This is a genomic window from Lyngbya confervoides BDU141951 (assembly GCF_000817775.3).
Lineage (GTDB): Bacteria > Cyanobacteriota > Cyanobacteriia > Thermosynechococcales > Thermosynechococcaceae > Lyngbya > Lyngbya confervoides.
The window spans coordinates 1-40,989 of record NZ_JTHE03000056.1; the positions used below are offsets into that span (position 1 = coordinate 1).

At 54.3% G+C, this 40,989-nt stretch carries 34 protein-coding genes, 1 tRNA gene and 1 pseudogene; 13 read left to right on the plus strand and 23 right to left on the minus strand.

Annotation, left to right across the window (positions count from 1 at the left end; genetic code table 11):
• Positions 1-188 precede the first annotated feature (188 nt).
• Complete coding sequence (gene queG / locus QQ91_RS09760) at positions 189-1,136, plus strand: tRNA epoxyqueuosine(34) reductase QueG (RefSeq protein ID WP_250833315.1); 948 nt, start codon at positions 189-191, stop codon at positions 1,134-1,136.
• 148 nt (positions 1,137-1,284) lie between these two features.
• A complete protein-coding gene (locus QQ91_RS09765) occupies positions 1,285-2,397 on the plus strand; it encodes a glycosyltransferase (RefSeq protein ID WP_166281965.1) in 1,113 nt (370 codons plus the stop codon).
• Here QQ91_RS09765 and QQ91_RS09770 read toward each other — a convergent pair.
• Positions 2,394-2,930 carry a cupin domain-containing protein gene (locus QQ91_RS09770; protein WP_250833316.1) on the minus strand — a complete coding sequence of 179 codons (537 nt, stop codon included), beginning with the start codon at positions 2,928-2,930 and terminating at the stop codon, positions 2,394-2,396. The two genes, QQ91_RS09765 and QQ91_RS09770, sit on opposite strands and share 4 nt — an antisense overlap.
• A 147-nt stretch (positions 2,931-3,077) precedes the next feature.
• Here QQ91_RS09770 and QQ91_RS09775 point away from each other — a divergent pair, with 147 nt between their 5' ends.
• The gene (locus QQ91_RS09775; RefSeq protein WP_166281967.1) at positions 3,078-3,947 is read left to right on the plus strand and encodes a LysR family transcriptional regulator; all 870 of its coding nucleotides are present in this window, start codon (positions 3,078-3,080) and stop codon (positions 3,945-3,947) included.
• Positions 3,948-4,001: 54 nt separating this feature from the next.
• On the opposite strand, the gene QQ91_RS21635 is transcribed toward QQ91_RS09775, so the two are convergent.
• The 3 genes from QQ91_RS21635 to speD all read right to left on the minus strand — a co-directional run bounded on the left by QQ91_RS21635 (position 4,002) and on the right by speD (position 6,828).
• On the minus strand, positions 4,002-4,136 hold the full coding sequence (locus QQ91_RS21635) for a hypothetical protein (protein ID WP_284707167.1): 135 nt from the start codon (positions 4,134-4,136) through the stop codon (positions 4,002-4,004).
• A 216-nt stretch (positions 4,137-4,352) separates the two neighbouring features.
• Complete coding sequence (locus QQ91_RS09780; protein WP_236096149.1) at positions 4,353-6,233, minus strand: serine/threonine protein kinase; 1,881 nt, start codon at positions 6,231-6,233, stop codon at positions 4,353-4,355.
• 172 nt (positions 6,234-6,405) lie between these two features.
• Positions 6,406-6,828 carry an adenosylmethionine decarboxylase gene (gene speD, locus QQ91_RS09785; protein WP_250833317.1) on the minus strand — a complete coding sequence of 141 codons (423 nt, stop codon included), beginning with the start codon at positions 6,826-6,828 and terminating at the stop codon, positions 6,406-6,408.
• 196 nt (positions 6,829-7,024) lie between these two features.
• Here speD and QQ91_RS09790 point away from each other — a divergent pair, with 196 nt between their 5' ends.
• The gene (locus QQ91_RS09790) at positions 7,025-8,515 is read left to right on the plus strand and encodes a cryptochrome/photolyase family protein (protein ID WP_166281969.1); all 1,491 of its coding nucleotides are present in this window, start codon (positions 7,025-7,027) and stop codon (positions 8,513-8,515) included.
• A gap of 20 nt (positions 8,516-8,535) precedes the next feature.
• On the opposite strand, the gene QQ91_RS09795 is transcribed toward QQ91_RS09790, so the two are convergent.
• Genes QQ91_RS09795 through gcvP form a run of 3 tightly spaced genes read right to left on the minus strand, consistent with a single transcriptional unit; the run spans position 8,536 to position 13,185 of the window.
• Positions 8,536-8,820: a zinc ribbon domain-containing protein gene (locus tag QQ91_RS09795; protein WP_445974542.1), complete on the minus strand. Its 285-nt coding sequence runs from the start codon at positions 8,818-8,820 to the stop codon at positions 8,536-8,538.
• The gene (locus QQ91_RS09800) at positions 8,771-10,132 is read right to left on the minus strand and encodes a leucyl aminopeptidase family protein (RefSeq protein WP_166281971.1); all 1,362 of its coding nucleotides are present in this window, start codon (positions 10,130-10,132) and stop codon (positions 8,771-8,773) included. The genes QQ91_RS09795 and QQ91_RS09800 overlap by 50 nt, the downstream gene beginning before the upstream one ends.
• Positions 10,133-10,146: 14 nt before the next feature.
• Positions 10,147-13,185, minus strand: a complete 3,039-nt coding sequence (gene gcvP, locus QQ91_RS09805) for an aminomethyl-transferring glycine dehydrogenase (protein WP_166282023.1) — start codon at positions 13,183-13,185, stop codon at positions 10,147-10,149.
• Positions 13,186-13,328: 143 nt separating this feature from the next.
• On the opposite strand from gcvP, the gene QQ91_RS09810 reads away from it, so the two are divergent.
• Positions 13,329-13,610: a DUF427 domain-containing protein gene (locus QQ91_RS09810; protein ID WP_166281973.1), complete on the plus strand. Its 282-nt coding sequence runs from the start codon at positions 13,329-13,331 to the stop codon at positions 13,608-13,610.
• On the opposite strand, the gene QQ91_RS09815 is transcribed toward QQ91_RS09810, so the two are convergent.
• From QQ91_RS09815 to QQ91_RS09835, 5 genes are all read right to left on the minus strand, one after another.
• Positions 13,607-14,128 carry a hypothetical protein gene (locus QQ91_RS09815; protein ID WP_166281975.1) on the minus strand — a complete coding sequence of 174 codons (522 nt, stop codon included), beginning with the start codon at positions 14,126-14,128 and terminating at the stop codon, positions 13,607-13,609. The two genes, QQ91_RS09810 and QQ91_RS09815, sit on opposite strands and share 4 nt — an antisense overlap.
• A gap of 33 nt (positions 14,129-14,161) precedes the next feature.
• The gene (locus tag QQ91_RS09820) at positions 14,162-15,694 is read right to left on the minus strand and encodes a carbohydrate porin (RefSeq protein WP_166281977.1); all 1,533 of its coding nucleotides are present in this window, start codon (positions 15,692-15,694) and stop codon (positions 14,162-14,164) included.
• Positions 15,695-15,725: 31 nt separating this feature from the next.
• Positions 15,726-16,358 carry a DNA-3-methyladenine glycosylase gene (locus tag QQ91_RS09825; RefSeq protein ID WP_166281979.1) on the minus strand — a complete coding sequence of 211 codons (633 nt, stop codon included), beginning with the start codon at positions 16,356-16,358 and terminating at the stop codon, positions 15,726-15,728.
• Complete coding sequence (locus QQ91_RS09830) at positions 16,355-19,597, minus strand: phosphorylase b kinase regulatory subunit alpha/beta (RefSeq protein WP_166281981.1); 3,243 nt, start codon at positions 19,595-19,597, stop codon at positions 16,355-16,357. Before QQ91_RS09830 ends, QQ91_RS09825 begins: the two co-directional genes overlap by 4 nt.
• Before the next feature lie 131 nt (positions 19,598-19,728).
• Positions 19,729-22,023, minus strand: a complete 2,295-nt coding sequence (locus QQ91_RS09835) for a GumC family protein (protein ID WP_166281983.1) — start codon at positions 22,021-22,023, stop codon at positions 19,729-19,731.
• Positions 22,024-22,367: 344 nt separating this feature from the next.
• Between QQ91_RS09835 and QQ91_RS09840 the strand changes: the two genes are divergently transcribed.
• Positions 22,368-23,351, plus strand: a complete 984-nt coding sequence (locus QQ91_RS09840) for a DMT family transporter (RefSeq protein WP_166281985.1) — start codon at positions 22,368-22,370, stop codon at positions 23,349-23,351.
• A gap of 21 nt (positions 23,352-23,372) precedes the next feature.
• Here QQ91_RS09840 and QQ91_RS09845 read toward each other — a convergent pair whose 3' ends face one another.
• The 4 genes from QQ91_RS09845 to QQ91_RS09860 form a co-directional block, all read right to left on the minus strand.
• Positions 23,373-24,584, minus strand: a complete 1,212-nt coding sequence (locus QQ91_RS09845; RefSeq protein WP_166281987.1) for a glycosyltransferase — start codon at positions 24,582-24,584, stop codon at positions 23,373-23,375.
• 99 nt (positions 24,585-24,683) lie between these two features.
• On the minus strand, positions 24,684-25,424 hold the full coding sequence (gene rppA, locus QQ91_RS09850; RefSeq protein WP_166281989.1) for a two-component system response regulator RppA: 741 nt from the start codon (positions 25,422-25,424) through the stop codon (positions 24,684-24,686).
• 23 nt (positions 25,425-25,447) lie between these two features.
• Positions 25,448-27,271, minus strand: coding sequence for a DNA mismatch repair endonuclease MutL (gene mutL / locus QQ91_RS09855; RefSeq protein ID WP_166281991.1), 1,824 nt, complete (start codon positions 27,269-27,271; stop codon positions 25,448-25,450).
• A 17-nt stretch (positions 27,272-27,288) separates the two neighbouring features.
• A complete protein-coding gene (locus QQ91_RS09860; RefSeq protein WP_166281993.1) occupies positions 27,289-27,798 on the minus strand; it encodes a hypothetical protein in 510 nt (169 codons plus the stop codon).
• 409 nt (positions 27,799-28,207) lie between these two features.
• On the opposite strand from QQ91_RS09860, the gene QQ91_RS09865 reads away from it, so the two are divergent.
• The 4 genes from QQ91_RS09865 (at position 28,208) to QQ91_RS09880 (ending at position 31,393) form a co-directional block, all read left to right on the plus strand.
• The gene (locus QQ91_RS09865; RefSeq protein ID WP_166281995.1) at positions 28,208-28,972 is read left to right on the plus strand and encodes a WecB/TagA/CpsF family glycosyltransferase; all 765 of its coding nucleotides are present in this window, start codon (positions 28,208-28,210) and stop codon (positions 28,970-28,972) included.
• 21 nt (positions 28,973-28,993) lie between these two features.
• Positions 28,994-29,773 carry a cell division ATP-binding protein FtsE gene (gene ftsE / locus QQ91_RS09870; protein WP_166281997.1) on the plus strand — a complete coding sequence of 260 codons (780 nt, stop codon included), beginning with the start codon at positions 28,994-28,996 and terminating at the stop codon, positions 29,771-29,773.
• Position 29,774: 1 nt separating this feature from the next.
• The gene (locus tag QQ91_RS09875; RefSeq protein ID WP_201277410.1) at positions 29,775-30,710 is read left to right on the plus strand and encodes a cell division protein FtsX; all 936 of its coding nucleotides are present in this window, start codon (positions 29,775-29,777) and stop codon (positions 30,708-30,710) included.
• Between the two features lie 92 nt (positions 30,711-30,802).
• On the plus strand, positions 30,803-31,393 hold the full coding sequence (locus QQ91_RS09880; RefSeq protein WP_166281999.1) for a DUF1176 domain-containing protein: 591 nt from the start codon (positions 30,803-30,805) through the stop codon (positions 31,391-31,393).
• Between the two features lie 60 nt (positions 31,394-31,453).
• On the opposite strand, the gene QQ91_RS09885 is transcribed toward QQ91_RS09880, so the two are convergent.
• Positions 31,454-31,870: a hypothetical protein gene (locus tag QQ91_RS09885; protein ID WP_250833319.1), complete on the minus strand. Its 417-nt coding sequence runs from the start codon at positions 31,868-31,870 to the stop codon at positions 31,454-31,456.
• An 8-nt stretch (positions 31,871-31,878) separates the two neighbouring features.
• The gene (locus QQ91_RS09890) at positions 31,879-32,850 is read right to left on the minus strand and encodes a cysteine synthase A (protein ID WP_166282001.1); all 972 of its coding nucleotides are present in this window, start codon (positions 32,848-32,850) and stop codon (positions 31,879-31,881) included.
• A 216-nt stretch (positions 32,851-33,066) separates the two neighbouring features.
• Here QQ91_RS09890 and QQ91_RS09895 point away from each other — a divergent pair.
• Positions 33,067-33,140, plus strand: a tRNA-Met gene (locus tag QQ91_RS09895).
• A gap of 10 nt (positions 33,141-33,150) precedes the next feature.
• Here the strand turns inward: QQ91_RS09895 and QQ91_RS09900 are convergent.
• On the minus strand, positions 33,151-34,461 hold the full coding sequence (locus QQ91_RS09900; protein WP_166282003.1) for an MFS transporter: 1,311 nt from the start codon (positions 34,459-34,461) through the stop codon (positions 33,151-33,153).
• Positions 34,455-35,120 carry an SDR family oxidoreductase gene (locus QQ91_RS09905; protein WP_166282005.1) on the minus strand — a complete coding sequence of 222 codons (666 nt, stop codon included), beginning with the start codon at positions 35,118-35,120 and terminating at the stop codon, positions 34,455-34,457. The genes QQ91_RS09900 and QQ91_RS09905 overlap by 7 nt, the downstream gene beginning before the upstream one ends.
• 161 nt (positions 35,121-35,281) lie before the next feature.
• Between QQ91_RS09905 and QQ91_RS09910 the strand changes: the two genes are divergently transcribed.
• The gene (locus QQ91_RS09910) at positions 35,282-35,746 is read left to right on the plus strand and encodes a DoxX family protein (protein WP_166282007.1); all 465 of its coding nucleotides are present in this window, start codon (positions 35,282-35,284) and stop codon (positions 35,744-35,746) included.
• A gap of 4 nt (positions 35,747-35,750) precedes the next feature.
• On the opposite strand, the gene gghA is transcribed toward QQ91_RS09910, so the two are convergent.
• Complete coding sequence (gghA, locus tag QQ91_RS09915) at positions 35,751-38,246, minus strand: glucosylglycerol hydrolase (RefSeq protein ID WP_166282009.1); 2,496 nt, start codon at positions 38,244-38,246, stop codon at positions 35,751-35,753.
• A gap of 332 nt (positions 38,247-38,578) precedes the next feature.
• Here gghA and QQ91_RS09920 point away from each other — a divergent pair, with 332 nt between their 5' ends.
• Positions 38,579-40,258, plus strand: a complete 1,680-nt coding sequence (locus QQ91_RS09920) for an FkbM family methyltransferase (protein WP_166282011.1) — start codon at positions 38,579-38,581, stop codon at positions 40,256-40,258.
• On the opposite strand, the pseudogene QQ91_RS09925 reads toward QQ91_RS09920, so the two are convergent.
• Positions 40,255-40,542 (minus strand): annotated as a pseudogene (locus QQ91_RS09925) (O-linked N-acetylglucosamine transferase family protein); the annotation flags it as partial. The gene QQ91_RS09920 and the pseudogene QQ91_RS09925 overlap by 4 nt on opposite strands.
• A gap of 18 nt (positions 40,543-40,560) precedes the next feature.
• Positions 40,561-40,989, minus strand: a 429-nt coding sequence (locus QQ91_RS09930) for an IS66 family transposase (protein ID WP_236096151.1), incomplete at its 5' end; no start/stop codon positions are given.

Genomic DNA, 40,989 nt, shown 5'->3' on the forward strand with positions numbered 1-40,989 from the left:
GAACTCGGATGTGAAACGTGACAGCGGCGACGATAGTTGGGGGGCAGCCCCCTGTGAAAATAGCTCGATGCCAGGGTAATAATGAGTAGGAGAGAGTCAGTAAGAAAGCTGGCTCTCTCTTATTTTTTAGGACGATAATCAGATCTTGCTGGATTTTGGCTGATGATTTTCGCACTTAGGATTGCGTGATGATGGCAGAAATCTCTGCGCTTCAAGTGAAGGAAAAGGCCTTAGCTTGCGGATTCCATAAGATTGGAATCGTGAATGTGCAAGATGTGTCGACTCTGGCTCAGGGGAATGAGTCTGCTGCCCAGCGTCTGGCTTATTGGCTAGATCAAGGCTACCAAGCCTCAATGGAATGGATGTCTGATTCTAGAAGACAGTGCCTTGAGTCTGTGATGCCTGAGGTGAAGTCTATTATTTCTTTGGCAGTGAATTACTACACGCCTCACGAGCGAGAGGAGAGGCGCGATCGCGCTAAAATTTCCCGCTATGCCTGGGGCCGAGATTACCACAAAGTGATCATGAAGCGCTTGAAGGTGCTGGCTCAGTGGTTAGAAGAAAAGGGGGCGGCGTCTCGCGTTTACGTAGACACGGGGCCAATTCAGGAGAAAGCTTGGGCGCAACAGGCAGGCTTGGGGTGGATTGGAAAACACAGCAATCTGATTACGCGAGACTATGGATCCTGGATATTTCTGGCGGAGGTGCTGACGGATCTAGAGTTGAAGTCAGACCCGCCCCATTTGCCCCATTGCGGGACCTGTACTCGCTGTATCGAAGCCTGTCCGACTCAGGCCATTGTTGAACCCTACGTGGTGAACGCGAATCGCTGCATTGCCTATCACACCATTGAGAACCGGTCCTCAGAAATCCCGGTTGAAGTTGCCCGACAAATGGATGGTTGGGTTGCAGGCTGTGATATCTGTCAAGATGTTTGTCCATGGAACCAACGGTTCTCCCAAACTACGGATATTGAAGAGTTTCAACCTTATCCCTGGAATGTTAATCCGTCTTTAGCTGATCTTGCTGAGTTGTCTCGCGAAGATTGGGATAGGAAATTTCGAGCTTCGGCGCTCCGCCGAATCAAGCCAGGGATGTTTCAACGCAATGCTCGGGCTAATCTGGAGCATGGCTAGCACTGTCGGGTTTGCGATCTGCAAGGAAGCTATGCGTTGGCCAGGATGGGAACTGCTATGGTGAGGTCTAACCCTTCCGCTGATCTTTGTGAAGACCTGCTGATTCTCTATGCGCCTTCTTGTTCTTAGTCACTCTTGCTGTACAGCGATGAATCAACAGTTTTATGCTGAGCTTGAGCAGCAGATGGGCTGGGATATCACGATTGTGTTGCCGAAAAATTGGCAAAGTGAGTATGGTCGGCAGCTGACGCCCCGAAAACTAGAGGGATTTAGTGGAAAGTTGATTGCATTTCCCGTATGGTTTTCTGGCAATATTCCGCTGCACTGCTATCGTTCCTGGTTTGCCGGTTTGGTACAGCGGTCGCAGCCCGATTTTATTTTTGTTCATGAAGAGCCCTACGCGATCGCCGCATTTCAGCTCTATTGTGCGAACCAGATCACGCGACGAGTTCCCATTGCCTTCTATACTTGGCAAAATATCCACAAACAATACCCGTTGCCGTTTCGGTTGATGGAGCAGTTTGTCTATCGGAACTCAACCTTCGCGTTTGCCGGATCCCAAAGCGTACAGCAGGTTTTAGAGACCAAGGGGTTTAGCAAAAAGATTGAAAAATTGCCCTTGGGAATCGACGCAGGTCGCTACTCGCCCCATCCAGAAGCTTTGACCTTAAAACAAACCCTAACCGAATCTTCGCCGGAGGTTTTAATTGGCTATCTAGGACGAATCACCGAAGAAAAGGGATTGAAGACTTTGGCGATCGCTCTGGGGCAGCTGATGCATTTACCCTGGCGCCTGGTGGTGATTGGAAGTGGTGATTACGAAGCGATCTTCAGTGATGTTGTGCAGAGGCTGAACCTGAGTGAGCGAGTGAGATGTTTGGGATTTATCCCTCACGAACAGAGTCCCCGTTACCTGAGTGCCTTTGATGTGCTGGTTTTGCCCTCAGAAACGCGACCGCACTGGAAAGAGCAATTTGGTCGCGTTTTGATTGAATCAATGGCCTGTGGCACCCCTGTTCTAGGGTCTGACTCAGGGGAGATTCCCTGGATAATTCACGAAACGGGTGGAGGACTCGTTTTCTCGGAAGGAAATCCAGGCAGTTTAGCGCAACAGCTCAAACGACTGCTTCAGAGTTCGGATCTGAGGAGACAGCTGGCAGAGCAGGGACGACGATCTGTCCTCCAAACCTACACTAACCCCACACTGGTGCGTCACTTCGCTCAATTATTGCAGACCTGTGTCAGATCTAAAATTGCTTAGGCTGCTCGGTGATGGCTGCGGCCTAGCTGATGAAGATTGACGCAGTTCATCATCTCTTGGGTGAGCTGCTTGAGCCGGGGAATCTCTGCCGAATTATAAACGCGAAACTCTCGTTCAACTGTGGCCTGCTGCGATCGCACGGCTTGATTAAGTACCAGCGATCCATCAGGATCGGACACGGAACGGTGGAAGGTGCCGGGGGGAATTTGCAGAATATCGCCACCGGCCTCTAGGCGAACAATATGAAAGGGATTCAGCCAGGTAAAATTTACCAGATAAAAGGTGCGGCCCCCGGAGAGTGCCATTAAATTATCTTCCTGGTGGGGATGGAGGTAAAATTGCCAGGCGCCTGATTCGTCGTTATTGGGACTGGTAGCTGGACCTTCGTGAAACACCAAATCGCGGGCATTAGAGTGGCTGATGGTGATGTCGAAGAACCGAACCTGGGGGGTTTCGCGGAAGCGGTGAAACGGAATGAGCTGATACATGACAAGTTTGGGATGCCGATCGAAATAAAGGGTGCAAGCGTTCATCCCAAGCTAACGGACTTAATTCTGGGAAACAAAACGTCCCTCGCGGGTTTACTATGCAGGATGGGGATGGATGTAAAATCAGGCACATAATTACAGGTTGACCGTCGCTAACATGACCTCCATTCGAGTAAATGACATGGGGTAGGTATGGAGCTGTTTCATCTCAAGGTATTTGAAACAGTGGTTCGAGCCGGGAGCTTTTCCCATGCTGCTCTGGAACTCGGCATTTCTCAGTCTGCAGTGAGTCGAGCGATCGCGTCGCTGGAGGACGAGCTACGGGTCTGTTTGCTGTCGCGGGGGCGATTTGGGGCAAGGCCCACCCGCTTGGGTGAACGGGTGCTGCACCTGTCTCAGCAGATATTAGATCTGCGTCAGCAAATTGAAACCGAGGTAGATCGAGAGTTAAAGCTGCAAGGGGGGCGAGTTCGCTTGGCCTCTTTTCGCAGTGCAGCGACCCATCTCTTACCGCCGCTCATTGCGCATTTTTCCCAGCGATTTCCAGGGGTGGAAATTAGTCTACAGGAGGCCGATCCCCAGACAATTGTGCGCAATCTTCGCCAAAGTGATGTGGACATTGGGATCATTCCGCTGCCGCGTCAAACGGAGGATCTCGATATTTGGGAAATTGCCCGCGATGAATTTGTTGCACTTCTTCCCAAGGCTCAAACGCCAATTCCTGATCCTCTTTCCTGGGGCGATCTCAATCGCTACACGTTTATTTTGCTCAACTATGCGGAATGCACCACCGTGGTGCAGGATCACTGGAAAAACTGGGGGCAGACCCTGCGGGTCGGGTATCAGATTACGCAGGATTCGACCATTGTGAGCATGGTCAGTCAGGGATTAGGCGCAGCAATTTTGCCGAAGCTGGCGGCTTTGCCGATTCCAGAAAACGTTTGTATCCGATCGTTGCCAGTGCCCTTGGAGCGGCGAATTGGGGCTGCCATTGTGAGCCAGGCCATGCATTCTCCGGCGGTGTTGACGTTTTGGAATATGTTGCGAGATGTAATGGATTGAAGGGGAGAACCTTCAATCCGAATGGGGACTCAGGTCCAGCCTACAGTTCGCAGGTCATGACATCAGGTAGTAGCGATAGGCTGGTGGCCCCAACAGGCGTATGATACGGCAGCGATCCTCCGTCAGATTTGTAACTTGGCCAATGCGGTCATTATTGAGGTGGCTCGCTTCGAGAATGACGCCAGCCATTAAGCCTCAATGGCCTAGATTTCTCAACCTTGAGTTTTTCAGGTCATTGATACACATCCTGGCTACCCGCTGTGACCTACTCTCTCTTTTTTCTGCACCTGCGAAATGTAGGTTCCTGGCATGAAAGCAAGAGTCGAGGACAGCCAATCTCTCGCAGGTCATCGAGACTGAAGTTGGGTTAAGGTGCGGCTAATCCCCAGATTTCGATAGTTTGGCTCAATCTGTTTGAATGAGCTGCGCTGCAATCCATCCTGAGGCACCGGATTTAGGGAAATAGATTTCAAACCACTGATATCCGCCGGAATCATAGTCTGTGCTGATAATTTTGACGCGATCGCCCGGATAGGCAATGTGCGCTACCCCGAAATTGGTGCCGGGACCGGAGCGAATATTTTTAGAACCGGGAGTTCCCACGATGGTGGCATTAGTGTCAGCTGCCGGGGCTGGTGTTTCTGAGGGTTTAGGGTCTGGCTTGGGCGGTTGGTAGACTGCTTGACCGTCAATTTTGAGAAGTTGGGCCGCAAGCCAGCCCTCTGCCCCTGAATTGGGAAAGTAAATGTTGTACCAGAGATAGCCGCCTTTGTCGTAATCTTCGCTAATCACCTGGACGCGATCGCCAGGGTAGGCAATGTGGCGGACAGAAAAGTCGGTGCCGGGGCCAGAACGAATATTTTTCTGACCTGCCTTACCGATAATTTGGGCGTTGGTTTCCCAGGTGTTCGGGTTGGACGGATCCGTTGCCGGCGACTGACTGACGGGTGGCGGGTTGGAACCCACCGCAGGCGTGGCAGAACCTTCCTCTTGATTGGTATCCGCTTCCTCCGATGCTGGGGGGGGATTGGGGGAAGGACTGATCTGGGCGGTATTGGGCTCGGGATCTCCAAAGAAATTACCAATCTGCGCCCGCAGCATAACGGCTCCTCCCAGAATTGAGAGGCCAATAAATCCGCCAATAATTGCAGCTTTTTTCCAGTCTCCCGAGGGAGAAGCTTGGGCTTGCAGCGGCGGCGTCGAGGGCTGGGGATAGCCGGGGATTTGGGCTGTGGGACCTGCGCTGTTAACCGCGCCAGGATTATAAATAGGCTGTGGAGGGTTGCTGTAGACGGGCTGTGAGCTGTAAACCTGGGGCTGAGGGGGGTATTGAGGGGTGGGGTAGGGACTTTGAGGCACGGTTTGGGGGCCGTTCAGGCCAGGACTCCCCGGAATTTGGACTCCGCCCAAGGGAGGGGGCGCCGACATCGGATGGAGGGCCTGGGTTGCTGCATCGAAGGATTCCAGAGCGGAAAGCATCTCGGAGGCGGTGTGAAAGCGATCGCGGGGCTGAAGCTGAATCGCTCGGTCTAGCAAGTTGGCAAAGCCAGGGGTTACGCCGGGCGCAAAGTGCCGCCACTGCATTGCGCCGGTGGCCAGATCCGTGGGCAGATCCTGGGGAATTTTCCCGGTGAGTAAGTAGATTGCGGTGAGTCCAAGACTGTAGAGATCGCTGCTAAACAGGGGCCGACCGGCCATCTGTTCTGAGGGCATAAAACCTGGCGTTCCCACCACAATGGACCGGGAGCTGTTCCCCTGGGAATTAATCACGGTGCCCATGGTTTCCTTGACCGCTCCAAAGTCAATGAGTACGGGCACCCCGTCGCGCTGGCGCAGAATAATATTGTCGGGTTTAATATCCCGATGCACCATTTGCTGTTGATGAATATAGCCCAGGACCGGAAGCGTTCGGGCCAGGATTTGACGTACCGTTACTTCGGGAAGCAGACCTTCGCGGCGAATTTTTTCGGTCAGGGTTTCGCCTTCTACCCACTCTTCTACTAAAAAGAACTGCTCAGCCTGGGAGAAATAGGCATACAAATGGGGAATTTGATCATAGCCCTCTCCGAGGGTTTCTAGAATAGCGGCCTCCCGTTGAAACCGTTCCTTCACCAATTCGTAAATTTGCGGGTTATCCTCTACCGGCTTCAGCTGTTTCACCACGCAGCGCCGATTTGACGGCATTTGGGTATCTTCTGCCAGGTAGGTGGTGCCAAAGCCGCCATCACCCAAGACCCGTAGGACTTGGTAGCGATTGGCAAGGAGGGCGGGCATGGGCGTAGTCATAATCCTCATCAAGTAAATGGAGTAGGGTACCGCGTTGACACACCCCTGAATTATCGGCGACTGAGGATGGCGATCGCCATGATGATGATCACCAATGTGCACTGACCTAGCGAGCAAAAAGCCCTCCTCAGGGGGTGAGAAGGGCAATTCGCTGGATGCAGTTAACCTTTTTTTATACGGCCAAACTCAGCATGGCATCGGGGACAATGGCGTTTTGCGGTCCACTCCGAGGGAGGGTAGACAGGGAGTGACGCCCTGATTCCAGCGCCAGCGCAATGTACTCGCTGGCCTCTTCGGGGAGGGTATGTTCTCCGCAGGTGAAGACATCCACCGCCGCATATCCAGCCTCTGGCCAGGTATGGATAGAAATATGAGATTCAGCCAATAAAACCAGCGCCGTTACGCCCTGAGGGTCAAATTTATGAGATAACTCCCCTAAAAGTGTTGATTTTGCAATCAATGCTGCTTTTCTGAGGGTTGTCTGGATAAATGGCTGGTCGTCGAGCAAATGTTTCGGACATTCGTAAAGTTCTAAAATACAGTGACGACCAACCGATGTAGGAACTGAGTTAAACATTGGCTGAAGTTTTTTCAATTATCCTCCTCCTTGTTCTTTAACGGAGATTTGCATAAGGTTACCTGTTGTTTGTGTAGGATGATTTAGATTCGAGCCACAAATTCCCAATTTTTAGCGCCATTGTCGCCAATCTCAGGGGCTGAAGGACTCTTTCCGATAAATCCACAGAATTTATATTTTAGTACCAATTTCCCACGGGGTCACCGTTTTTATCATGATTGTTTTGCTCGGCAATATGCTTTTTCCCAGGCATGAGGCATTACCCCTGGCGGAACATGACATCTTCATGGCTGAAGATGCCCAATTTTGCAGGCGAATTCGCTATCACAAACACAAAATTATTCTGGTTTTGTCAGCGATGCGTCATCATCGCGATTGTCTGCGCTCTCAGGGGCACGTTGTTCACTATTGGGAGATCGATGAGACGTCTCCCGCCCTCTCCTACGAGGAAAAGCTCAGCCGGACTCTGGCTGAGCACCCTAGCGAAGCCATTCATACCTATGTGGTGGAAGACCATGCCGTGAGATCGCGTCTAGAAGCATTTTGCAATCGCGAAGGCTTGAGGCTGATGACCCACGAAAGTCCCCTGTTTCTAACAACCCAGGCTCAGTTTCAGGAGTACCGAAAAGCCTATAAACGTTACGTTATGGTGGACTTCTATAAGCTTCAGCGGCGGCGGCTGAATATTTTGCTCACCGAGGACGGGCAGCCGGTGGGCGATCGCTGGAGCTTTGATGACCAAAACCGCGAGTCGCTGCCTGAGGACATTGCGATTCCAGGCATTAAGCCGCCCCAGCCGACGGTCCACGTGCAGGCGGTGTCGAGCTGGGTAGAAGCGCACCTGGGGGATCATCCGGGCCAGTCCCATAATTTCTGGTTGCCGGTGACTCGAGAGGGGGCCGTGGCCTGGATGGATCAGTTTTTCCAGGAGCGCTTTGCTCAGTTTGGTCCCTATGAAGATGCGCTCTCGACCCGAGATCCGTTTTTATTTCACTCGGTGCTTTCCCCCCTGATGAACTTGGGAATTCTCACCCCGCGGGAGGTGGTCCATGCTGCCCTCACCTATGGTGAACAGCACCAGATTCCGCTCAACTGCCTGGAGGGATTTATCCGGCAAATTATTGGCTGGCGTGAATATATTCGCGGCGTCTACCACGACCGGGGTGAAGATCAGCGGCAGTCCAATCATCTGGGCCACACCCGCCAGCTCACGCCGAGCTGGTACGAGGGCACCACGGGCCTAGATCCCGTTGACCAGGTAATTGGGCGGCTCCAGACGCGGGGTTGGGGACACCACATTGAGCGGCTGATGGTGATGAGCAACGCCATGCTTCTGTGCGAGATTCATCCTCAACAGGTCTATCGCTGGTTTATGGAATTTTTTGTGGACAGCGCCGATTGGGTGATGGTGCCCAATGTGTACGGTATGGGCCAGTTTGCTGAGGGTGGCGTGATGATGACCAAGCCCTACATTTGCGGATCAAACTACCTGCGCAAAATGGGGGACTATCCCCAGGGGGATTGGTGCACCATTTGGGACGGACTCTACTGGCGCTTTATCCATCGCCAGCGGGAGATGATTCAAAAAAATCCCCGCATGTCTGTGATGGTGCGTTCCTTGGAGCGAATGAAGCCCGAAAAACGCGATCGCCTGTTTGACCTGGCAGAGCAGTTTCTCCAGACCCATACGGTGAATCTTGCTTGACATCCTCTCTCTTTAACCTTTCAGGGACAGAGAGAGATTCCCTGGGTCGCCCCAAAGATTTCCTGTTTCAGTGCCAGTTGACTAGAATTCATGACTGAACTCCCCGTCACCCCGACTCCACAGGCATTTCCTATTTGCCGTTGCCCACGGCTACAGATCACTTGCGCTGCTGCAACATCCCTCGGCTTAGTTGAGCCACAACTAGGGCACTGATGCACTCTCACGCTCAAGTCTTGTTTGACTGCGGCACCACAATCAGGACAGTCCTGACTCGTCCCTTGCAATTTGTTCAATGAGCTTGACAATGGCGCGCATTCCCATCGCTTCGCCTCCCTCTGGGCGACCGGGGAGCGATCGCACGTTCCAAGCCATCACATCAATGTGAATCCAGGGCGTCTCGGGTTTGATAAACTCCTGTAAAAAGAGGGCTGCGGTAATGGCCCCACCGTAGGATCCGCTGGAAATATTGGAAAGATCCGCCACCTTGCTCTCCAGTAGCGAACGATAGGGTTGATGTAAGGGCAGTTGCCACAGGGGATCATGGGTTTGTTCGCCACAGGCCAGCACCTGCCGGGCCAGGTCAGGTTGATTACAAAAACAAGCGGGGAGCTCACTCCCCAGAGCAACCCGCGCTGCGCCAGTGAGCGTAGCAAAATCTATCAGGAGATCCAGATCTTCAGAGACTGCCTCCCAGAGGGCATCTGCAAGCACAAGTCGGCCTTCAGCATCGGTATTGCCAACCTCGACGCTGAGGCCGCGCCGGGATTTGAGAACATCTAAGGGACGCATGGCATTGCCAGCGACGCTGTTCTCAACTGCGGGAATGAGGACTCGCAGCGCCACCGGCAGGTTGAGTGCCATCACCATTTTGGCCACTCCCAGGACGTGGGCTGCACCGCCCATATCCTTTTTCATCATCAGCATGCCCTGGGCCGGTTTGAGGTCAAGACCACCACTGTCGAAACAAACGCCTTTACCGACCAGGGTAACGCGAGGGTGGGATAAATTTCCCCAGCGCAAATCCAATAGCCGTGGAGCCTGGGCACTGGCCTGGCCAACGGCGTAGATCATGGGATAGTTCTGGGCCAATAAATCTGGGCCGGTCACGGTGCTTAGCTGGGCATCATGGGTTTGGGCCAGCTGACGAATTTCGGCTTCAAGCTGCTCTGGCCCCATGTCATTGGCCGGGGTGTTGATGAGATCCCGCACCAGTTGAGTGGCTTGGCTGGCCGCCTCTAGGTAGGCCAGATGGGAATGGTCGCAATTCATTAAAGTCGCCAAGGGACGATCGTTTTCTCGATAGGTTGAGAACTGATACTGACCGAGCCTCCACCCCAGGCTGAGGGCGGTGGCCTCCTCCGGCGTCCAGTTTCCCGCTAGACGGTAGTGGTGGTTAGGGAGCTGGGCGGAGACGGCCCCCAGCACCCAAGGGGTCACCGTTCCCTCGTACCCTACCAGCACCTGCCTTAAGTGCCCCCCTTCCCCTGGAACCAGACAGAAGCTATCGGCTTGGGCTTGAAACCCTGTGGCTGTGGCCCAGGCTCTTACCTCTGGCGCCAGGGTTTCGATCTGTTGGGCCGTGACAAGGTGAATGGGAATGGGAGGCAAGGAGGTCATAAACTGCCGGAATATCAGTCTTGGTAAGCATCGAGGGGGAGGCAGGTGCAAACTAAGTTGCGATCGCCGTAAGCGCTATTAATGCGGCTCACTGCGGGCCAGAATTTCGCCTCTCGGGTCCAGGGAGCCGGGTAGGCGGCCTTTTCACGGGCGTAGGGCCGGGACCAGTCATCTGCCATGACCACTTGGGCAGTGTGCGGCGCATGTTTGAGAACGTTGTCCTTGAGATCCGCTTGTCCGGTTTCCACCTCCGCGATTTCAGCGCGAATGGCAATCATGGCGTCGCAGAAGCGATCCAGTTCCACCAAGGATTCACTTTCCGTTGGCTCAATCATCACGGTTCCTGGGACTGGCCAGGAGACGGTGGGCGCGTGGAACCCATAGTCCATCAACCGTTTGGCAATATCTTCAACCTCAATGCCAGCGGTTTTCTTGAACTGACGCAAGTCCAAAATGCATTCATGGGCCACCCATCCAGATTCGCCCTTGAATAGGACTGGGTAGTAGGGATCAAGCCGTTTGGCCATGTAATTGGCATTGAGAATGGCAACCTTGGTGGCTTGAGTGACGCCCGTTCCTCCCATCATGGCAATGTAAACCCAGGAAATAGTCAGAATGCTAGCGCTGCCCCAGGGCGCAGCGGAGATGGGCCCAATGCCCTCCTTGCCGCCCACAGCAACCTGAGGATGGGACGGTAAAAACGGAGCCAGGTGAGCCTGGACACCAATCGGTCCCATGCCAGGGCCACCGCCCCCGTGGGGAATACAAAAGGTTTTGTGGAGATTCAGATGACACACATCGGCGCCGATCTCACCGGGTCGGCAAAGACCCACCTGAGCATTGAGGTTGGCACCATCCATGTAAACCTGACCCCCGTTGCCATGGACAATCTCGCAAATTTCCCGGATGCTGGCTTCAAAGACCCCGTGGGTTGAAGGGTAGGTGACCATGAGGGCCGCCAAATGCTCTCGATGGGCCTCGGCTTTTTTCCGCAGATCGGCCAGGTCAATGTTGCCCTGACTATCGCAGCCAACCACAACCACGTTCATGCCTGCCATCACGGCACTGGCGGGGTTGGTCCCGTGGGCGGAGTCGGGGATCAGACAAACATTGCGATGGCCGTCGCCGCGGCTGTGGTGATATTGGCGAATCACCAGCAGTCCGGCATATTCTCCCTGAGATCCGGCATTGGGCTGCAGAGAAATGCCGGCAAACCCGGTGATTTCCGCCAACATGGTCTCGAGCTGCTGAAATAGAATCTGATAGCCCTGGGCCTGCTCTAGTGGCACAAAGGGATGCAGCTGGCTAAACTCAGGCCAGGTCACGGGCAGCATTTCCGTGGTGGCATTCAGCTTCATGGTGCAGGACCCCAGGGGAATCATGGAGGTGGTCAGGGAGAGATCCTTGGCCTGAAGGCGATGTAAATAGCGCAACAGATCCGTTTCAGAGTGATAGCTGTTAAACACGGGCTGATCTAGGATCGTCCCGCTTCGGGCCAAGGGGATATTCTGCTCCCCTAAGGTGGCGGCCCATTCTTTCAGGGGCAGTGCTTCACTTCTCTCTGGGGCAATGACCGCTAAAATCTCCTGAATATCTTCAAAGGTTGTGGTTTCATCCAAGGAGATGCCCAGGGTTTGATTCCCCTCGTAGCGAAAGTTAATCCGGGCGGCCAGTGCGCGCGATCGCACTGCATTTAGCTCCTGGGCAGGTAGCTGCAGCTGTAGGGTATCAAAAAAACTGCGGGTCCGCAGATCCAGCCCAAGCTGCTGTAGAGCGCTTGCCAGGACTTGGGTGAGCCGATGAACTCTCAGTGCAATTCGGCGCAGGCCTTGGGGGCCGTGGTACACCGCATAGGTACTGGCCATGACTGCCAGGAGGACTTGCGCGGTACAAATATTACTGGTCGCCTTATCTCGCCTGATGTGTTGCTCTCGGGTTTGGAGGGCCAGACGCAGGGCTGGCTTGCCCTGGGCATCGTGGGACACTCCGACAATCCGGCCCGGTAGCTGGCGCTTAAACTGGTTTTGGGTGGCAAAGAAAGCCGCATGGGGGCCGCCATAGCCCAGGGGAACGCCGAACCGCTGGCTGTTGCCCACCACCACATCGGCCCCGAATTCCCCTGGGGGCTTGAGGAGGACCAAGCTCAGCAAATCTGCAGCAACAGTCACCAAGGCTTGGTGATGATGGGCTTGGTCAATAAAGTCTTGGTAGTCGTAAACTTCGCCATTGGTCGCAGGATACTGAACCAGGGCACCAAAGGTTGGCACCGATGCAAAATCATAGGTTTGGTGGTCGCCCACAACGACTTCAATCCCCAGAGGAATCGCTCGGTTCTTGACCACTGCGATGGTTTGAGGATGGCAAAGCTCAGAAACAAAGTAGGTCTGATCAGTCTTTTGACGCTGTTGAGCATAGCTCAAGGCCATAGCCTCCGCTGCGGCAGTGCCTTCATCCAAAAGGGAGGCATTGGCGATTTCCATCCCGGTGAGTTCAGTAATGAGGGTTTGGAAGTTTAGCAGAGCTTCGAGACGACCCTGGGCAATTTCGGCTTGATAGGGTGTGTACTGGGTGTACCATCCCGGATTTTCTAAAATGTTGCGCTGGATAACGGCTGGCGTAATACAGGCGGAATAGCCCATGCCAATGTAGGAGCGAAAAATTTGATTTTGAGCCGCGATCGCCTTGAGATCCTCAATGACCTGGGCTTCCGATCTCGGCCCAGAAAGTTGGAGGGTTGCCTGGGAGCGAATCGATTGGGGAACGGCCTGCTCGATCAACGCTTCAAGATGAGGTAAATCAAGGGTCTGGAGCATGATTTCCTGATCCTTAACCGTGGGGCCAATGTGCCGATCTGCAAAGCACTCTGGAGCATACCAGCTTGGTAGATCCGATTCAGAAATGGACGGAGAGGCGGGGAGAGGGTCGGCCTGATCGCGCTTCAAACGGGCCTGATCGTCCTCTAGCGGCGGTTCTTGGGCATGCCCTGCTGCCAGGTTCGCGTGAGTTTCGTTCGGGGCAGTTTCAGGTGAGGTAACTTCGTGCAAGGAGGGCATAAGATTTTGAAGTTCCATAGGATTAGGGCGAGCCAGGCTCACGTTCCTTAAAGTTTCTTATAGTAAATACTGGTTAAGATAACACCTCCCCCACAGGTGGGGGAAGGTACACGAAATCAATCAGACGAGATCAGGATGTGACTATGACTCAAGCGGTTTGGAAGGGTGCGGTGCTTGCCGAAAGCGATCGCTGCATTGAGGTTGAGGGAAATGCCTATTTCCCTCCTGAGGATGTTAACCAGGACTATTTAAAGCCTAGCGATACCCATACCACCTGTTCCTGGAAGGGTGTTGCCAGCTATTACACTCTGGAGGTAGAGGGAGCGGTGAATCCAGATGCGGCCTGGTTCTACCCCGAGCCAAAGCAGGCTGCCAATCAGATCAAGGGCTACATTGCTTTTTGGAAGGGCGTTCAGGTGAGCTAGTTGGCTTGTTCCGATGGGGGAGTGACGGAAGAAGACTTTAAGCCCATTTGAGCTTCTAAGGCTTCAAGTCGCTCCCGCAGATTCTTAATCAGTCCAGAATGGCTGAGATGGATGGCTGCCACTTGGCCCCGCAACTGGTCGTAGTAGCTCGGTCCCTGTTGTCGTAGTTCAATCACCTCCCGGGATAGAGCCAGTAACTGTTGCTCTATGGCTTGTAGTTGGGTCGGCGGGAGGGGGGATTCTAGATGGGAGAGGGAAGGATTCCCATGGGGGACCGACCGCTCTGGTAAGGGAGCGCTGGTCTTCAGGGGAGGGGAATCGCTTAAATCCAGGGTATCGCTGCTGCGGTGTTGGGACTCTAGAGCTTGGGTCAGGGCTTGATCCTGATTCAGCAGCGCCGCAGTTAAAATCGCCAGAGCAGCAGCGTTCAAACTACTGAGCTGACGACTGTGCTGGAAAGTTTGCAATCGCTCGATCAGGTCTGGGGAAAGATGGAGGGTAAGAGTGGATGAATTCATGCGGGCTATGGGTGCTGACGGTTTGCTGGGTCCTCAATACAGAAAGGTTAATCTCAGAAATCCCTGCACAAGGCTGGGCTGATCTGCGCGGTTGTTGGGATTAAAAATGGTCATTAGTGTCGGCGTTAGGTACAGATTGGCGCTGAGGGGAATTCGATAAAATGCCTCTAAATTGGTTTGAGCCCGCGGGAGGATGCCGGGGGCAGGCCGGAGATTTGTAATAAAGGGTTGACTGATGGCGGCTGAAAAAAGCGATCGCTCAATGCCTAAATCCTGTACCGCAACGCCAGCTTGAAAAAGCTGGGCCCGGAATGATCCTGCATCGCCATCGCCAAAGGGAAGGGGATTAATGCCAGGATCTGCGATCGCCCAGGCATGACCATAGCGACCAAACAGCCCCACCTTGCCGAGGAGAACCTCCGCATTAACCCCCAGCACATCTTGTTCAATTCCGGAGCTGTCTGAGTGGGTGTATTGCAGTCGAAGGGTGAGGCTATTGCTGGAACTCCATCGCTCTGAGAATTCTAGTTCGGCGCTGCCCTGGTAAGGGGGGGCGAATAACCCCCCCGAGGCGTTGGGGGAGGACGACCCGGCCTCTCCCCCCCTGCGCGCGATGTAAACCCCCCGCACCGACACCGGACCTTGATTAATCCTCCAGTCAAACCCTGCCCCTGCTCCGCCGAGCAACCGAATCGAATAGGGGGTAAGGAGCAAGTTATTGACCATGGACCATGAATTGTAGGTGTTGATCGGATGGGTGAAGCTGTTGGTATCGATAATATCGGTGGGATAAAACTTGGACCCAACGGTAATCGAAAGATCACGAGTTGCCGGGAATTGGTAGGACAGGCGATAGAGACTGAATGAGTTGGGAATGAGCGACCAGACTGTACGGCTGGGGGGAAAAAAGGTATCAATCCCGCGGTTGCTCGGAGAATTTCCAAGCTGGCTTTGACTGAAAAATTCCTGGGCCTGATTGCTGCTGTAGAGGGTGGTCTTTAAAACGTCTCGACCGCTAAAGCTCGTATTGAGGGAGAAAAAGACAGCGCCTAGGGCCGAGGTTTGGGACTGGGTTGGCGTAGAACGATCTAGGGAGCGAATGAAGGCCGGTCTTGGGGTGAGGCTATCCCCGGTTTTCAATCCAAGAATGGTCAGGGAGGTGAGTTTGGTGGTGGTGGAAAACTGCTGATCTTCCAGGAGGGCTAGTTGTGCGGATAGGGCAGCAACCCGTTCAGAAATGATCTGGGTTTCCGCTGGGATGTGAGCATGGGGATTACTGCTGGAAATTGGGTCAAGCGGGGGGGCGGCCCCCGATTGTTCCAGGCAGGCCCGTAGGGTTTCGACTAAGGTCCAGCGGCTATTCTCTGGGCCTGTCTGCGGGGTGGAGGGTTCCGCACAGGGAGGGGGCGGAGCCTGGGAGGCTGGGGGTGGTCCTGCGGTGCCCTCCTCAGGCGGATAGGTGATCTCCATGGGAAGGAAGGGTGTTGCCCTGGCCCCGGTTGTCAGAAAGAGGCTTGGAAACACTAGCCCCAACATTTTCAGCCGCCGTTGAGTCAATAAGCCCATTTTGATTTTTCCTTCACACCCTCGACCTGTTTTATCCCATATTTTGGTTGGATTTCCTAGCAATCGATACGGCTTGACAGTGGTTCAAATACCACCGCCAAGGTAGATCCTGACCTTGACTCAAGCCAATGCGGGTGGTTTGGATGATCTGGTGCCCCCCCTGGGTGAGTTTTTGAGCGAAATCTGGCGATCGCGGCTCTAGCCACAGCCCCGATCTGGGCTGCAGGGGCAGCCCCGAGAGGGTGCGATCAATGTGGAACAGTCGGCAGAGCTTTCCCGGCCCCGCGCCGTAGCGTTCAGGTTTGCCCTTCAGGTCCTTGGGCCTTGGAGGCAGTGAGGTCGGTGGCAGAATCGCGCGGATCAGCACAGCGCTTGCTAGCCCCTCTCGATCTGTGACCACGTTAAAGCAGTGATACATGCCATAGATTAAGTAAATGTAGGCATGACCAGCCTTGCCAAACATGGGAGCATTGCGCCGGGTCTGTTTTCGATAGCCATGACAGGCCGGATCGCCAGCCATGTAGGCTTCAGTTTCCACAATCAGTCCTCGATAGATGGGTCCCGATGCCAGTTGACGGGCGAGGGTACAGCCAATTAAATCCGGCGCTACGGCGAGGGACGAACGAGCCAGCCAGGAGGCTGAAATCCAGGCAGAATCATTCATCGACGGCTGGTTGCGGGAGGACGCTCCTGGGCAATGTGGGTGAGGAACTGCAGCGCCTTAACAATGTAGCTAGCGCAGTCGTAGGGAGACTGTTGGTAAAAGTATTGCCAGGCCTCCGCCTTGTGTTCATCGTAGTTTTCTTGGTGGCTTGGATGGCGGTCGAGCCAGACCAACCGCACGGCATGACCAATTAAAATATCCAGCACGATAAAGTCCTGGATTTGTAAATCGGGGTTTCCTTCGGCGATGGCCGCGAGTTCCATCAAGCACTCAATGTTAATCTGGCGGTAAACCGGGGACTGAATTTTGTTCAGCAGATGTTCAACCTTGAGAGCAAAGTTTTTCTCCCCGGCCGTCATTTCCGACAGCAGGGGCTCACTATCGAGGCGGTTGCGTCGCTCTAGCTTATCCCCAATGACCAGCCCCCGACAGTGTTTGAGAATCGTCCAGACCCGCGGATAGAAATCCTTTGGTACGCGGTTGACCGACCCCTCTAGCTGTCGCTTGCGGAACCAGTCCCCCTGTTCCGGAAGGGGTTCATTTTGCTGAGGTAAAACGACCCAGTCAATGTCTTGGTTAGACTGCGTAGACTGTAAAGACTCTTGCGCCATTAGCGTTTGGTTCATGGTCTGGTAGCCGCAGAGGACGCTGTGCAGATGCGTTTGAATGTCGTGGGGACTCATGGCCATCAGATGTTCATAGGCTTCATCTTGAGGGATCTGTAGGGTCTGGGATAGCTCGCTGGTCAGTAGTAAAATCAAATGTCCGACGCGAATGGTGATCATGCCATCAAATAGGCTCGGTTCTGCTTTTAGCAGAAGGCTAAGATAGATGAGCATTTCCTGGGTTAGGACGCGATCGCGCATGTCATAACGGCAAAACTTGCGGATTTTAGCAAGAATTTCCTGGGGAGAAAGGGGAGATTGGATTAAGGAGTCCTCACTATAGGCACGTCCCACGGAAATTTGTTTCTGGCGTGCCAGAATGTCGGTTACGGCGTCCGCCAAACTCAGGGTCACCACTTTATCATTGAGGCCGGCAACCCAGCGCATAATGTCCCACTGGCGATAGTCAATGGCCTTGTTGTAAACCTCCTCAAGCAGGGCTGCCACGGTGACGATTTCGTCGGTTTGTCCCAGGCCGGTGTCAAAATTTAGGGTTTCCAGCCGCGCTAAGGCTTCAAGCAGCTCAACTTGCTCGTAGAGGTTATCCGTTTCTCGCAATCGCTGCAAGATAGGCCGAGAATCAGACTCTTGCTCTAAGGACAGCTCTTGATCGGCTGAGAGGGGCGCAATGTGGCTTGAGTCAAACTGCAGGTAATGGTCAAACAGCTGCAGATCCTGGCAGGGTAGGTTGGTAATATCCCAGGTGCCAATATTGCCAATCTGTTCCACACAGGCTCGCAGCATAAGCGGGTTCAGCCGTCCTGTCTGAATGGAAACATCGCCACACCGACCGGTCTCTAATTCCCGGAGTAGTTCTATCATGGGCGCTGGCTGCTGTTCGATGCTCCCGGAGGTTTCAAACATTGTGTGCTTGAGCAGTAGCGTGACGGTGGGTCTGCCGCGTGAACTCCAATGCCGCTGAATATAGGCCAGTTCAGAGCGGATTTGATTCACTAAGAAACGGGGATCCACCGTCAGGTAAAACTGCTGCTGATCCAACAGGGCGGGTAAAAAGACGACGGTTTCTCCTTGAATCCGAAAGATGCGGGAGGTGGTTAAGCTGCGCATGCGTCGAAGGGGGCGGCCCGAAATCCCTAACCGGTCATTGCGACCAATTTGGGTAAAAATCAGCCCTAGATCCTTAGCCTGATGGACCAGGATCGGAGCCACCTGGGCAGGAGTCTGGGTCGGTATGCCATCTGCGGATAGCTGCTGCTGCAGGGATTCATCCTCCGCCAGCAAAGCCACCTGTACCACGGGCAGGGGTTTGCGTTTGATTTGTAGATGTCGTCCAAGGGGATCAAGATCTCCCAGTTCTAAAAGACCCTCGGACAGCATTTCTCCTAAATAAAATAAACTTTGTGCCCAAACGAGTGGCAAATTTTGATTCGGTTGACGGGGCTGGCTTTGGGGCTGTTGACGTTCTGCCTCCAGCGCCTCCTGAGGGACGTAATACACCTCCGGTAACAGTGCATAGCCGTTTTGCTGTACGGCCACCCTGGCAAGTGCCTGACGATAGTGGCGCACTTGCTGAGATTCGTGGCGAAAGGCTGCATCCAGAAGCAGATAGGCAAAAAATAGGGGCCATTCGCATTCAATATGCTCAAATTGCTTCAGTTCTGAAGGTTCGTAATGCAATCTTGAACTGTCTTCGATAACGGTTTGATGTCCGTCTCGCAGAAAGCGTTTGCATCCGTAGCGACCCTGGAGCTGATCGATGATTTTTTGCCGGGTGCGATCGCATAGATCCGCGTTATCGACGGCAAATGCTGGGAAGCCAATGATGCTGAGCAGTGCGGCATCCACCTCTTTGGAACTAGACTCGCGCGGCAGCATGGATTCAAGGGTTGCGCGCGATCGCGCAATTTCGTCCGGCAGCACCTGAATGACAGAGGCCTGGGATCCGTAAATACCAAAGAGATTAAAGCCATTGAGTGCTTCCAAGGCAGCCTTGGCCATGCCGAGGGAACTGGCATTGAGCTCAGGCTTTCCATGGTTAAGCTTGTTGCCCCGCTCCCAAATGCCGTAGTCTGGCGTGCGGTAGGTGCGGCCGATGTAATAGACCAGATTTTGGATAAAGTCCACTTCATCTCGGGTGTAGATCACCGAAAGACCCGACTCAATCATCTGGGCCAGAATCAGTAGATAAAGGGACGTGGCGTCTAGTTGAAGATGCCCCCACTGGTCATCCCCCACCACTGGATCTCCAGTGCGGGTGTGGTACTTGGCATGGAGTGCATCGAGGGGAGATTGGGTTTCTTTGAACCGCTCTACCTTATGGGCCTGGCGCATCATGGCATGGAGCAGTCCGCGCATGAGTTTGATCACGCAATGCTCGAGTTCGTAGGTACGGCCTTGATCGTCATCTAATTTTCGATAGGCCAGGGACAGGCCCCATACTGCTAGGATGCTGTAGACATTGTCTCGAACCCATGCATCTGTATAGTTGCCATGCTCATTAATGGCTGTGCTAGCCGGGAGCAACCCCGAGAGAGGATCTTGACGCTTGAGAATCGTTTCCTGGATTTGCTCGTAGTAGGTGCTCAACCGCAGCGATCGTTCATTGAGACCCATGAATTAACCCCCAGATTGCAGCATTCAACCTATCTTAATCGGGGCGGCATCCAAAGAGAACCCAACTTTCAAAGGTTCCAGGCACAGGGGAACCTGGACTGTCCCCTTGCGATTTAATAACTGGCGAGAAATTATTTGCGATCTTTCACCAGATAGGTGCCATTCCTTTCTGCTTTGGGAAGGTGTGGATCCCTGGTCTCGGATTCCTCGATCCACTTTTCCTCTGCATCCGGGGATTGTTTGCCATAGTATTTCTGCTGGTAGTAGGAGCCATGGGCTTCATTTTTAGGAATCACTCCATTGGCAATTAAACCCAACACCTTGACGTGGGATTGTTGAACCATTTCTAGGGTGGTGTTAGCCGCGGCTCGGTTGAGCGTTCCCGGTCTGGCAATTAAAATCAGACCGTCAGTCTGCTGACTGATCAGGAGAGCATCGGAAGCCACCGTGAGGGGCGGGGCATCAATCAAGATGTATTCATACCGCTCGCGCAGATCCTTGATCAGCTGTCTGAATCGCCGGGAGTCAAGCAGCGTTATTGGATTAGGGGGTAAAGCGCCCGCGGGCAAAATATCCAAATAATCGTTCTCCGCAATAACGGGAATCTCTTCAACCGCATGGGCTTTATCTACTAAAACGTTGCTGAGGCCTCGCCGATTCGGAATTTCCCACACCTGATGCTGGGAGGGAAGTCTCATATCCGCGTCGATCAGCAGAACGCGATTTCCCAATTCAGCCATCGCGAGAGCAACATTAGCCAGGGTGCTGGATTTTCCTTCCCCCGCCATCCCGCTGGAAAAAACAAGAACCTGAAGTTGATCGGAACGGGAAAATTTCAGATTCGTGTTAATCATGCGATAGGTTTCACTCATCATGGACCGAGGGCGATCGCGCACAAATAGCGTGCTAGCGCGGTTCACCTCCGCGGATCCCAGTTCTGTCGCAAAATCCGGAACTGTCCCCAACAAGGTGAACCGATAGATATTGCGAACATCCTGGACCGTTCGTAATCTCAAGTCTCGGTGATCCACTATAAGCGCCAGCCCAGCCCCCAGTAAGATGCCTAATATTCCCCCCATGAGTAAATTCAGAACAATTCTGGGAGAGATGGGATCCTTAGGGACTGGGGCTTCGTGCAGAATATTAGCCTTTCCGAGGTTTTGATTTTCTGCGATCAGTGCCTTTTGCAGGGACTCGTAAAGGTTCGTGTAGGTTAAGGTTGCAATCTCTGCATTCAGCTTTAGCTCCGCATACTGCCGCTCTAACTCTGGAAATTTTTCTGTCTGCCCCTTGGCCAGTTCATAGGACTCCGCTAGGCCTCGCAGTCTCTCACTGAGTCCCTGCGAGGCAACTTCTGCCTGGACCAAATCGGTCATAATCTCAGACCCTGTTGTCTGTTCCGTTGTCCCTGCGAGATCTCCTTCTGGAATGGACGGTGAGTTAGAGACCTGCGCTAGACGAGAATCGAGGTTCTGTGCCAATGCGGCTTGCTTCTCCCGAAGCTCAATGACCACCGGATGGTTCGGCTGATAAATCTTGAGGGCGGCAGCGAGTTCATCTTGAATGGATTCGTAATTCTTGATATTGCTCTGTATTCTTTGAGATCCTGCTATTTTACCGGTTTTAACAGCGCTTCTTGAGGAAATTCCCCCCAGATTTTGTCGGAGCTGGGCCGTTCGCTCCTGGGAATCTAGCAGCTCAGAGCGGGTCAAAATAATATTTTTTTCTATTTCAGCAATACTCTCCAGGGAAAATTCCGCTTCCTGAGTGGGTGCAACTAGTTGGTTTGCTTCCTTAAAGCGCTTTAGCGCTGCTTGAGCGCGCTTGAGTTGACCTTCGGTCCGTGGCAGCTGCTGGTCGATGAACTCTCGCGCTGCCCGAGTTTGGGATCGATTCATTTCCTGGTCATACTGGATGTATGCCTGCATGAGTTGGTTAACCACTGCGGCAGCGCGTTCGGGATTGGGATCTTTATAGGCCAGTTCAATAACATCGGTGCCTCTGAGGGATGAGGCCCGAATGTTTTCCTCAAAATCCTCCACTAATAGCGGCTCCCCTTTGCTGTCTTGTAAGTTCAGCGATTGAATCACAGTTTCAAGTAAGGGGGGGGAGAGGAGAATCTGTAATTCAGTTTCTATGGGATTACTTTGATTCGAGGCTGGGGAGAGTCCTCCAAACTGTTCTGCGAGACCGAGGAGTGCAGAGGCGGTGTTGTCATTTTTGATTAAAACTTGGCCCTTTGCTTCGAAGATCGGGGTTTGGAACACCGTGGTGAGGCCAACCCCCAGAAAGACTGCTCCAAAAGAGCTAATGACCCAAACCCAGCGACGCTTTAGAACCGTCAGAATTTCCAATAAATTAATTTCATCGTCTTGCTCGGATGCGACTTGATAGGAAAGTTCAGCTGCCGGGGTCGTTTCTGCCATGCTCTAAACGTTGCTGGATAAAGTTTTAGACAAATGCTTGAGACAATTTACCACAGGATTTGTGCTCTACCCCGGCTATCCTCGTGAAAGTTTGAGCCATTGAGAGCGAGGGGACGCGACCACCCATGAGGGGCTTCGTTGCGACCTACTTCTCCGGTTTCTGTTGGCTTGTTGTTCTGTTGGCTTGTTTTAACGGAATGCTTATCTTTTAGAGTGTTAAAAGTGGAGAAAGGGTGTTAAAAGCGAAGGAAGAGGTCTCAAGAATTTCATCAATTCTCTCCCGGCGCAGTGGAGGCTTCATTCTTCGGTGAGTGTGAAAACTTTATGCTCAGGCTTTTGATGGCATGGCCCAGCAGCTTGAACTAAAAACAACCACGGTTCCTAGCAATTCTTGGCCCAGGGATCTATTGCTACTGCTGCTGGGCGTCATGATTTTGTCCTGTTCGGCGATCTTCACGCGCCTCAGTGAAGTTGAGCTAACGCCCCTGGCTACCATTTTTGACCGGTTTTGGATTGCTTCAATGGCGCTTGCCCTCATGAACGGGCTGAAGGGGCTGAAGCAGATCTCGACGGCTGATGTCGAGGCTGACCTTACGGGAGAGAGCAAGTTGGCGGGAGATACCCCTTGGGTGGAAGGTTTGTTGATGCTCGTTCTGGCGATCGCCATTGCGGCTCGCGCAGGAAGTTGGGCCTGGTCCTTAACCCAAACCAGCGTGGCGAATTCGAACTTGCTGCACAATATGACCCCCATTTTTGCCACCCTGGGAGGATGGCTGTTTTTGGGACATACCTTTGACAGACGCTACCTGATGGGGCTGCTGCTGGCAGTGTCTGGGGTGGTGGCAATTGGAATCCAGGATTTTAATGTGACTGATGATAGCTTCATTGGAGATATTGCCGCGTTGATGTCTTCGGTGTTCTACGCGATTAATTTTCTGATTATCGAGAAGCTGCGTCGGAAGCTCTCAACCACGGCAATCATGACCGGGTCCTGTTTTTGGGTTAGCGTCATTCTAGTGCCGGGGATATGGATGGAGGGGAGCGGGTTTATCCCAGAAAGTGCTTCAGTTTGGGCTGCGGTGATCTGTCTGGGTCTGCTCAGTCAGGTTCTTGGCCAGGGAATTTTAGCCTACGTTCTCAGTCGCATGAATTCCGGTCATGTTTCCCTATTTCTCCTGCTTGAACCCGTGATTACGGCCCTCTTGGCCTGGATGATCTTTGGGGAACGCCTTAGTGTAGAAAATTGGCTGGCCTTCGTTGTGGTGCTCACGGGCCTGTATTTGGCCAACCTGAGTCAAGGGGCCTCGGGCCTGGAGTCCCAGGGCTGAAATCCAGGCCCTGGGATCCCGTCAGGATTTTGCCGGATACACCCGCCCTTTCCAGGCGCCTCCACGCCCCTGCCAGTGACGCCGGGCAGAATCCAGGGTCATGAGGGTGTAGAGCAGAGCGGTGGCCGGAAGGGTCATTGCCCAGAGGGGAGGGAGGCGATAGAGGCGAACGGTGGGAAGGTAGGCGATCGCCATCAGCAGCCAAGCCAGACCTCCGCATAGGGCAATCCAGGGGTGTTGGGTCAGCGCTCCCACTGCGATCGCCAGGGGTGGCCAGAGATATACCAGAATCATTCCCAGCACAGACCCCAACAATAGGACCGTCGAATAGCCCAGTTGGGTAAAGGCGGTGCGGGCCACCATGGTCCAGATTGTGTCCAGGGTGTCGTAGGCGCGGAGGCTGTGGGTTTGGGTTGAAAGTCCCAGCCAAATGCGGCCCCAGGTGGTTTTGCCGGAGTCTTTAGTGGCCGCAGTTTGCTTCACGGCGGCGGCAAGGGAGCAATCATCAATGAGGGCATCTTTGACTCGCTCCAAGCCTCCGGCCTGGAGTAAGGCCTGCCGCTGTAGTAGGATGCAGCCGCCAGCGGCAGCGGCAAGCTTATGGCGGGAACTATTGGCCCAAGGAAAGGGATAAAGCTTTTGAAAAAAGAATATAAAGGCAGGAATCAGCGCCTTTTCCCAGAAGGACTGACAGCGAAGCTGAACCATAAGTGAGACAAGCAACCGATTCTCGGTGATGGCTTTAGACAGGAGGGCCGTGAGGTTTCCTTTGGGGTGAACAATGTCTGCATCGCTGAGCAGCAGATAGTCTGGGGGGCGGCCAGGGGCTTGGAGAACATGCTGAACTCCGGTGTTGACGGCCCAGAGTTTACCGGACCAGCCGGGAGGGAGTGGGGGGGTGGTCAAAATCCGCAGACGATGGCCTTCTCCTAGATCCGCCGCGGTCTGCTGGGCAAGGGCTGCGGTGGCGTCGGAGCTTTGGTCATCCACGAGGACAACCTCGAAAGCCCCAGCGTAGTCCTGGGTCAGGAGCGATCGCACCGTAGCCCCGATATAGGCGGCTTCATCGCGAGCCGGGATGATCGCGCAGACCCTGGGCCAATCGGTCCATTCAGGTCGGTTGACCGGACAATCCAGTCGCTGGTCGCATCGCCAGAATCCTCCTCGAAGCGTGAGCAGCCCCATCCAAATGAGACAGGACAATAAAGTCAGGACTAAAAGGGCGCTGATCATGGAACAACCTGGCGACGGGTGAGCACCCCTATGATTAGAGCATGGCGCCTCAGCGTCAAGATCCGCGACCGTCAAGAGTTGCTAGGCTTCTGCCAGGCCCTAGTCCATTCCAAAGCGATAGCCTTTTCCGTAGATGGTGTGGATCACGGTGGGGTCCTTGGGGGTCTCTATTTTTCGCCTTAGCAGACGCATTTGGGCCGCGAGTACGTTGCTGCCGGGTTTTTCTTCCTCGGGCCAGAGGTGGTTATAAATTTCCTCGTGGGACAAGATGGTCTGCGGGTGTTGCATCAGGTAGGCAAGGAGGCGACATTCCTTCTCGGATAGGGCAATGGTCCGACCCTTGCGATAGACCACCAGATTATCTGGATCAAGCTCTAATCCCTCGGCCCGCAGCCGATTTGGGGTGGAAGGGGCTGACCCCAGATCCTCCGATGAAGAGGCTCGCCGACTGAACTGCTCCTGACGACGCAGAAGCGCGCGCACGCGGGCGAGCAGTTCTCGTAGCTCAAAGGGCTTAACCAGATAGTCATCGGCTCCCACATCTAGACCCTGCACGCGATCATCGAGGGTATCCTTTGCCGTGAGGAAGAGGACTGGGGTGGCGTCTTGGTGAGAGCGCATTGAGCGGCAAACCTCAATGCCAGAACAGCCCGGAAGCATCCAGTCGAGAATAATGACGCTATAGGGACGGTGATGGTGGCGATGGGCTTCAATGGTGGCGATGGCGGCCTCCCCATCCGTGGCGACATCCACCTGATACCCTTCGCGACTGAGCACCCGCTTCAGAGGATGGGTCAGATCCTCCTCATCATCAACAATTAAAATGCGGCTGGGGTCCATGGTTTCTCTCCCTCTCCCTGCGGCTATTTTCTCGTGAAGTGGTGAGTATTGGACGGCTTTGAGGATGGAGCGCTTGTCCAATTTCGACGAAAGAACCGAGCCAGGGCTGGTTCATCCAAAGCCAAATAAATTGGGCGACCGTGGGGACAGGTGCGAGGATTTTGGGTTTGCTGCCAGTGATCGAGCAACGTTTGCATCTGGCTAAGGGAAAGTTCTGTGCCATTGCGAAGGGCGCTCCGGCAAGCCACGGTGGCCAGGGCCGCCTCCAGATTGGGGGTTAAGCTCATCTCCAGGAGAATATCCTGGCGATCGCTGCGATGGAGGAGTTGTTGAGGGAGACTGCGCAAAATCCAGCTATTGGGGCCAAAGGGTTCAACCGCCAGTCCTAAATGAGCCAGGCGCTCCACCTGAGGTTCAGATAAGTGGGAGAGCCGCAGCGGGGAGGCAAGGGCGACTAAATTCAGGCTCCGCTGAAGATCTTCGTAGAGAATCCGTTCATGGGCGATGTGCTGTTCCACCAGCCAGATACCAGCTCCATGCTCGGCCAGAATATAGGTTTTCTGGACCTGCGCGATGGCCTTGAGCCTCAGGCTGCTCTGGGGCAAGGGATCGCACAGAGACACCCTGCCCCCTTCGAAATGGGGGGGGCTGATGGAGAGCTGGGAAGAGGTGGCCCTAGGGGGTGGAGTGGACCTGGCCAATTCATCGAGATGGTAGCGGCCACGACCTTCGGCGGATCGCACCAGCTGAGACAGTGGCTTGGGGCCATACTGGCCGATTTCCTGGCCGGAGAATTGCAGCAGCCCTTGAATGGTCTCCAGCAGTTGCGATCGCCAATGATCCAGATCTCGCAGGTAAATGGCCGTTTTGGAGGGGGTGCGATTCCAATCGATATATTCGGGATTTAGGTGAAAGTGGGCAAAGCAAAGGGGATAGCGATGCCGCGGCAGAGTTTGACGAAATGCTTGCAGGATTGTTTGCTCTAGGGGCTGTAGGAGGGCACTGGTCCGTGAGGTCTCCGTGATTTTCACACAGCGGCCATTCACGGCTGTCCGCAGCCAGTCGGGACGATGTCGATGACATTGATCCGGCAGTCCCACCACCACCTCCAGCGTATTTTGAAAGGGATGCTCTGGAGTGGGTTCTCCATGGGGGGCTTCCAGACCGGCCATGATCCGGCGCCGCGATCGCAGGGCGGTTGGATGAACAGATTTCAGTACCTGGGACACCATGGTTTCGGTCCGCGACGTGGCGGCAAGCTGAAACCAGGGATGATGGCCTTTCCAGACTTGCCAGGTGATGTGAGGATGACATAGGGCATAGTCATAGACCAGGCTCTGGATGGATCTGAGTTGTTGGTTGGTGTTGGGCAGGGCCGCCCGACGGGCTGGCCAACTGGCGAATAACTGGCCCACCTGCACCACCGTGCCTGGGGCCAACGCTGCTGGATCAAGGGTTTTTACGTAACCTTGGTCGTCATAGGTGGCCCGCCAACCGGTGGCTTGGGATTGCAGACGAGAGGTGATCTGAAGACTGCCCAGCCGAGCCATGCTGTGCAAGGCCTCGCCGCGAAATCCAAGGGTGGAGATTTGCTCCAGGGTGGCTAGCTTACTGGTGGAATGGGCGGTGGCCGCCGCGGCTAAGTCTGCATGGGTCAGGCCCATGCCATTGTCGGCCAGCTGCACTGCCCAGTCCTGGGGCCAGAGGGTCAGGCTGAGACGATTGGCTGCTGCATCGATGGCATTATCAATCAGTTCACGGACAACGGCGGCCAGGGAATCAATGACCTCACCGGCTGCAATCCGATGCACCAGATCGGCTTGAATGGGTTGAATGCTTAGCTCCATTGCAGATCACCAACATCCTAGATGCTGCTGATTCGCGTCCACCAGCGGTTCACGAACTGGCTAAGCTGGCGCTTTCGCAGCCAGCGACGAAAGGCTTCCTCATAGACTGCTTCATTGGTTTGAAAAATACTCCAGGCAAACAGCCCGAGCTTTGCGGTGAGAAGACAAATGATGCCAGCGGGAAAAATCCAAAGAACCCCCAGAAAGGGAATTGTGCTGATCACTGCGCCCATGGCTGCCAGCGCCCCACTCAGGATTAGCCAGCGCCCGGTACGATGCTTAAGCTGGCTCATGCGGTAATCATCAAAGGCCTGTCGTTCCTGCAAGACAGACTGTTGGTTGAGCCAACTCTCTTCGGCTTGCTGCAGAATTTGGGGCTGAATCTCCAGCTCCTCAGCAATCTCGTAAAGCTGTGCTCTGGAAAACTCTCCGTCCCAGGCCTGCTGGGCGATGGCAGCGTTTAAAATTTCTTGGATTTGGGCCTGGGTATAGACCTTGGGGGGGGGACTTACCGACTCGCCAGCCATAGCTTTACAGGGCCTTAAACTTCACTAGTGTTACAACTTAGTTTGGTGACAATTTAGCTTTAGCGTTCTGTTAATTATCCTAGCGAATGAAAGCGTTCCTGGGATAGGGGCTTTGCCTAAGGATCGCGTAGCCTGACTGTAAGCGTAGCCTGACTGTAAGCGTAGACCGATAGCCTGGAGGTTTTGAGCGGTTTTGCCGGAGGGTCAGAGTCAAAATGCGGCGGCGGCTCCCTGGACCACAACCGGCTTGTTTTTCGCCAGGATGGGCTGCAAGGGTGGACCATCCCTAACCTAAGAACAAACTTTCCTTGTGACAAATTCATGATTCTTCCTGGGTAACCTACGGGTGAACCTGAAGTGAGGAAGGAATGTGTCAAGATATTACATGATTTGAAGATGGTGTTAAGTCATGTCATCGCTTGTCTCAGTTCATCCGCCTCGACAGTTTCCTGTGCTGGGGGTCAATGTTGATCTGCTGGAGGGGTTGAATGACTATGTGGATTGGTTGATCCATCGAATTCGAATGGAACAGGGCACCCATGTGGTGACGCTGAATGCCGAGATGACCATGCAAGCTCAGATCAATGCCGAATTAGGGCAAATTATTCATAATGCTGAGCTGGTGGTGCCAGACGGAGCAGGCATCGTGCTGTATCTGAAGCTCTATGGCCAGTCTATCCATCGCTGTCCTGGGGTTGAACTCTCCGAAGCTTTACTGCGCAAAGTGGCGACGGTGCCCAATGCCTCGGTATTTTTTTACGGGGGGGCGCCGGGGGTGGTGGAGAAGGCTGCCCAGCGATGGCAGCAGGAGTGCCCGAATCTCACCCTGGCGGGGGTTGCCCACGGATATGTCCAAGGGGACGAGCAGGTGGAGCTGACCCAGAGACTGCAGGCCTTGCAGCCGAGCTTGATCTTTGTGGGTTTAGGGGTGCCGCGCCAGGAACATTGGATTGCCCAGCATCGCGCCCTCTGCCCTCAGGCAGTTTGGATTGGAGTCGGTGGCAGCTTTGATATCTGGTCTGGAACCAAGCAGCGGGCGCCCCAATGGCTCTGCGACCACAATTTGGAGTGGACCTATCGACTCTATCAAGAACCTTGGCGTTGGCGACGCATGATGGCTCTGCCGGAATTTGCCTGGCAATCGCTGATCGAACGCTTTACGCCTTTCCGATAAATTCTCTATGGCTCCAGCTTTATGACTCAAGCTTTTCTGCGCACCCGGTCAGTTAGTCTTGGACTGCGGCGATCGCCGCGGCGGCCCCCAGTCGACTCGCCCCCCCTTCAAGGCGCGAAGTCTGACTATGCCCTCAATCTGCGGGGGGTGTCTCGGGTCTATCCCGCGAACCATGGGGGGATTCGAGATGTGGATTTGGCCCTGCGGCAAGGGGATTTTTTGTTTGTCACCGGCCCCTCTGGTTCCGGTAAGACCACCCTCATGAAGCTAATTTACGGGGCGGAAAAGCCGGATCAAGGGGAGATCTGGGTGGCCGGAGAGAACGTGGCGAAACTGCGAGGCAATTCGCTTTCCCATCTGCGTCGCAGGCTTGGCGTGGTGTTTCAAGATTACAAACTGATTCCCAACTGGACCGTGGAAGAAAATGTCTCCTTTGTGCTGCGGGCCCAGGGAATTTCCCATCAAAAGGTGCGCCAGCGGCTGCTGCCAACTTTAAAGCTGGTGGGGCTGCAGGATAAGGCCAAAAACTATCCTCTTCAGCTTTCTGGGGGAGAGCAGCAGCGGGTGAGTATTGCCCGCGCCATTGTAGGATCGCCGCGATTGCTCTTAGCGGATGAGCCGACGGGTAACCTAGATCACGAAAACGCCATGCAGGTGCTTGGCATTCTTAAAAAGCTTAACAGCCTCGGGATTACCGTGATGGTCACGACCCACGATCTGAATCTGATTAAAATTGGCAATGCCCCAGTGGCCCAGATTAACCAAGGTCAACTCAAAATAGTCTCGCCCCAGAGGATATAAGATGCGTTCTGCGCGACTCGCTCCCCCCGATACCCTGCAAACCTGGATGACGAAGCTGCGCTACCTTAGCCAGGAAACCTGGCGAAGCCTGCGTCGGGGGGGCTGGATGAATTGGGCTGCGATCAGTACGGTCACCGTTTTGCTGTTTTTGTTTGGTCTTAGCCTGCAGACCTCCTGGCAGGTGAATGGCTTGCTGGGGCAGATGGGGTCGCAGCTTGAGATTTCGGTGTTTATGAAGCCAGATATGGCGGGATCTCGCCTTCAGGCTAAAATATTGCAGTTTCCTGAAATTGCAGCGGTACAGGTGGTGTCCAAGGACGAGGCCTGGAAGGATCTCCTGGCAGATATGGGCACTACGGATATTGCAGGGGCAACGGCGGGCTTGGGGGGAAATCCCCTTGTGGATGAGCTGAAGGTGCGAGCAACCTCGCCCGGTGAAGTAGCGGGTTTGGTGAAAAAGCTGGCGAGCTTTTCGGAAGTGGACGAGGTCACCTATCTAGATGAGGCCCTAGCGCATCTGTCTCAGATTAGTCGGGGCTTTAGCCGAGTGAGCGTGATTTTAGTGGGATTGCTGACGCTCACCGCGATCGCGGTGATCAACACCACCATTCGGTTGATTGTGGTGGCCAGACAGCAGGAAATTGAGGTGATGCAGCTGGTGGGGGCCACCACAAACTGGATCTATTTACCGTTTTTGCTGCAAGGGATTACCTTTGGTCTGATCGGGGCTGCGATGTCAGGGTTGTTGATGGCAGGATCGCGCAGTGTCGTGCAGCGGGCCCTGGCCAATCAGCCCAATTTTTTACAGACCCTCTCCGATGGGCTCAGTTTGACCCCAGCTCAAGCCTTGCTGCTGCCGCTGGTGATGCTCACCTTTGGCAGTTTGATTGGTTTTCTAGGTAGCCTGTTCGCGGTGCGTCGGTTCGTATTGCGCTAGGCAGGGATTGCCCGGCGTCAATGATCGCGTTCACAGTGGGGTTGAGTTCAGTGCCATAAGCTAGAGACAGCACCCCGTGAGGTTTGATATTGATGGACATAAAACCCTGGGCCGTGGTATTCCAAATCGCGATGGCCAGCCTCACCTTGGCCTGTGCCGATCCGCCCACCTTGCCAAGGGCCACACCGGAAGAGGGCAAGCCTCCCCTGGAATCAGTGGTGGCAGGCTCTCAGAAAACCGATGCCTCCGGTCAGGAAACCGATGCCTCTGACCTGGAAGCCCACCCACTGTTAACCCAGGTCATAGACCGGCAAGCGGATCTTGGGCTGTGCCAGTTTTCCTTTGACCCCCAGGCCTCGCGAGCCTATTCTCAGGTTTATGAGGGCAGCAATGGCGTTTATTTAGTGCAGCTGCTCTGTTTTCAGGCGGCTTATCAGGGAAACTACGAATTTGTGCGGGTGGATGCCCTGAGTTCTCCCCTTGAGATACGCCCCCTCGGGTTGGAACTGGTGGGCTATCCAACCTATGATCCTGAGACTCAGATCCTCCGCAATAGCTACAAATACAACGGTCCTGGGTCTTGTCTGGAGGAAACTACCCATCGCTGGGATGGCGATCGCCTCATCCTCGTGGAGCAAGAACAAATTGAGACGGTCCCAGGAGGATGTTCTGGGTTATTGTGACCTGCTCCTGACAGAACCCCGTCCACAGGGGATTTCCTCAAGGCGGGGGTGGGCCACCGGTTACGGTTGAGAGGGGGGCAGGGGACAAAAGACATTGTTGGGCAAAATCACGGGCAGCATGGGCACGGCTACCGCCACGGGTTTCTTGAAGCGCTGGACCATCAACCCCTCCAGATCTAGGCGGGCGATCTCTGCGCGGGCAAGGCCTTCGCCTTCGGAAATAATGACCAGATACTGGGCTGCGCGAATGGCGGTTTCCAGGCGATCGCCCTTGTCCAGGGCTGCCTGAAAATACTGGAATGCTTCCAAGGGGCCGGAGACTAGGGAGGCTCGCTGGATGATCCCCTGGGCGATGGCTTTTTCATAACCCGATCGATAGGGATTACAGGGGCGGGACGACTGGGCGATCGCTGCCTCCCCGAGGCTGAGGAGGTTCAGGGTGATCAAGAGTCCGAGAAAGTAAGGCGATCGCCGCATATGGCCCCCTAGGGCGTTAGCCCCTTTTCTGCTAACCATGCAGGGTTGTAAAGTTTGGATTGATACCGAGTGCCGCTATCGCAGAGGACGGTGACAATGGTGTGACCCGGTCCCATTTGCTGGGCCAAGGCGACAGCGGCTCCCACATTGATGCCAACCGATCCGCCCATGAACAAACCATCCCTTTGCAGGAGTTGATAAATTACCTGAATGCAGGTGGGATCATCTACCTGGATAGCGTCATCAATGGGCACACTTTCCATATTGGCAGTAATACGGCTGTTGCCAATGCCCTCTGTGACGGAACTACCACTGGTCTTAATTTCTCCCGTTTTGATATAGCTATACAGACCGCTCCCCATGGGGTCGGCAACGACGGTTTTGATCTGAGGATTTTGCTCCTTCAGGTAGAGGGAAACTCCGGCAAAGGTCCCGCCGGTGCCGGTGGCAGCGACCCAGGCATCCACGGTGCCGTCGGTTTGCTGCCAAATTTCAGGGCCGGTCGTATCGTAGTGCGCTTGACGATTGGCCAGATTATCAAACTGGTTGGCCCAAATGGCGTTTTCGGTTTCTGCCGCTAAGCGCCCAGAAAGCTTTACGTAGTTGTTGGGATCTCGATAGGGCACGGCTGGGACTGGCCGCACCTCTGCTCCGAGGACGCGCAGGGCATCCATCTTTTCCTGGGACTGAGTGTCGGGGATCACGATCAGGCATTTGTAGCCCTTGGCATTGCAAATATGGGCCAGGCCAATTCCAGTGTTGCCAGCGGTGCCTTCGACCACGGTGCCTCCGGGCTTGAGGAGTCCTTTGGCTTCGGCATCTTCAATAATGTAAAGGGCGGCTCGATCTTTAACGGAACCGCCTGGGTTCAGAAATTCGGCTTTTCCGAGAATTTCACAGCCAGTTGCGTCACTAAAGCTATTGAGGCGAATTAAAGGGGTGTTTCCGACGGTGCCTACAAATCCGTTTTTGATATCCATTCGCGTCCTACGTCAGCTTGCCTATAGCAATCCTATCGGTCATCTGACGGTTCGCGTCAGGGCTTAGGGATTTATCACATTTTGCCGGGGTCCCAGGATCACTGGGGATGGATGGGCAAGGGGAATTCAGACCCGTTGCGATCTTGCAGATCTGCAGATCGCAATTTTTTTGCAAGGGAGGTCTGCTATGTTAAGATGACAAAGTTTCAAAAACACGGCTCAGTAGCTCAGTTGGTTAGAGCAGGGGACTCATAAGCCCAAGGTCGGCAGTTCAAATCTGCCCTGAGCCATCCGCAAACCTTAGAATTTCTTCGACCCGATCGGAAACGAGAGAAGGGCGCTGATCAACATTGCAATCCCGCCCAGGGCGACTATCGCCATGCGATCGCCCCCTACCCAGGTCTGCACCAGTTGCCCCAATCCCAGGGATACAAAAATTTGCGGCAAGGTAATGGAGCAGTTAAACAGCCCCATATACAGTCCATTGAGCTCCGGAGGCAGCACCCGTGCCAGCATCGCGTAGGGCATCGATAACATGCTGGCCCAGGCTACCCCTAACCCCACCATCGGACCCAAGAGCAGATAGCGATCGCTCACCCAATGCAGCGATCCTAGACTGAGGGCTCCCACCAGCAGACAGGCCCCATGGAGGGTTGGCAGGTCAATGCGCCTGGCTAGATGCGGCAATCCCAGGGACACGGCCATGCAGGTCAAATTCAGCAGGGCAAAGCAAAGCCCGGTCCACTCTATGCCCTGGGCATAGAGATCGGAGATTTCAAAATGGGCGCCGAAAATGTCGCGGGCCACTGCAGGGGGGAAGTAGAGAAACAGGCAAAACATGCTGATCCAGCTCAGACCCTGCACCCAGGACAGTTGCTTCAACAAAGGAGGACAGTGGCGCAGGGCTGTGCTGATGCTGAAGGGCGCGGGGTCGATCCCCGCCTCCGGACTGGTGGCATTGTTCTGTAGGGGGCGGGGAGATTGGGTCACCGTTAGCAGCAGCGCGCCTAAAAATAGGGCGGATCCCAGCCAAAGCGAGCATTCAATGGAGGCGGGAAAGTTTCCCAGCAGGGAAAAGGGGTGCTGCCGCCAGAGATGGACCACTCCCCAGGGCATCGCCGAGGCGGTAAAGGCCCCTAATCCGTGGGCACAGCTTTGCCAGGTATAGGCCGTTGTCTGCTGAGGCAGGGGCACCACATCCACCACGTAGGACCGAAAGGGCGTCATGGCCACGTTCACCCAGAGATTGAGTAACCACAGCAGCAGGACCGCCATGGTTAATCCCCTGGCCAGGGGTAGGGCGGCCAGGGTGACACAGCCAAACAGCGCTCCCGCTAAGAAGTAAGGACGGCGCTTACCCAAGGGAGAACAGGTGCGATCGCTCCAGTAGCCCACCAGGGGTTGCACAATCAGCCCGGTGACGGGGGCCGCCAACCACAGCAGCGGGATCTGCTGAGCCTTGGCCCCAAGGGACTCAAAAATGGCGCTGCCGTTGGCCATTTGCAGTCCCCAAACCACATGCACCCCCACAAAGCCGACGTTGATGATGATTAACTGCCAGCTATTTAAGGGATTTTGGACCTGCGTTGCCTGGGTGGGGGGTCTTACCAAGGTAAAACTTCTCCATTGGCGTGCCAAAAGGTGCCGGATGAATCCAGGCTGAGATCGTCGGTGCGCTGGATCAGGCCTTTCACCGATTGTTCCGGTGAAATTCCGTGGGAGGTAAAGCCCGTCATGCGAGTTTGCACCAGTCCCGGATGCAGAATGGCAACGGCAATGTGTCGCGGCTGTAAATCAATGGCCAGGGACTTTCCGGCCATGGAGAGGGCGACTTTGGACATTCGATAGGAATAGGAACTACCGGAGGTGTTGTCTCCAATGGACCCCATGCGGCTGGTGATGAAGATGATTTTGGATCCCGGTCCTAGGTTGGGCAGCAGGGCATGGGTAAACTGAAGCGGCCCAAGGGCGTTCACCTGAAATAGGGTGAGGATTTCCTCGGGGTCAAAATTTTCCAGGGTAGTCAGCCCGTAAGCCCCTGCGTTGTTGATGAGTACGTCCAGTTTTTGGCTACCGAGGCGCTGCTGCAGTTGGGTAAAGGTACTTGGCACGGTTAAGTCGAGGCCAGTTTCCACCTGTACCCCAAGCTGGTCCAGATCCCTGGAGCTTTGGCGGCAAACGGCGATGACGCTGTCTCCACGGCTCTGTAGCTGTCGGCAAAATTCCAGGCCAATCCCCCGATTTGCTCCCGTTACCAAATAGGTAGACATGGATGATTCTCTGTCTAAAGGTTCTCTCCCACCATACCGAAGCTTGCTTGGGGTTGAGCCAGGAGGGGGGCCAGCCCGTTGCCTGAATCTGGGCTTGGATCGCTGTTCAGACTCGCTGTTCAGGTACCATAAGGTCGTCACCCCTTTCCCTCTTCCAGATTATGACCTCTACCCAAGCCCCTAGCTCTTTGTTGACCACCCTGCTGCGGCCCGCCGTTACGGACAATACGGGTTTTCAGCTCACAACCCTGGTGGTTCGGGTTCTGGTTGGTGCGCTGATGATTCACAATGGGCTCGATAAGCTCTCCGATGTTTCCGGGTTTGCAGAAAATGTGGTTGCCTTTATTGGGCTGCCCTTTCCCGTCTTTTTGACCTACTGCGCGGCCTATATTGAAATCATCAGTTCGACCCTGCTTGCCCTTGGCTTGCTGACCCGCTTAAACGGTCTCGCGCTGCTCTCAACGATGCTGGTGGCCATTTTCTTCCATCTAAAAAGTGATGGATTTCAAGTTCCTCCCCTGGAAACGGCCTCGCTCTACGCCCTGATTTTTCTGTTTTTTACCATTTATGGGGCGGGACGGTTCTCCGGGGATGCCCTGTTGACGCGATCGCCCAGTGACTCCTAGGGCTTCATCCTGGGCCTTGGGGCGAGGGGAGTGATTCCTCTAGCAAGATGCCCTGGCCCTGGGCCAATTCAAATTGATTGAGCTGCTCTGGCCGCAACGATTCCAGCCCCGGTGTGGCGATCGCCACCTGCCAGTTTTCCAGATCGAGCTGCAGCCAGTCCCCGAGGGTGGCCATGATCGGGTCGCCTTCCATGTGGGTGAGCAGCGCCAGACGCTTCTGGGCGGGCTGACCCTCGGTGGCATCGCTGCGCAGGCCAAGGAATAGGGTTCGCCCTGGGTCGTGGATGTGGTTAAAGCGATCGCTGGCGGTGAGTCTATTCAAGAGCCAGGGATTTTGACGGCGATACTGGCGCAATTGGGCATTAAAGTGCACCTTAGCCGGATCTAGATCCGCCTGGTAGTGAACCACGCGGCAATGTTCGTGCATATCCTCCATGAAGGCCATGGCAAAATCTCGCAGGTGCGATATGTCGAGATCCTCTAGAAAATGCCGCAGCACTTGATTGTCGGGCTGCTGCGCAATTTCGCTTTGACAGACAGCCACCACTTGCTCTAGGTCGTAGTCGGTGCTGGTCATGGTGTCGGCCAGAACGCCCATGTAGTGCTTGAGCAGACCCAGGCTGGAGAATCCGGACTGCTTGAGGCGACGAAAGGTGTGGGGCTGTTCGTACTGAGCCTCCGTGACCCGCCAGTCCAGAAAGCCCTTTTCTTCGGCCACCACCTTGACGCCGTAGCGGTAGTCGGTGTTTCTAAAAAATCCCCAGCTAGCGCCCATGAGGGTGTTTAAAAAATCCATGGGGAGTCCAGGGCTAAAGCCGTAGACCCAGAGTTGGGTGGCTGGGTTGTCGTAGGCATTTTTAATCACCTCTGGTAGGGTTTGGCCCAGGCCGACGTTGATGGCGTTTTCCGTGGGCAACTGGGTGCCCCGTCGCAGGGTGTCATGGTTGCCGCAGCCTGTGATCCAGCGATCGCCCATGACCATTACCTGGGTGATGCGATCCCACTTGCGATCCCAAAATCCTTTAATTGCTGGGGTATTGTGGGCAAAGATTAAGGGCCCCCACTGAAAGGCCTCTGGCCGCAGATCAATCAGCTCTCGATAGGTGGATTTTTCCTCCCAGCCTTCCTCGGGCCAGGGCCGCCCATCCTCAAAGATGGTGAACATCAGGCGCTGGGCTCCGCCAATTTCTTGCACCACGTCGCTCATGGCTAACAGGTAGGCGTTATCGTACTCCATCTTGCCGGAGAGGGGATTAAAAAACCGAAAGTCTTGGCCGCCGTCAATGCGAATCCCATCCACTCCGGTATTAATTTTCCGCCGCTGCATTTCTAACAGAATGGCCCGCACAATGGGATGCTGATGGTTAATATCCTGGCCGTACATATTCGGGCCGCTAAAAAAGGTGGCGCTGATCAGCTCCAGGGCCTGGTTGTCGGAATGGCCGTAGACCAGATCGTAAATGACCTGAATTGGACCCTGGGAAAAGTTGTGCAGGGTGGCAATAAAGTCGACGACCTCATCGGGGCGCAGGCTAGCCAGGAGGGAGGGGCTAGTGGTGGAGGCCCCAATAATGGGGGTGTCGTAGCCCCAGTTTTGAGTGTGGGGACGCCGCAGGGTGACTTGAACGGGAATGCCTGCCAATTCTGCCGTGAGGGGGTCTGCTGGTCCAAAGTCAATGAGGCAACGGTCCAATTCAAACAGGTTTCGCTCGTGCTCTGGGGTTCCCAAGCGGTATTCAATGGTGGGTTCTGTGGGCAACAGTTGCACGGCATCGAAGCCCACGAAATTTTCTTCGGCGGCGGTCAGGGGTTCATGGTTGGCCAATTTATCCGACAGGCGCTGGTAAAGCTGGGTCAGATCTTCAAAGGTGCCGCTACCGGTGGCGGTGCCCACATGGATCTGGAGAATATTGACGGGTGTTTTCACCCGCGGGATGGCTGAGGAGGTATCGAGGCGATCGCGGTCTTGGAAATAGTCTAGGTCGGCGCGAGTTTGCTGGAGGGACTCGATGTCGTACAGTTCGGCGGGGGAATAGATTCCGTAGGGAAGGGAATAGGGGGCAACGTCGCGGATGGTTTTGATGGTTTCATTGAGGTTATCCCTGGCGCGCAGCCAATAAAATGAGCCGGAGCGATCGCGATTGCCCGGAACCATGCCAGATAGCACGCCCAGAACAAACTCACCGTGCTGCACCATTGGGATGCAGTCATACTGGAACAAAATATCTTGCTCAGGAAGGCGAAAGTCCACGGCTTCGACGGGGGTAAACACCTCTAGAAACAAGTCCCGCTGGGTTTGAATAATTTTTGAGGACTGTTCCGGTGCCCAGAACATGACTTCGGTGAACCCATCTGAGCGATAGTGGGCACCTAGTCGCCGCACAATGGTGCGGGCTTGATCAAAATAGGTTTGGTCTGAGTGCCAAACCTCATCTATCCACTCAATCAACTGTTGCGTTTCTGCTTTGTCAAGGCAGATAGATTGTTGAGGGTTGAGCATTGGAGGCGTTCACTGTATCGCTAGAGGGCAGAGAAGCAGCTCAGGTTTGCAAAGGCTGCTCCCTCTGTTGTAAGGGATGTTCTAACAAAACCCAAACAATTTTGGTTCAATTGATACCAGAATTTTGCTTGGGGCGTAAAGGGAAGTGGGGAACGGGGTCTGTGCGAGAGGAGGCTATCTTTGAGCCTGGAGCGCAGCGGTCTACCGCATTTTTCTGCCCAAGGTTGAACTGGGGGTGGCTGGCGATGGGCAGGCCGCAATGGGGGCTGCTTACGAATATTTTCGGGAGGGTCAGGGTATTTTAAGGCCGTAGGCGATTGATGAATACGGGCATGATGAACAGTTCCTCTCACGGTGAGGCTTATCGGCAATATCTAAAACAGCTTTTTCCAGATCTCAGACTGGCGGGAAGCACTATTGACACCATTCTCTTGCCGCAGACCCAGTGGGATGAGCCTAAGTCAGGGGCGGACTGGAATAATGTTGGGGTTATGGCGCTCTTGGAGGCTGAGGCCACCGAGGATTCGACCCTGCGATCGGTTTATTGGGAAATGGCGGCTGAGGCGTTGCAAACCGGTGCGGATAATTTTCCACTGGCGGCGGTTCATCTGGCACTCTTGCAAGGGTTACTGGGGGAAGACCAAGCTGCCATAAATGCTGCGTTTCAGATTCTGACCCAGCTGCTTTCGATTCCTGAATCCTCTGATCTTCAACCTGGATTGGTTTACATCCCCTTAGCCTGGAGCCGCTGGCCGGAGCACTCTTCTCAGATATTTCAAGGATTAGTGCTAGAGAACAATGGATATGCGCAGGTTATGGGGCTAGCGGCAGAGGTGCTATGGCGATCGCACCTGGTGTTCTACAATCCCAGTGGTCTCAGGTTGCTGCAAATTGCGGCGCAGATCCTGCCAGATTCGGCCGCTGTGCAGCTCAGATTGGGAATTTCAATGCTGGCGAATCAGCGCTTAGAGGGACTGGTGAATTTACGAAAGGCTTGGGAATTAGCCCCAGATCTCAGCGTCATTGCCCAGGCCTTTTACCTGGCCTGTCGCGACCAAGGACAAGTAGCCTTGGCTCAGCAGTGGCGAGAAATTGGCAAGCAGCACAGCAACCAATATCCTCAAGATTTATCAGGCGCATGGGCCACGATTTCTGATCGGGGGGTTGGAAGGGATTTAGAGAACGAGGGCAATCGGTTGATTGTATCTCACTCCCCCGCTGAGGCTGAGAACTATACCACCGTGGTTTTTGATCAAGATATTCTGATGGCGGTGGAACCTAGCTTCAAAAGTATTGTGACCAGTGTGTTAATTGCAGAGGGAGACTGGTTTGAAAAGGAAATGGAATGGTGGCGATCGTTTGTGAAGCCGGGGATGACGGTGATTGATGTGGGGGCTAATGTGGGGGTTTATACTTTTAGCGCTGCTAAGCGAGTGGGACCGGAAGGTCGCGTTATTGCTGTGGAGCCGTTTCCAGGTTGTGTGGATTGTCTCAAGAAAACTCGTCAGCTCAATGGCATGGATTGGGTGAGCGTGGTGGAGGGGGCGGCGAGTAATCAGAATGGCACTGCGCTGTTAGGGGTGAGTGCGGCCAGTGAGTTGAATGAGTTAATCGAGGAAGATGAAACAGATGGGTCGCAGCCCAGGAATGCGCTGAGGGTGCAGTGCTTGACGCTGGATGAGATCTGCGATCGCGAAAACCTGTCAACGGTGGATCTGTTGAAGATTGATGCGGAGGGACATGAACTTTCGGTTTTACAGGGAAGTAGATCCCTTATCGCTCAATTTACCCCAGTCATTCTCTACGAGAATATTGCAGCTGGACAGCAGGTAAATCCCGATGTTACTCCTTATCTAGTACAACTGGGTTACCAAATCTTGTGGTATCAACCTGGAACGGAGACTTTAGAAGTTGTTGACTCATTATCTACCGAGGAGACTCAAGCGCTGAACTTGATTGCAGTTCACGAAAGTACCTTGAAAAATATCAACGCTAGATTTGGACAGATTTAGACGAGCTGCTCTACGTGGTTAAACAACATTTGTTGATATGCATTCTCCATGTCCTGGGTGAACTGTTTTGCATTCCATAACGGTGAGCTTTGTCTGGAAGCTTTTAACTGACAAGCGACTTTTTGACGCAAAGCCTGATCTAACCCAAATCTGACACCCCAATCAATATATTCCTCATTAGTCCAAGCAATACCGTCACTAACTCCGGCATTCTTCATAAACGTATAGCTATTGCGGGCTGAGAAAATTTCACCCACTCTGGTAACAAGGGGAATCCCCATCCATGTAACCGTCCCAGCGGCTTACGCAGCCATCGGGGTTTCAAGGTTACCCAACGGCTGAGGCACGAGTGATGGAGCCTCTACTCCGAGTCTTTTGGCTCGACATGCCTGGGCTAGATAATCCACAGGATTTCGTTTCTGAATTTTGAGCGAGGTCACCACCGTCAGAATCCGCGCCACAAATTGACTGCCCGCTTGCGATTGCGAGCCAAAACTGGTGCGCCGCCAAATCACCGCACTTCTGAGGGCTTGCTCCGCTGCATTGTTCGTCGGCTCTATACCTGGGGTTGAGACAAAGGTCCACAAGGCTGATTCAACCTTCAGTAAGTTCCGAACTGTGCGAACTGTTTTGGCCAAGGGAGTTTTCTCCTTTTGGCCAATCGGCAAAGCCGCTGCCTCTTCTAACTGTGCCTTAAATCCCGCTCTCAACCGTTCCACTGCCGCAATCAA

Bases quoted from the DNA above. Each gene is read 5' to 3' on its own strand.
- ftsE (WP_166281997.1), top strand. From the start codon at position 28,994: ATGACTCAAGCTTTTCTGCGCACCCGGTCAGTTAGTCTTGGACTGCGG.
- QQ91_RS09815 (WP_166281975.1), bottom strand. From the start codon at position 14,128: ATGAATTCATCCACTCTTACCCTCCATCTTTCCCCAGACCTGATCGAG.
- QQ91_RS21635 (WP_284707167.1), bottom strand. From the start codon at position 4,136: ATGGCTGGCGTCATTCTCGAAGCGAGCCACCTCAATAATGACCGCATT.
- QQ91_RS09875 (WP_201277410.1), top strand. From the start codon at position 29,775: ATGCGTTCTGCGCGACTCGCTCCCCCCGATACCCTGCAAACCTGGATG.
- QQ91_RS09890 (WP_166282001.1), bottom strand. From the start codon at position 32,850: ATGGATATCAAAAACGGATTTGTAGGCACCGTCGGAAACACCCCTTTA.
- QQ91_RS09830 (WP_166281981.1), bottom strand. From the start codon at position 19,597: ATGGGTCTCAATGAACGATCGCTGCGGTTGAGCACCTACTACGAGCAA.
- QQ91_RS09840 (WP_166281985.1), top strand. From the start codon at position 22,368: ATGGCCCAGCAGCTTGAACTAAAAACAACCACGGTTCCTAGCAATTCT.
- rppA (WP_166281989.1), bottom strand. From the start codon at position 25,424: ATGGACCCCAGCCGCATTTTAATTGTTGATGATGAGGAGGATCTGACC.
- QQ91_RS09860 (WP_166281993.1), bottom strand. From the start codon at position 27,798: ATGGCTGGCGAGTCGGTAAGTCCCCCCCCCAAGGTCTATACCCAGGCC.
- QQ91_RS09770 (WP_250833316.1), bottom strand. From the start codon at position 2,930: ATGAACGCTTGCACCCTTTATTTCGATCGGCATCCCAAACTTGTCATG.
- QQ91_RS09810 (WP_166281973.1), top strand. From the start codon at position 13,329: ATGACTCAAGCGGTTTGGAAGGGTGCGGTGCTTGCCGAAAGCGATCGC.
- QQ91_RS09765 (WP_166281965.1), top strand. From the start codon at position 1,285: ATGAATCAACAGTTTTATGCTGAGCTTGAGCAGCAGATGGGCTGGGAT.
- QQ91_RS09780 (WP_236096149.1), bottom strand. From the start codon at position 6,233: ATGACTACGCCCATGCCCGCCCTCCTTGCCAATCGCTACCAAGTCCTA.
- QQ91_RS09920 (WP_166282011.1), top strand. From the start codon at position 38,579: ATGATGAACAGTTCCTCTCACGGTGAGGCTTATCGGCAATATCTAAAA.
- QQ91_RS09835 (WP_166281983.1), bottom strand. From the start codon at position 22,023: ATGGCAGAAACGACCCCGGCAGCTGAACTTTCCTATCAAGTCGCATCC.
- queG (WP_250833315.1), top strand. From the start codon at position 189: ATGATGGCAGAAATCTCTGCGCTTCAAGTGAAGGAAAAGGCCTTAGCT.
- QQ91_RS09865 (WP_166281995.1), top strand. From the start codon at position 28,208: ATGTCATCGCTTGTCTCAGTTCATCCGCCTCGACAGTTTCCTGTGCTG.
- QQ91_RS09825 (WP_166281979.1), bottom strand. From the start codon at position 16,358: ATGAATGATTCTGCCTGGATTTCAGCCTCCTGGCTGGCTCGTTCGTCC.
- QQ91_RS09845 (WP_166281987.1), bottom strand. From the start codon at position 24,584: ATGATCAGCGCCCTTTTAGTCCTGACTTTATTGTCCTGTCTCATTTGG.
- QQ91_RS09880 (WP_166281999.1), top strand. From the start codon at position 30,803: ATGGACATAAAACCCTGGGCCGTGGTATTCCAAATCGCGATGGCCAGC.
- mutL (WP_166281991.1), bottom strand. From the start codon at position 27,271: ATGGAGCTAAGCATTCAACCCATTCAAGCCGATCTGGTGCATCGGATT.
- QQ91_RS09820 (WP_166281977.1), bottom strand. From the start codon at position 15,694: ATGGGCTTATTGACTCAACGGCGGCTGAAAATGTTGGGGCTAGTGTTT.
- QQ91_RS09790 (WP_166281969.1), top strand. From the start codon at position 7,025: ATGATTGTTTTGCTCGGCAATATGCTTTTTCCCAGGCATGAGGCATTA.
- gcvP (WP_166282023.1), bottom strand. From the start codon at position 13,185: ATGCCCTCCTTGCACGAAGTTACCTCACCTGAAACTGCCCCGAACGAA.
- QQ91_RS09905 (WP_166282005.1), bottom strand. From the start codon at position 35,120: ATGTCTACCTATTTGGTAACGGGAGCAAATCGGGGGATTGGCCTGGAA.
- QQ91_RS09775 (WP_166281967.1), top strand. From the start codon at position 3,078: ATGGAGCTGTTTCATCTCAAGGTATTTGAAACAGTGGTTCGAGCCGGG.
- QQ91_RS09910 (WP_166282007.1), top strand. From the start codon at position 35,282: ATGACCTCTACCCAAGCCCCTAGCTCTTTGTTGACCACCCTGCTGCGG.
- QQ91_RS09885 (WP_250833319.1), bottom strand. From the start codon at position 31,870: ATGCGGCGATCGCCTTACTTTCTCGGACTCTTGATCACCCTGAACCTC.
- gghA (WP_166282009.1), bottom strand. From the start codon at position 38,246: ATGCTCAACCCTCAACAATCTATCTGCCTTGACAAAGCAGAAACGCAA.
- QQ91_RS09800 (WP_166281971.1), bottom strand. From the start codon at position 10,132: ATGACCTCCTTGCCTCCCATTCCCATTCACCTTGTCACGGCCCAACAG.